Origin of the sequence: Thalassolituus maritimus (genome assembly GCF_900156675.1) — a bacterium.
In the GTDB taxonomy this organism is placed as follows: Bacteria; Pseudomonadota; Gammaproteobacteria; order Pseudomonadales; family Oceanobacteraceae; genus Thalassolituus; species Thalassolituus maritimus.
In genome coordinates, this window is the sequence record NZ_FTOH01000002.1 from 1 (window position 1) to 57,671 (window position 57,671).

At 51.1% G+C, this 57,671-nt stretch carries 51 protein-coding genes, 1 tRNA gene and 1 pseudogene (1 of these 53 running past the window's edge); 18 read left to right on the forward strand and 35 right to left on the reverse strand.

What is annotated here, in order from left to right; translation table 11 throughout:
• Positions 1-63 precede the first annotated feature (63 nt).
• Positions 64-852 carry an SDR family oxidoreductase gene (locus BW941_RS02860; protein WP_084188564.1) on the reverse strand — a complete coding sequence of 263 codons (789 nt, stop codon included), beginning with the start codon at positions 850-852 and terminating at the stop codon, positions 64-66.
• A gap of 136 nt (positions 853-988) precedes the next feature.
• Between BW941_RS02860 and BW941_RS02865 the strand changes: the two genes are divergently transcribed.
• The 3 genes from BW941_RS02865 to BW941_RS02875 all read left to right on the forward strand — a co-directional run bounded on the left by BW941_RS02865 (position 989) and on the right by BW941_RS02875 (position 5,469).
• Complete coding sequence (locus tag BW941_RS02865; RefSeq protein WP_076514193.1) at positions 989-1,888, forward strand: hydrogen peroxide-inducible genes activator; 900 nt, start codon at positions 989-991, stop codon at positions 1,886-1,888.
• Between the two features lie 4 nt (positions 1,889-1,892).
• Positions 1,893-3,971, forward strand: a complete 2,079-nt coding sequence (gene recG / locus BW941_RS02870) for an ATP-dependent DNA helicase RecG (protein WP_076514194.1) — start codon at positions 1,893-1,895, stop codon at positions 3,969-3,971.
• A 97-nt stretch (positions 3,972-4,068) separates the two neighbouring features.
• Positions 4,069-5,469, forward strand: coding sequence for an aminoacyl-tRNA deacylase and HDOD domain-containing protein (locus BW941_RS02875; protein WP_076514195.1), 1,401 nt, complete (start codon positions 4,069-4,071; stop codon positions 5,467-5,469).
• Here the strand turns inward: BW941_RS02875 and BW941_RS02880 are convergent.
• The 7 genes from BW941_RS02880 to BW941_RS02910 form a co-directional block, all read right to left on the reverse strand.
• Positions 5,450-6,241 carry a hypothetical protein gene (locus tag BW941_RS02880; protein ID WP_076514196.1) on the reverse strand — a complete coding sequence of 264 codons (792 nt, stop codon included), beginning with the start codon at positions 6,239-6,241 and terminating at the stop codon, positions 5,450-5,452. The genes BW941_RS02875 and BW941_RS02880 overlap by 20 nt on opposite strands.
• Positions 6,238-7,530 carry a dicarboxylate/amino acid:cation symporter gene (locus BW941_RS02885; RefSeq protein ID WP_076514197.1) on the reverse strand — a complete coding sequence of 431 codons (1,293 nt, stop codon included), beginning with the start codon at positions 7,528-7,530 and terminating at the stop codon, positions 6,238-6,240. Before BW941_RS02885 ends, BW941_RS02880 begins: the two co-directional genes overlap by 4 nt.
• An 81-nt stretch (positions 7,531-7,611) precedes the next feature.
• Positions 7,612-7,974 (reverse strand): SCP2 sterol-binding domain-containing protein, encoded by a 363-nt coding sequence (locus BW941_RS02890; RefSeq protein WP_217693560.1) that lies wholly within the window; start codon positions 7,972-7,974, stop codon positions 7,612-7,614.
• Positions 7,975-8,001: 27 nt separating this feature from the next.
• On the reverse strand, positions 8,002-8,610 hold the full coding sequence (locus BW941_RS02895; protein WP_076514198.1) for a DUF1415 domain-containing protein: 609 nt from the start codon (positions 8,608-8,610) through the stop codon (positions 8,002-8,004).
• Positions 8,598-8,870, reverse strand: a complete 273-nt coding sequence (locus BW941_RS02900; RefSeq protein ID WP_068435111.1) for an HU family DNA-binding protein — start codon at positions 8,868-8,870, stop codon at positions 8,598-8,600. Before BW941_RS02900 ends, BW941_RS02895 begins: the two co-directional genes overlap by 13 nt.
• A gap of 62 nt (positions 8,871-8,932) precedes the next feature.
• Positions 8,933-10,093: an FAD-dependent oxidoreductase gene (locus BW941_RS02905; RefSeq protein WP_076514199.1), complete on the reverse strand. Its 1,161-nt coding sequence runs from the start codon at positions 10,091-10,093 to the stop codon at positions 8,933-8,935.
• 79 nt (positions 10,094-10,172) lie between these two features.
• Complete coding sequence (locus BW941_RS02910; RefSeq protein WP_068441816.1) at positions 10,173-10,337, reverse strand: rubredoxin; 165 nt, start codon at positions 10,335-10,337, stop codon at positions 10,173-10,175.
• Positions 10,338-10,484: 147 nt separating this feature from the next.
• Between BW941_RS02910 and BW941_RS02915 the strand changes: the two genes are divergently transcribed.
• From BW941_RS02915 to phoR (BW941_RS02930), 4 genes are all read left to right on the forward strand, one after another.
• Positions 10,485-11,045 carry a chorismate--pyruvate lyase family protein gene (locus BW941_RS02915; protein WP_084188565.1) on the forward strand — a complete coding sequence of 187 codons (561 nt, stop codon included), beginning with the start codon at positions 10,485-10,487 and terminating at the stop codon, positions 11,043-11,045.
• Between the two features lie 7 nt (positions 11,046-11,052).
• Positions 11,053-11,940 (forward strand): 4-hydroxybenzoate octaprenyltransferase, encoded by an 888-nt coding sequence (gene ubiA / locus BW941_RS02920; protein WP_245820030.1) that lies wholly within the window; start codon positions 11,053-11,055, stop codon positions 11,938-11,940.
• Positions 11,941-12,036: 96 nt separating this feature from the next.
• On the forward strand, positions 12,037-12,735 hold the full coding sequence (gene phoB / locus BW941_RS02925) for a phosphate regulon transcriptional regulator PhoB (protein ID WP_076514201.1): 699 nt from the start codon (positions 12,037-12,039) through the stop codon (positions 12,733-12,735).
• Between the two features lie 2 nt (positions 12,736-12,737).
• A complete protein-coding gene (phoR, locus tag BW941_RS02930) occupies positions 12,738-14,051 on the forward strand; it encodes a phosphate regulon sensor histidine kinase PhoR (protein WP_076514202.1) in 1,314 nt (437 codons plus the stop codon).
• On the opposite strand, the gene BW941_RS02935 is transcribed toward phoR (BW941_RS02930), so the two are convergent.
• Together BW941_RS02935 and cysZ are read right to left on the reverse strand one after the other, a co-directional pair.
• Entirely contained in the window at positions 14,013-14,909 is an 897-nt protein-coding gene (locus BW941_RS02935; RefSeq protein WP_076514203.1) for a response regulator, read from the reverse strand. The two genes, phoR (BW941_RS02930) and BW941_RS02935, sit on opposite strands and share 39 nt — an antisense overlap.
• The gene (cysZ, locus tag BW941_RS02940; RefSeq protein ID WP_175607852.1) at positions 14,884-15,693 is read right to left on the reverse strand and encodes a sulfate transporter CysZ; all 810 of its coding nucleotides are present in this window, start codon (positions 15,691-15,693) and stop codon (positions 14,884-14,886) included. Before cysZ ends, BW941_RS02935 begins: the two co-directional genes overlap by 26 nt.
• 73 nt (positions 15,694-15,766) lie before the next feature.
• Between cysZ and trmH the strand changes: the two genes are divergently transcribed.
• Complete coding sequence (gene trmH, locus BW941_RS02945) at positions 15,767-16,468, forward strand: tRNA (guanosine(18)-2'-O)-methyltransferase TrmH (RefSeq protein WP_076514205.1); 702 nt, start codon at positions 15,767-15,769, stop codon at positions 16,466-16,468.
• A gap of 840 nt (positions 16,469-17,308) precedes the next feature.
• Positions 17,309-17,785: a cyclic di-GMP-binding domain-containing protein, MshE-related gene (locus BW941_RS02950; RefSeq protein ID WP_076514206.1), complete on the forward strand. Its 477-nt coding sequence runs from the start codon at positions 17,309-17,311 to the stop codon at positions 17,783-17,785.
• A gap of 71 nt (positions 17,786-17,856) precedes the next feature.
• On the opposite strand, the gene BW941_RS02955 is transcribed toward BW941_RS02950, so the two are convergent.
• Positions 17,857-17,932: transfer RNA gene (locus BW941_RS02955), tRNA-Thr, on the reverse strand.
• Between the two features lie 185 nt (positions 17,933-18,117).
• On the opposite strand from BW941_RS02955, the gene phoB (BW941_RS02960) reads away from it, so the two are divergent.
• The 3 genes from phoB (BW941_RS02960) to BW941_RS02970 all read left to right on the forward strand — a co-directional run bounded on the left by phoB (BW941_RS02960) (position 18,118) and on the right by BW941_RS02970 (position 21,084).
• Complete coding sequence (gene phoB, locus BW941_RS02960; protein ID WP_076514207.1) at positions 18,118-18,807, forward strand: phosphate regulon transcriptional regulator PhoB; 690 nt, start codon at positions 18,118-18,120, stop codon at positions 18,805-18,807.
• 17 nt (positions 18,808-18,824) lie between these two features.
• Positions 18,825-20,090 (forward strand): phosphate regulon sensor histidine kinase PhoR, encoded by a 1,266-nt coding sequence (gene phoR, locus BW941_RS02965; RefSeq protein WP_084188569.1) that lies wholly within the window; start codon positions 18,825-18,827, stop codon positions 20,088-20,090.
• 178 nt (positions 20,091-20,268) lie between these two features.
• Complete coding sequence (locus BW941_RS02970) at positions 20,269-21,084, forward strand: delta-class carbonic anhydrase (RefSeq protein ID WP_245820031.1); 816 nt, start codon at positions 20,269-20,271, stop codon at positions 21,082-21,084.
• Between the two features lie 54 nt (positions 21,085-21,138).
• On the opposite strand, the gene BW941_RS02975 is transcribed toward BW941_RS02970, so the two are convergent.
• From BW941_RS02975 to BW941_RS03010, 8 genes are all read right to left on the reverse strand, one after another.
• Entirely contained in the window at positions 21,139-21,822 is a 684-nt protein-coding gene (locus BW941_RS02975; RefSeq protein ID WP_076514208.1) for a response regulator transcription factor, read from the reverse strand.
• Positions 21,819-23,405 (reverse strand): sensor histidine kinase, encoded by a 1,587-nt coding sequence (locus tag BW941_RS02980; RefSeq protein WP_076514209.1) that lies wholly within the window; start codon positions 23,403-23,405, stop codon positions 21,819-21,821. Before BW941_RS02980 ends, BW941_RS02975 begins: the two co-directional genes overlap by 4 nt.
• A 202-nt stretch (positions 23,406-23,607) precedes the next feature.
• The gene (locus BW941_RS02985) at positions 23,608-24,570 is read right to left on the reverse strand and encodes a porin (protein ID WP_076514210.1); all 963 of its coding nucleotides are present in this window, start codon (positions 24,568-24,570) and stop codon (positions 23,608-23,610) included.
• A 271-nt stretch (positions 24,571-24,841) separates the two neighbouring features.
• Positions 24,842-25,558: a phosphate signaling complex protein PhoU gene (phoU, locus tag BW941_RS02990; RefSeq protein WP_076514211.1), complete on the reverse strand. Its 717-nt coding sequence runs from the start codon at positions 25,556-25,558 to the stop codon at positions 24,842-24,844.
• Positions 25,559-25,569: 11 nt separating this feature from the next.
• Positions 25,570-26,373 (reverse strand): phosphate ABC transporter ATP-binding protein PstB, encoded by an 804-nt coding sequence (pstB, locus tag BW941_RS02995; protein WP_139325726.1) that lies wholly within the window; start codon positions 26,371-26,373, stop codon positions 25,570-25,572.
• 32 nt (positions 26,374-26,405) lie between these two features.
• Entirely contained in the window at positions 26,406-27,686 is a 1,281-nt protein-coding gene (pstA, locus tag BW941_RS03000; RefSeq protein WP_076514213.1) for a phosphate ABC transporter permease PstA, read from the reverse strand.
• Positions 27,679-29,052: a phosphate ABC transporter permease subunit PstC gene (gene pstC, locus BW941_RS03005; RefSeq protein WP_076514214.1), complete on the reverse strand. Its 1,374-nt coding sequence runs from the start codon at positions 29,050-29,052 to the stop codon at positions 27,679-27,681. Before pstC ends, pstA begins: the two co-directional genes overlap by 8 nt.
• Before the next feature lie 86 nt (positions 29,053-29,138).
• Positions 29,139-30,182, reverse strand: a complete 1,044-nt coding sequence (locus tag BW941_RS03010; RefSeq protein WP_076514215.1) for a PstS family phosphate ABC transporter substrate-binding protein — start codon at positions 30,180-30,182, stop codon at positions 29,139-29,141.
• 303 nt (positions 30,183-30,485) lie between these two features.
• On the opposite strand from BW941_RS03010, the gene BW941_RS03015 reads away from it, so the two are divergent.
• From BW941_RS03015 to BW941_RS03025, 3 genes are all read left to right on the forward strand, one after another.
• Positions 30,486-31,025 carry a TRAP transporter small permease subunit gene (locus tag BW941_RS03015; protein WP_076514216.1) on the forward strand — a complete coding sequence of 180 codons (540 nt, stop codon included), beginning with the start codon at positions 30,486-30,488 and terminating at the stop codon, positions 31,023-31,025.
• Complete coding sequence (locus tag BW941_RS03020) at positions 31,018-32,394, forward strand: TRAP transporter large permease (protein WP_076514217.1); 1,377 nt, start codon at positions 31,018-31,020, stop codon at positions 32,392-32,394. The genes BW941_RS03015 and BW941_RS03020 overlap by 8 nt, the downstream gene beginning before the upstream one ends.
• 83 nt (positions 32,395-32,477) lie before the next feature.
• Entirely contained in the window at positions 32,478-32,873 is a 396-nt protein-coding gene (locus BW941_RS03025) for an acyl-CoA thioesterase (RefSeq protein WP_076514218.1), read from the forward strand.
• Between the two features lie 889 nt (positions 32,874-33,762).
• On the opposite strand, the pseudogene BW941_RS03030 reads toward BW941_RS03025, so the two are convergent.
• The 5 genes and pseudogenes from BW941_RS03030 to uvrD all read right to left on the reverse strand — a co-directional run.
• Positions 33,763-34,566 (reverse strand): annotated as a pseudogene (locus BW941_RS03030) (TRAP transporter substrate-binding protein); the annotation flags it as partial.
• Positions 34,567-34,725: 159 nt separating this feature from the next.
• Positions 34,726-36,465 (reverse strand): tetratricopeptide repeat protein, encoded by a 1,740-nt coding sequence (locus tag BW941_RS03035; RefSeq protein ID WP_076514219.1) that lies wholly within the window; start codon positions 36,463-36,465, stop codon positions 34,726-34,728.
• A 47-nt stretch (positions 36,466-36,512) separates the two neighbouring features.
• A complete protein-coding gene (locus BW941_RS03040) occupies positions 36,513-37,448 on the reverse strand; it encodes a hypothetical protein (RefSeq protein ID WP_076514220.1) in 936 nt (311 codons plus the stop codon).
• A 936-nt stretch (positions 37,449-38,384) separates the two neighbouring features.
• The gene (locus BW941_RS03045) at positions 38,385-39,473 is read right to left on the reverse strand and encodes a TRAP transporter substrate-binding protein (RefSeq protein WP_076514221.1); all 1,089 of its coding nucleotides are present in this window, start codon (positions 39,471-39,473) and stop codon (positions 38,385-38,387) included.
• A 33-nt stretch (positions 39,474-39,506) separates the two neighbouring features.
• Positions 39,507-41,696 carry a DNA helicase II gene (gene uvrD / locus BW941_RS03050; RefSeq protein ID WP_076514222.1) on the reverse strand — a complete coding sequence of 730 codons (2,190 nt, stop codon included), beginning with the start codon at positions 41,694-41,696 and terminating at the stop codon, positions 39,507-39,509.
• Positions 41,697-41,829: 133 nt separating this feature from the next.
• Here uvrD and BW941_RS03055 point away from each other — a divergent pair, with 133 nt between their 5' ends.
• Positions 41,830-42,687, forward strand: a complete 858-nt coding sequence (locus BW941_RS03055; RefSeq protein ID WP_084188573.1) for an SIS domain-containing protein — start codon at positions 41,830-41,832, stop codon at positions 42,685-42,687.
• Positions 42,688-42,883: 196 nt separating this feature from the next.
• On the forward strand, positions 42,884-43,060 hold the full coding sequence (locus tag BW941_RS17800; RefSeq protein WP_175607853.1) for a PA3496 family putative envelope integrity protein: 177 nt from the start codon (positions 42,884-42,886) through the stop codon (positions 43,058-43,060).
• A gap of 392 nt (positions 43,061-43,452) precedes the next feature.
• On the opposite strand, the gene BW941_RS03060 is transcribed toward BW941_RS17800, so the two are convergent.
• The 3 genes from BW941_RS03060 to BW941_RS03070 form a co-directional block, all read right to left on the reverse strand.
• Complete coding sequence (locus BW941_RS03060) at positions 43,453-44,730, reverse strand: ammonium transporter (protein ID WP_076514223.1); 1,278 nt, start codon at positions 44,728-44,730, stop codon at positions 43,453-43,455.
• Positions 44,731-44,775: 45 nt separating this feature from the next.
• Positions 44,776-45,114 (reverse strand): P-II family nitrogen regulator, encoded by a 339-nt coding sequence (glnK, locus tag BW941_RS03065; protein ID WP_068442786.1) that lies wholly within the window; start codon positions 45,112-45,114, stop codon positions 44,776-44,778.
• Positions 45,115-45,185: 71 nt separating this feature from the next.
• Positions 45,186-45,899 (reverse strand): TorF family putative porin, encoded by a 714-nt coding sequence (locus tag BW941_RS03070; RefSeq protein WP_076514224.1) that lies wholly within the window; start codon positions 45,897-45,899, stop codon positions 45,186-45,188.
• A gap of 320 nt (positions 45,900-46,219) precedes the next feature.
• On the opposite strand from BW941_RS03070, the gene BW941_RS03075 reads away from it, so the two are divergent.
• A complete protein-coding gene (locus BW941_RS03075; protein ID WP_068442784.1) occupies positions 46,220-46,450 on the forward strand; it encodes an accessory factor UbiK family protein in 231 nt (76 codons plus the stop codon).
• Positions 46,451-47,258: 808 nt separating this feature from the next.
• Here BW941_RS03075 and urtE read toward each other — a convergent pair.
• From urtE to BW941_RS03120, 8 genes are all read right to left on the reverse strand, one after another.
• Positions 47,259-47,957, reverse strand: coding sequence for an urea ABC transporter ATP-binding subunit UrtE (gene urtE, locus BW941_RS03085; RefSeq protein ID WP_068441783.1), 699 nt, complete (start codon positions 47,955-47,957; stop codon positions 47,259-47,261).
• Position 47,958: 1 nt separating this feature from the next.
• A complete protein-coding gene (urtD, locus tag BW941_RS03090; RefSeq protein ID WP_076514226.1) occupies positions 47,959-48,726 on the reverse strand; it encodes an urea ABC transporter ATP-binding protein UrtD in 768 nt (255 codons plus the stop codon).
• Positions 48,723-49,859 (reverse strand): urea ABC transporter permease subunit UrtC, encoded by a 1,137-nt coding sequence (gene urtC, locus BW941_RS03095; RefSeq protein WP_436286949.1) that lies wholly within the window; start codon positions 49,857-49,859, stop codon positions 48,723-48,725. Before urtC ends, urtD begins: the two co-directional genes overlap by 4 nt.
• Before the next feature lie 82 nt (positions 49,860-49,941).
• On the reverse strand, positions 49,942-51,567 hold the full coding sequence (urtB, locus tag BW941_RS03100; protein ID WP_076514227.1) for an urea ABC transporter permease subunit UrtB: 1,626 nt from the start codon (positions 51,565-51,567) through the stop codon (positions 49,942-49,944).
• A gap of 108 nt (positions 51,568-51,675) precedes the next feature.
• Entirely contained in the window at positions 51,676-52,938 is a 1,263-nt protein-coding gene (gene urtA / locus BW941_RS03105; RefSeq protein WP_076514542.1) for an urea ABC transporter substrate-binding protein, read from the reverse strand.
• A 292-nt stretch (positions 52,939-53,230) separates the two neighbouring features.
• Positions 53,231-53,911, reverse strand: a complete 681-nt coding sequence (locus tag BW941_RS03110; RefSeq protein ID WP_076514228.1) for a GntR family transcriptional regulator — start codon at positions 53,909-53,911, stop codon at positions 53,231-53,233.
• Between the two features lie 9 nt (positions 53,912-53,920).
• Positions 53,921-55,756: an allophanate hydrolase gene (atzF, locus tag BW941_RS03115; protein WP_175607854.1), complete on the reverse strand. Its 1,836-nt coding sequence runs from the start codon at positions 55,754-55,756 to the stop codon at positions 53,921-53,923.
• Positions 55,757-56,078: 322 nt separating this feature from the next.
• Positions 56,079-57,671 carry the 3' portion of a peroxidase family protein gene (locus BW941_RS03120; RefSeq protein ID WP_076514230.1) on the reverse strand. It continues 1,161 nt past the right edge of the window, so 1,593 of the gene's 2,754 nt are visible here — the last part of the coding sequence; its start codon lies off the right edge, out of view; the stop codon is at positions 56,079-56,081.

The window sequence follows — 57,671 nt, forward strand, 5'->3', positions numbered from 1 at the left end:
AGTTTTTGACCATCCTGAATGCGATGATCCGGAATGGTCAGGAGTGGTCTTATGAATAATTATTTAGCTACGGTTGAACCACAGTCGCTTGTTAGAACAACGACGGTTAGCGCGGCGTGATACTTCACCCACGTCGCTATCCGGGTCGACCTCACCGATACGATCCTTCATCCATTCGAGGACATCGAACAGAGTGGCTGGCTCGTTGTCAGTGGCGAGATAGCAGTCATCGAGCGATTCGCCGTTCAGGGCGCGATTAATCAGAAATTTGAGTACTCCGAGACAATCATCACGGTGAATGCGGTTGGTCCATACAGCGGGTTCCGGGTCACAGTAACCGCCCTGACGCGCCTGCTGAATCATGCGTTCACGGCCCGGGCCGTAAATACCAGTAAAGCGTACGACAGTGCCGTGGAATGCCGAATCGAGCAGTACTTTCTCCGCCGCCAGCATTTCTTTGCCGGCAAAGCTGGATGGCGTTGTTTCGGAGTTTTCGTCGACCCACTCACCATCCATCTGGTGATATACCGAAGAGCTGGAAACAAAGAAAACACGCTTAGGCGTCTGCCCTTTCAGCTTCTTAAGAATGTTCTTCAGGCCTTTCACATAGTACGCGTGATAACCTTCTTTCGAAAAAACCGGCGCTGCTACGCTGTATACGACAATATCAATGTTGTCTGGCAGGTCGGTCAGGGTGCTGGCATCTGACACGTCAGCACTGATCACCTGAACCCCTTCCCCAACGGGCTTGTCCGAACGGCGGACGCCTGTCACGTCATGCCCTTCCCGGGCGAGGTCCTGTGCCAGATGGCCGCCGATATCTCCGGTGCCCACAACCAAAATAGAAGCCATGCCTTTCCTCCACTATTTCAGGCATTTTGTACCGCATCTCGGCGGTACCTTACGTTTTATTTTGTTACGGTCTTTCGCTGACGTAATGGATAGGTAGAATAAATCAGATAAGCCACCTTCATTCAAGGTAACAATCATGACCCTGACCGAACTCCGCTATATCGTCACTGTTGCACAGGAACGACATTTTGGCCGAGCCGCTGAAAAATGTTACGTCAGCCAACCGACGCTCAGCGTAGCGATAAAAAAGCTGGAAAGCGAGTTAGAGGTCGCCATTTTTGAGCGCAGTAAGAATTCCGTCACCGTTACTCCGCTGGGTGAGCGCATTGTGGCCCAGGCTCAACGTGTTTTAGAGGAATCCCGGGCCATTAAAGATATCGCCAGCTCGGGCAAGAATCAGCTGTCGACGCCACTCCGCCTCGGCGCCATTTTCACCATTGGGCCTTATCTGTTTCCTCATCTGGTTCCCCAGATACACAGTGCCGCGCCGGGCATGCCGCTCTACCTGGAAGAAAACTACACCGGTGTCTTACGTAAGCAGCTCAGAGAAGGCGAGTTGGATGCCATCGTGATTGCGCTGCCTTTTACTGAACCCGACGTCGTGACCCGACCTCTGTACGAAGAGAAATTCGTCGTCGTCATGCCCAAAGAACATGAGCTGACGAAGCAGAAAGATATCGACCCTGAGCAACTGATCGACCTCGACCTGCTCATGTTGGGCGAAGGTCACTGCTTCCGCGATCAGGTGTTTGAACACTGCCCGGCATTGCATCGTAAACAGCACAGCCGGGTCGGCAGTGTCCTCGAAGGCAGCTCGCTCGAAACACTCAAACATATGGTCGCCACCGGTCTCGGTGTGACCGTGCTCCCTGAGTCCGCTCTCGGGAATATGGACGACAACCTGCTGGCCACGCGTCCGTTCCGTGAGCCGGCGCCGTTTCGGACGGTGGCCCTTGCCTGGCGCGCCAGTTTCCCCCGCGGCAATGCCATCGACCTGTTGATCGAAAACGCCCAGCTGTGCTGGTCTAAGAAGTAACCTGATGGCGAACTCCGGTAAGCTAACGGATCTGAAAGGCGTCGGGCCAAAACTGGCAGAGCAGCTGGGTAAACTGAATATCCACTCTCTCACTGACCTCGCCTTTCACCTGCCTTTCCGCTACGAAGACCGGAGTAAAATCACACCCATCGCTGGCCTGATGCCTATGCGGCCTGCGGTTATTCAGGGAGAGGTGAAGGGCTCGAGCGTGGTGTTTGGCAAGCGCCGCAGCCTGCTGGTTAAGCTTCAGGACCAGAGTGGACTGATCAATCTGCGCTTTTTTCATTTTAATGCGGCGCAGAAAAATCAGATGAGCAAAGGCACCCTGTTGCGCTGCTATGGTGAACCCCGTCGCGGAGCCAGCGGACTCGAGCTTTACCACCCTGAATACCAGCGCATCGAAGACGGTCTGGATACGCCGCTCGAAGCGTCTCTTACTCCTATTTATCCGGCCACCGATGGTATTACTCAGCAGCGCCTGCGCCTGCTCCACGAACAGATGATTGAGCTGTTGAAGCAGGATGAGGTTGCTCTTCCTGATCTGCTCCCCGAACAATGGTGCGCGCAATGGCGACTACCGGGCCTGCGCGAAGCACTCCTGTTTCTCCATAACCCGCCCGCAAACACGGACCTGTTACAACTGGAGGCAGGCAGCCACCCCGCACACAAGCGCTTGATCCTGGAAGAACTGCTGGCGCACCAGTTATCTCTGTTTAAACTGCGTGCTCAGGTACAGGCGGATAAAGCACCTGCCATCCTGAGTGACCATACGTTGCGAAGCGCACTACTGGAGAAACTGCCGTTTACACCAACCGGTGCCCAGCAACGCGTCACCGATGAAATTACTGAAGATCTCAAACAACCCTATCCGATGCTGCGCCTGGTCCAGGGCGATGTTGGTTCTGGTAAAACCTTGGTTGCGGCACTTGCTGCCTGTGATCTGCTTCAACAAGGTTATCAGGTCGCGTTAATGGCACCGACCGAGATCCTAGCCGAGCAACACCTGCGTAATCTGGCGGGCTGGTTTGAGCCGCTTGGCATTCGCATGGGCTGGCTTGCCGGCAAAGTTAAAGGAAAAGCCCGGGAAAAATCCTTATATGAAATCGCCAGTGGCGAAGCGCAACTGGTCGTAGGGACTCATGCGTTATTTCAGGAGGACGTGCATTTCTCGAAGCTCGGTCTGGTCATCATTGATGAGCAACACCGCTTTGGTGTCCATCAACGCCTGTCGCTCAAGGAGAAAGGTGAACGGGCAGGGCTTGCTCCGCATCAGCTGATCATGACAGCAACGCCCATCCCACGAACTCTGGCCATGAGTGCATACGCCGATCTCGATACCTCAGTGATTGACGAACTGCCTCCGGGGCGTAGCCCGATTACCACGGTTGCCATCAGCGATCAGCGACGTCCGGAAATCATTCAGCGCGTGCAGGAAGCCTGCTCTCAGGGCGCGCAGGCCTATTGGGTCTGCACCCTGATCGAAGAAAGCGAAGCTCTGCAATGTCAGGCGGCAGAGAATACCTTTGAAGAGCTTCAGAAAGCGCTTCCGGGGCTGCGCGTCGGTCTGGTTCACGGACGTATGAAGGCCGCTGAAAAAGCAGACATCATGGCTGCTTTTAAAGATCATCAACTGGATCTTCTGGTCGCAACCACCGTCATCGAAGTCGGCGTCGATGTACCAAACTCGAGCCTGATGATCATTGAAAACCCGGAACGCCTCGGTCTTGCCCAGCTGCATCAGCTGCGGGGGCGGGTTGGTCGTGGCAGCGCAAAGAGTCATTGCGTCCTGCTCTACAAATCTCCCCTGTCATTGACCAGCAAACAACGCCTGCAGGTCATGCGCGATAGCCAGGACGGCTTTTATATTGCTGAACAGGATCTCGAGATCCGCGGCCCCGGTGAGTTATTGGGCACGCGCCAGACCGGACTGCAGATGCTCAGGATTGCCGACCTGCAACGCGATGCTGACCTTCTGCCTCAGGTACAGGAGATGGCCAATGACCTCTGGTACCAGCATCCTGCCACTGTTGAACCCCTGATTAAACGCTGGCTGGGCGATGCCGAACGCTTCGCTAACGTCTGACCCCGAACAAAGAAATATCTCCAATTTAGTCCCAATCGACCACATTTTTCAGGATCTCTACTATATTTTCTGAAAGAACGAATTCCGGGGCGAAAACATGTCAGCCATTCCAGCCGTCGTACAGAAAATCCTTGAAGACTGGCGAATCCCCTACTCCGCCGCTGATGACAAGGAGTTGTTTGAAATCATGCAAAGTAATCCGCCCGCATCCTACTCTTCCAAGGTTGCTTACAATGTGTTCCTGAAAGATGAGCTGGGGCAGGTGCAGGTTCTGGTTCCGGGCGACCGGATGCTTGATCTCACCCAATTGTCACACGCCTTTGGCAGACAGTTCACCGCGCTGTCGGTGGACGAGCTTGACCTGCTCAAGGCCCGCTACAAAATCGATCAGTTTCCGGCGATCCCGCAGATCACCGAAATGGAAACCATGATTGACCAGGCACTGCTGCGAGAGCAGGAGCTGTTCGTATACTCTGGCGAAGAAGGCAAAACCTGGCTCAAGATTCCGATGTCAGAATTCCGTGCGCTGACGACCAGTTCGCATGTCGGTAACTACAGTACTCCTTTGCGTCCTGACTGCCCGGGGCAGGGCAGCGATCAGGATCTTGATGATGTCCATTCGGCCATCCGTCAGTTTACGCCGCTCAGAATCAAGCAACGCCTTGAAGAAACCCTGGACCTCCCGCCACTACCCGAAGTTGCGCGCAAAATTATTGAACTTAGGGTCGACCCAGACGCCGACAGCAAGGCACTGGCAACCACCATCGAAGTTGATCCGGGCATGTCGGCTCAGGTACTGAGTTGGGCGCGCTCTCCTTATTACGGCACACGTGGCGAGATCAAAAGTGTTGAAGAAGCGGTGATCCGCGTGCTCGGTTTTGATCTGGTGATCAACCTTGCACTCGGGCTGGCGCTGGGCCGGTCTCTGGCTGTGCCTAAAGAAGGGCCGCACGGTTATACCCCATTCTGGAAGCAGGCAGTGATGACCGCAGCACTGTGCGGCGAACTGGTACGTAAAATAGAGCCAGCAGGTCGCCCATCACAGGGCATGGCCTACCTGAGCGGTCTGCTGCATAACTTCGGATTTCTGATTCTGGCGCAGGTGTTTCCGCCCCAGTTTTCGCTGATCAACCGCCACATTGAGGCAAACCCGCACATTAACCGTTTCTACATTGAAAACTACTTACTCGGCATGAGCCGTGAGCAGTGCGCCGCGGCCTTGATGATGCAGTGGCAGATGCCCGGTGAACTGGTTGCTTCGCTGCGTCAGATGCACAACGCCGATTACGATGACGACTACTCAGGCTATGCAAACCTGCTCTTCGTTGCCGTACGTCTGCTGCGTGAACGTGGTGTCGGTGACGGACCATCGGAAGTTATTCCCGAGCATGTATATACGCGCCTGGGCCTCTCCGCTGAAGACGCGGCTGAGGTAGCGGATGCTCTGGTTGAGAATCAGGACAGCTTCGCTGACCTTATCAGCGTTCTGAATCACTGAGGCTTTGCGAAGACCAGCCCGTTATATGAAAGCCAGGCTCTCGCTGGATGAGATCTGGCTCAGCAGACTCTGGCCGGGCAGGATCTGGTAGCGCAGCAAAGGCTTCGGTCAGCCAACGCTGCATGACCGCGTCGTTCCACAGTCGGGTCAGCGCATCAACTTCTGCATTACTCACCCGGCGATACGCGTACAGCATAAAATCCAAAACCGCGTCTCGTGTCTGGGCTTCGTATCCTTGAGAAAGTTCAAGTTCCAGAGCATCTGACACGGACGCCTGAGCGTGAATCAACCATTCTGCCATCCGTGTTACCGATACGAGACGCTCCACCCTTTGCACCCGGGAAACAGCCGGTGGGTAGGTGGCCAACCTTTGCATGTAACGTTCGTATTCTGGCGTTCCCTGTTCCTGAAGCGCAGTATCTTCCATCAAACGCCCCCGCGCCATCAGAGAATCATCGACGATCTCCAGTAAGCGGGCGACCTCTTCGTCCGTGAATGATTCAAGCAGCTGGGTAAACGATGTCTGTAGAGCAACAGGTGACCAAGGCAGAAGCCGGCGCAAGCGGTCACGCTTCTCGCTGCCACTATGTTCAGTCAATTGATCTTCAGCTAACTGCCGGACCTGTGTCGATATACCGGACACACCGCTCCCCGAAATAATGCGCTCAGATGCACTCGCATCAACAGCATAAGCAAGGCCCGAATATGTCAGCAAGGCAGTAAACGCTACAATGAGCAGCGTCAAACAGCGGTAACGAGAAAGCAGCTTCATTTGTCGTCGTTGTTAGTTGTCGCAGAGATACTCAGGTCGTTATAGCGCTCATGATTCAGAACCCCTTCGGTCTTAGCAATCACAACCGAGACCATGGTGTCGCCAGTCACATTCACTGCGGTACGCAACATATCTAACAGGCGATCGACGCCGATAATTAATGCAATCCCTTCTACCGGCAGCCCGACCTGTTGCAGAACCATCGACAGCGTAATCAACCCAACACCCGGTACACCTGCGGTGCCGATGGAGGCCAGAGTGGCGGTGGCAATCACCAACAGGTAGTCGCCCATGCTCAGATCAAGGCCAAACGCCTGAGCAATAAACACAGTCGCTACGCCCTGCATAATGGCCGTGCCGTCCATATTGATGGTTGCGCCCAGCGGCAGCACAAAAGATGCAGCACGGGTACCGACACCGAGATTCTGCTCAGCGTTCTTGATGGTAACCGGCAAGGTGGCACTGCTTGATGCCGTACTGAAGGCGAAAATCTGCACCGGCCACATTTTCTTGAGGAAGGTTACCGGAGAAACACCGGCAAACATACGGAGCATAGCGGAGTAGACAACAATACCGTGCACCAACAGCACCGCGACCACGGTAAACATATAGGCCAACAACTCCTGCACGGGCCCCAGCCCTTTAGAGGCAAACAGGCTGAACAGCAAAGCAAATACACCGTACGGCGCAAGATTCATCAGCATGGTGACGAGCGTCATCAGAATCTCGTTCCAGTCGCTGAACTGCTTACCAATACGCTCACCCGGCACGCCCGACCGACCAATAGCAAGACCAATCAGAATGGCGAACACGATCACCTGCAGCATATTGCCCTCCGCCATCGCCCGGAACGGATTCGTTGGAAATATATTCGCCAGGACATCGATAAGAGGCACGGCTTCAGGAGCCTTAAACTCCGCCTCTACCGACATATCGATTCCGACACCGGGGTTCACGATATTGGCCAGCGTCATAGCCGCAGAAATCGCAATGGCAGTCGTCACAAGGTACAGAAACACCGTCTTCAGACTCATTCGTCCGAGGCTGCTCTGATCGCTCAGATGACAAACGCCGCAGACCAGAGAAACAAACACAAGCGGTACAACGAGGACTTTCAGGCTGGAGACAAAGATTTTACCGATCAATGCAAACAGACCGGACGCCAGCAGATCATCCAGCACATAACGCACGCTGTCATTAAGGTCTGGCATGGCCAGGAGGTTGAACGTGATGGTGCCGAGCGCGATGGCCAGCGCCATGGCCAGAAGAATTCGGGTTGTCAGCGTCACGGTACAGCCTCCTTATTATTCTGATTATCTCTCACTGATCGATCTGGCCCTGATAACAGGGCCAGATTTTCAAGCCTTAAATCAGGGTTTCAGGTATTTACTGATGCCCTGGAACCACATCACTTTCGACAGGTCGCCACTGATTTTAATGTCTTTTTCCTGAATGCCACGCATAAAGGCATTGCGGTCTTTCGAGGTAAGCACTTTCAGACCGGTATGCGCATCTTTGAAGCTGATCGTGAATGCAGGATTGCTGTGCGCCTTACCTTTACTTGAGATGGTTTCATCTTTAACAACAAACTGACGGACGGCTTTGCCATCGTCGGTCTGTAGCTGAAATGCCATATCCTGACCTGCCAGTTGCTCCCGGAACTTAGGGTTCTTCTTGGCTGCTTTTTTCATCAGTTTGGACAGTACCCAAAGCAACATGCGAAATTTAAACAAGGGAGTCTCCTCAGCTGTCAGCGCCCGTTAATTATCGGGCGTACTTTGATCATCGTTATCAGCAAATACCGCGGTACCTGCCAGCGACGGCATAATATTTAGCAGGCCATTATGCCCCAGACGGCGCATATGGTGTCGGTTTCTTTCAGGAATTCTCTCAGGGAATCTGATCTGTGTTAAGGCGTCTTCAATATCCTGCTCACGGATAATATGCAGCATAGGAAACGGAGAGCGGTTGGTGAAGTGACTCATGTCGTCTGCGTCTTCACCCTCAAACACGTACTGCGGGTGGAAGGTCGCCAGCTGCAACAGCCCTTCATACCCCATCTGCACCAGCAGATCATCGCAGATCAGAGTCCAGTTCCAGTACTCATCAAAATCCTGATACAGGTTCGGTACAACAAACAACGCGGTGGGTAGATCAGAGGGCGATGAATCAGCCACCTCTTGCAACAGAGTCATAAACTCAGCGGTTGCCGTGTAATCATCAAAGGCTGGGGAAACTTCAATCCGGAGAGTGTCCATAACTGGACTGGCGAAGGGGCAAAGCCCTTCACCGACCACCAGCCGGCTGACCCACTCACGGGTCAGTTCAGCGGCGGCAGTAACATCAGGAACGCCGCTTATTGGACGGATTCCTTCAGCGCTTTACCTGGCTTAAATGCAGGAACCTTAGCGGCTGCAATGGTGATTGGCTCACCAGTCTGTGGGTTTTTACCCTGGCGCTCAGCGCGGTCACGTACTTCAAAAGTACCGAAACCGATCAGAGTCACAGATTCGCCTTCGCTCAGAGACTTAGCAATCTGGTCTGTGAAAGCAGTAACAACCTCTGCTGCTTTCTCTTTGCTCAGGTCTGCTTTTTCAGCGATGGCCGCAGCCAGTTCTGGTTTACGCATAGTAATATCCTTGTTTCTGTTGTCAGTATTGATCTGTTAAAGACCAATGATGTTACAGAGAATCAGGGCATGATTGCCGGCAATTCTTTGTTGAGTGCTACTTTATTCGCTACTTTTGCTCCGGTCAAAGCGTATCCGAGCAGATCACCCGCTTCATTGCGGTATTCTGCCTGAACGTCATTGCCTTCCTGTTCAACAATCCAACGACCTGACGCATCACCACCCGGTGGCGGAGAAACAACCACAGGACACGCTGGCGTCTTCACAGTGACAGGCATAACACCGTAGCTGACTTCAGTCGGTGTGCCGGTCAGTGTCTTCGCCAGAGCACGGGCGGAAGCCATCAGCGGCAGTACGTAGAGCAGCACACGGCCTTCAACTTCAGCACAGTCACCCAGAGTGTAAACATCATCAGCACTGGTTTTCAGGTGACGATCTGCAACGATACCGTGGTTCACTTTGATACCCGCATCGCCCGCAAGCTGAGTGCGAGGACGAAGACCAATCGCTGAAACCACCACATCAGCACGAATTTCATCACCGTTGTCCAGAGTTGCGACAACACCGTCGCCATCACGTTCAATACGGCTCACCAGAGGGCCAAGGTGGAATTTAACACCGATGCCTTCCAGACCTGCCTGTACTGCGTTAGCGGCTGATTCAGGCAGCAGAGTCGGGAACACCTGATCACACGGAGCCACGATCTCACACTCATAGCCGCCAGCAGTCATATCATTGGCAAACTCACAACCAATGAGACCTGCGCCCATGATCAGAACTCGCTTTTTGCCTTCAGCGGCGCTACGGAATTTGGCGTAATCTTCGAGGTCATTGATCGAGAAGACGCGATCTTCAGCACCACCTTCGATGCGCGGACCCACCGCTTCAGCCCCCCAGGCCAGAACCAGCTTGCTGTATTCAACCGTTTCATCACCCAGACTGATGGTATGCGCATCGATATCGATCGCTGTCACCACAGTATTGGTACGGATCGTCATGTTCAGCTGTTCGGCCATACCCGCAGCAGTGTTCATCGCCAGTTCATCTGCGGTTTTATTCTTGCCGTAACCTGTCGACAGCATCGGCTTGGAGTAGCTACGGCCGTCGTCTCCGGTGATCATCAGCAAAGGCTGATCAGCTGCAAGTTTGCGAAGTTCTTTTGCCAGGTTATATCCGGCCAGGCCTGAGCCAATAATTACGATAGGAGCAGATGAATTACTCATAGAAGGGTCCGTTCAGTTATCAGGTAAGAGAGGTCTGCAGGGGTGCAGGAGGGCTACCGGGAACCGGTAGCCCGGATAATCAGATTTCTACCATCTCGAAATCTTCTTTACCTACGCCACAGTCCGGGCAGATAAAATCGTCAGGCACATCTTCCCAGCGGGTACCCGGAGCGATGCCTTCTTCTGGCGCGCCTTCCGCTTCATCGTAAATCCAGCCACATACAACACATTGCCACTTCTTCATGCCAATAACCTATGATTCGGTGAGTTTTTAAAGGTCGCTAAAAGTACTTATCAAGCCCGCTAAAATCAACGGTCAATTCCGGGCATTTTTTGAACAGATGTCCGGTCTGACTTGCCTGACCGTACGATTTAGCGCATCCTCCGCGCCATGAAGCACTCTTCTGACCTTGCTGTCATTATCCATCCTGCGCGCCCCGACTGGTCGACCCGTCTGAACGTCGCCCCTCAGGCACTGCCACATTTCTGGCGATCCTGGTTACTGGAGCGTGGCTCCCTTACCGCCCGCCTGAGCAGCCTTAAACCTGACTGCTTCAGCGTCGATTGCCAACGCGAAGGTATTGGCTACCCGACACCAACGGAGCAGAAAGAACTCGGCTTATCCGCCAGTCAGCGTGTCTGGTTCAGGGAGGTGCAACTCAAGCTGAATGGTACCCCGGTTGTGCATGCGCGCACGGTAGTACCGGCGGCCGCTCTGACCGGCCGTTTGGCACGTCTGCGCCAACTGGGCAATCGCTCTCTGGGCTCCTTCCTCTTCAGCCAGCCAGATATGCGTCGGACTTTCGTCCGTGTCTCGCGCTGCAAAGCCAATGCGACCGGGTTAGAATGGGCGCGTCGATCTGTCTTTACCCTCGGAGGCCGGTCACTGATGGTTACTGAGGCGTTCAGCCCTTTATTGACCCGCTTCGATCAAACAAACAGAACAAACTGAGGTGCCTGTGCTGACAGCCCGACTGGATTCTTTGTGGCCGCAATGGCGTGCCTGGATTGCCATTACCCGCCTTGATAAGCCGGTTGGATCTTATCTGCTGCTATGGCCAACCTTCTGGGCCTTATGGACGGCTGCCGAGGGAATACCATCGCTCAGTAACCTGATCATATTCACGGCTGGCGTATTTCTGATGCGCTCCGCCGGCTGTGTCATCAATGATTACGCTGATCGCGAAGTCGACGGCCATGTTCAGCGTACCAATGAACGTCCGTTAGCCACGGGGGCTTTGTCAGCGAAAGCGGCGCTGGCTGGGTTTGCATTACTCTGCGCTATATCGTTCGGCCTTGTACTCCTGACCAACAGCATGACGATATGGCTTTCTTTCGGCGGCGTTGCACTCGCAGCCATCTACCCCTTTATGAAGCGCCATACGCACTTGCCTCAGCTCTTTCTGGGAACCGCATTTTCCTGGGCAATTCCTATGGCGTTTGCCGCCGAGTCTGAGTCCCTGCCCGCCTACCTCTGGTTGTTTTACGCGGCGAACCTCTGCTGGACGGTGGCTTACGATACTTTTTACGCCATGGTCGATCGTGATGACGATCTGAAAATTGGCGTAAAATCGACCGCGATTCTGTTTGGCGAGCTTGATTTACAGATGATAGGGCTTCTGCAGGCCATGAATGTCGCTTTTCTGTTTTTTGCAGGACAGCAGTTTGGCTTTGGCTGGGTCTACTACCTCAGTCTCGCGACCGGCGCCGCCTTTCTGGGGTGGCAGATCTGGAGTGCCCGCAGCCGCAATCGTGAAGACTGTTTCCGGGTATTCCGCCAATCGCATTGGTTCGGAGCCATTGTCTGGTTCGGAATTGTTGGCCACTACCTGCTGAGTGCCTCCTGAGACCAGATCGATCCGATTGAATCAACACTTGTCACATACCTGTAACATCTCACCTGTGTAATACGCCGGTAATGATAACTAATCTGTGACCGGACTATGACTAACGCTGGAAAACGCGTACTCATCGTAGATGATGAAGCACCCATCCGTGAAATGATCGCCGTCGCTCTGGAAATGGCCGGCTATGAATGTCTCGAAGCCGAAAATGTTCAGGACGCTCATTCTCTTGTAGTGGACCAACGCCCCGACATGATTCTGCTCGACTGGATGCTGCCGGGTGTCAGTGGCATTGAATTTGCCCGCCGCCTGAAGCGCGAAGAAGCAACCGCTGAGCTGCCGATCATTATGCTCACGGCGAAGGGCGAAGAAGAAAATAAAGTTCAGGGCCTCGAAAGCGGTGCTGATGACTACATCACCAAGCCATTCTCTCCACGCGAACTGGTTGCCCGCCTGAAGGCCGTACTGCGCCGGGCAACACCTCCGGGTGTCGAAGAAACCATCGAAGTGAATGGTCTGATTCTCGACCCTGTATGCCACCGCGTGATGGCCCACGACAAAGCGGTTGATGTGGGCCCTACCGAGTACCGCCTGCTGCAATTTTTTATGACGCATCAGGAACGTGCATACTCACGCTCACAACTGCTGGATCAGGTCTGGGGTGGCAACGTCTATGTTGAAGAGCGTACGGTGGATGTGCACATCCGTCGTCTTCGCAAGGCGCTTGGCCAGTCACATGAGCAGCTGATTCAGACAGTTCGCGGTACCGGTTACCGCTTTTCAACCAAAGCGTCCTGATCGTGCCGGGCTGGCGTCAGGAGCTTAAACGGCTCCTGCTTCTGCTGGCCATTGGCCTGAGCGGGCTCTGGTGGAGCCCCTGGCCGTTCCTGCCTCTGGCGGTCATCAGTCTGCTGATTCTGTTCTGGCATCTACGTCAGGCCATCCGCATGAAGCACTGGTTGACCAGTTACGAATCTCAGGAAGCTCCGACCACCAGCGGTATCTGGCAGGATCTCATCAAACTCAGCTTGCGCCCAACCAAGCGCAGCCAACGCTACCGCCATAAATTACAGGCGCTGTTTGACCGACTGCAGGATTCAACCTCGGCATTGCAGGAAGGTATCGTGATGGTGGATCGCCACGGCAACCTTGAATGGTGGAACCGCTCCGCCGGTAAAATGCTCGGGCTGCGCGATCCTATCGATATCAACCAACCCATCACTAACCTGATACGCGCCCCGGAATTCACCGCCTACTTTGCCAAAGGCGACTTCGACACACCGCTGGAGCTGAATTCACCCATTGCCAAAGACATGTGCCTGTCGCTCAACATCACGCCGTTCGGACGCAACGAGCGCCTGATCGTGGCCCATGACGTCAGCCGCCTTCGACAACTGGAACAAATGCGCAAAGACTTCGTCGGCAACGTCAGCCACGAACTGAGAACGCCCCTCACTGTGATACAGGGCTATCTGGAGACCTTTGAAGATATTATCCCAGAACGCGCTGGGCGTATGCTGACTCAGATGCAGGAGCAGGCCTCCCGTATGGATTCGTTAGTGCGCGACCTGCTCGCTTTGTCGCGCCTTGAGAACGGCGCTCATGATCCAAGAACCGGTGTTGATGTCATCACACTACTCGAACAGATCACAGAAGAAGCTATCGCGGTGTCCGCAGGGCAACACGACATACGCCTGACACTGGATACCGACGACAGCCTCAGCGGCTATGAGCATGAGTTACGCAGTGCATTCACCAACCTGATCATTAATGCAGTGAAGTACACTCCCGCTGGGGGCAACATCCATATTCGCTGGTATAGAGATGGAGAAACTCTGCGCCTGGACGTGAAAGACTCGGGTATCGGCATTGAAGAACATCATCTCCCCCGCCTGACCGAGCGATTTTATCGCGCCGATCCAAGCCGCAGTAAAAACACCGGCGGCACAGGGTTAGGTCTCGCGATCGTAAAACATGTGCTACTGCGCCACGCTGGCAACCTGCTGGTCACCAGCGACTACGGGAAAGGAAGCTGCTTTACCGCCTGCTTCGAAGCGCCTGTTCACCTTCCGGCATCAGCGGACTTTCGCAATGAAGCGCGACAGCACGGCTAATTTATCTTCGTCGTCATCCACAAACCGGATCAGCATCTGAATCGTCTCGGCTTCTGGATGTGGCTCCTGCGCCTGCATCATACGAACATAGCCATTAATACGCGCCACATCGCCTGAATCCTGATCAACAATATCGGCAACCGCAGGTTCCAACAGCGCAGGCAGGGCGCCATCTCTGCGGAATACGCCGATCATTTCCTGCAGATTAATATCCTTCAGTACCAACTTGGCAGAACTGCCTGAACCGAAGCGAACACTCGCTACGCCCCTTGCCTTGGACTTAGGCTTAGTAGCGGGGGCAGCTTCCGGAGAGGAGGAACCTCCCATCAGCACGCTAGCACCGCCCATGTCCTGAGCTACCGGTTTACCCGCACCTTTACCACCAGAGGCATCGCCCCCAGCAGGTTTACCCATCAGAACATCCGCTGATTGCTGTCCGGGCATTCCCTTGAATGCAGGTCCCTCACCCGGCTTCACGCCAAGATGCTTGGCAACAACTTTAGAAACCTTGGCGACGAAATTTTCCCGTGTGAAAGGCTTGCCGATGTAGTCCGAAACTCCTGACTGCACAGCCTTAACGACATGATCACGATCACCGCGACTGGTGATCATCATAAAGGGGGTCTTCTTGTAACGCTCGTCAGATCTCATCCACTCGAGAACCTCAATGCCCGACATCTCAGGCATCTCCCAGTCACACAGAACAAGATTAATTTCGCGTTGATTCATCACGGTCACGGCCTTACGACCATCGACCGCTTCATTAATCTCACAGCCGGGATAGGTATCCCTGACTGCTTTTTTTACCAGGTCGCGGACGAACGCTGCGTCATCAACGACCAGAACCCTCAGTTTCATCGTGCGTCAGCCTTGGAGTAACGTCTTCTGTTAACTCAGCATAGCTGCTTTTGCCAGAATCGCTGCCAAAGGGCATACGTTCCAGTCGCATCAGAGTCGCTCCAATCACGGCTGCAGGCATAATAAACAGGTTAACCACGGGCACAGTCAGCAGAAGCGCCACCAGCAAGCCAAACCCCATTACCGTCCATAAATCCTCAGCCAATCTCTCACGAACTTCTGCAAACGGCTTAGCATGGTTATCAAACGAAAGATCCATGTACTGAATCGCCATCATCCAGCCGCCAAACCAGAACCACAAGGGAGGAGCGACAAGCTGCCCGATACCGGGAATCCAGCCAAGTAAAAAAATACCGAGATAACGCGGCAGGTAGTACCCCACTTTAGTCAGCTCCCGCCCAAGGGTACGGATCGTCATTGCCGGAATGGATTCATCCGGAATCGAGTGCCCCTGCAAGGTTTCAACACGCTCAGCCAACAGGCCATTCAGCGGCCCCGCAATAATCATCAGGACGGCACTGAAGAAGTACACCAGTGACAACACCAGAAAGATGACAACCAGCGGCATCAGAATCCAGTACAGAAAAGATAACCAGCCGGGCAACATATCAACCAACTGACCGATCCAGGCATCCAGCTGACTGATCCCCCAGACGCTGGCGAAACCCATCACAATGATGTTCAGGAGTAATGGAAAAGCAACATAACGACGCAGCCCGGGGGTTTTTAAGTTCTGAAAACCACGCCAGACATATTGCATACCGGTGAAAGGATTACCGCTCATGATTCCCTCGTGCATCTACGAAAAGCCTTTTATACAATCCTCGCCCTTTGTTGACCACCCAGGAGTGCCGGACATGACCCCGGAACGCTACGACCGCATCCGAAAAACCCTTGAGATGCGCCAGCCGGACCTTACCGTCATTACGGACGAAGTGTATAAACCGCATAATCTGGCAGCCATAGCACGCACCTGCGATGCCGTCGGTATTCCTAAGATTCACTGCGTATGGCCTCGCGACCGCTACCGCCTGAAAACAGCGGCAACCGCCGGCTCATCCGACTGGATTGAGGTTCAGACTCACGCCGATATAGAAACCGGGATTCGTGAGTTACAGGACAAAGGCGTAAAAGTCGTAGCGGCTCACCTCACCGATCGCGCCATTGACTACCGCGATTATGACTTTACTCAGCCAACCGCCTTACTTATGGGCACGGAAAAAGAAGGCGTCAGCGATGTTGCCTCTGATATGGCTGACGAGCATCTGATTATCCCGATGCGCGGCATGGTGCAATCGTTCAACGTATCCGTGGCTGCGGCCATCATTCTCAATGAAGCTCATTACCAACGTCAGGCCGCTGGCATGTATGACGCACAACGCCTGCCAGATGAATGGTTTGATCGCCTCTTGTTCGAATGGTGCCAACCTAAGGTTGCGCGCCTGTGCCGGGAAAATAATCTCAGCTATCCTGAGTTAAGGGCAGACGGAGAGTTAACAGACCCGCAAGGTTTTTCTGATCTGTACAATGCCCACAGGGCGGCCAAAAAGAAGGGGTGAAAGCTCTGGCTGGGACAGATTTTTACAAAACAAAAAGTGCAACAAAGCGTACGGGGCAGTAATATTGAAAATCCGTGTTACACAGCGTTTCCGAGTTGGAGTAACACTGTAAGTCATTCGCCCACCTGCTTGTGCGATATATCTCACAAGCAGGTGGGAAATTTAGGCATAACACTGTCTTAATCCCCGCATATTCCTCGCACGAAAAACCTAACCCTTTGTTTTTAAAAGAATTCCCAACAGACACTGGCATTTGACGACACGACCTGTCGCAATAGTCACGTAACACGAACTCACAGTTTTGCTATCTTTAATTTCGCAGGACGCAAGGCGCTGATGGGATCAGCAAGCAGGACGCAGGATTCGGCAGGATTGCCGGGCAGGATGCACAGGGACGACACAGGAAGCGAAGGAATATTGTGGCCAGGAGGCCAACCAGGACGGTAGAGAGGATCTCGCTCAAGGACGACATACCAGGACGGTATAGGGTGCTGTGGCGGTGAGGACAGGATGTCCTGGCCGCCCATTTAGCTCCCGGTTACTTCACTCTGAATTCCCACCTGCTCAAGAACCTCCAAAGACAAATTGCTTGCCAGCATATTTTTCGTATTTCTGCTTGTGCGCTTGTTAACCAACAAATCAGCTCAGTAACAGCGGTATTTAACCTATTACGCTCTCCTCTGGAACACCGGCCAGATAGTGACACCCTTGTCACTTAAAGCTCGTCAAATTTCCACCAGTGGCATTACAAAAGGCAACCATCAACATACCCACTGTTGTGGAGCTCACCTGTGGCTGTGTCATCCTGTATCTGTACAAAGATCACACCGGAAGAACAGTATGCCATCACCATCACTTAAGCTGCGCCTCGGGCAGCTACTTCTGAACCGACGCGCAATTACCCGTAAGCAGTTGGATGATGCACTTCAATACCAGAAAGAACACGCAGGAGCCAAACTCGGTGAAGCACTGATCGCTCTGGGGGCTATTGATGAAGGGGTTCTCAAACGGGTTCTGCGTCAGCAGCGCTGGTTACGCCCTTGCGCAACTTGTTTTGCTCTTCTGTCGCCGATATCAGTGACTTACGCCTACGACCCGGAGGAGCACATGCTCTCTTCCCAGGATGAGGCCGCGACATACTGGTATCTTCAGGAAGAACAACAACAGAGCTACAGCGACTCAGAACAAGCCATGAGAATGCTTGCTACCGCTTACGACCTTTACAAAGGCGAGCCCCAGGCCGGTGAATGGCGCTACAGTCTGAGTGAGACAGATAACAGCGAGGGCTATCAGGTCGAAGTGAAGGTTTTTTTCTGAGAGCCGAACAATCCGGAAAACAGAATGCTGGAAAAGAAAAAAGCCCGTACATCCGTACGGGCTTTTTTGTATGGTGCCGGCACCAAGAGTCGAACTCGGGACCTACTGATTACAAGTCAGTTGCTCTACCAACTGAGCTATACCGGCTAAGTGGGCGGGAATATTACTGATCAGCCCCCAAGTCGTCAACCATTTTTCGAAAAGAATTTACTATTTTTCAATAAGTTAACACCACCCACCCAAGGACAGGCTAAGCAGCACGAAAAACAGTCCAAAATCGTAATAAAAATGTCACAATACATGCCCCTGAAATGAATACACTAGGTGCCGACATGAACGCCGGATTTATCCTCGTTGCCGATGATGAACCAGCCATCTGCGAAATGATCTGTACCGGCCTCGAGCTTGCGGGCTATAAAACCCGAAAAGCAGCCAACGGCCAGATAGCCCTCCAGATGATCATCAATGAACAACCGGATCTTGTAGTACTGGATTGGATGATGCCGATGATGAGCGGCCCGGAGCTGACAGCCCGGCTGAAACGCGAAGAACGCACAAAGGACATCCCGGTCATTCTTCTCACTGCGCGCGCAGAGGAAGATGACAAAATCAAAGGGTTGGAATGCGGCGCGGACGACTATATTACCAAGCCGTTTTCGCCGAGAGAACTTAATGCCCGCATTAAAGCGGTGCTCCGCCGCAGTCAGACCACCTCCTCTGAAGCCCTGACTGTACTGGATATGACGTGTCATCCGGAAGAACAGCAGTGCCGTATCAAAGGCGAACTGGTATCGCTCGGCCCGAAAGAATACAAGCTACTGGAATTCTTTATGCGACACCCTAACCGGGTTTTCTCCCGTGAACAGCTGCTTGATAAGGTTTGGGGCGGCAACGTCTACATCGATGAGCGCACCGTTGACGTCCACATACGGCGTTTACGCAAAGCCATTTCAATTGATAACCACGAACGTCTGATTCAAACCGTCAGAGGAAGTGGGTATCGTTTTTCTCCCGAACAATAAGGTGAGGTAACGCAGGTTTGTATCAGGATGCACTGCAACGTGAACTGTTTCGGGTGGGCATAATCGTCTTAGCCGGTGTCGCTGCGGGCTGGTCGGTGGGATATTCTCTTTATGGTTTGCTGATTGGCCTGGCAATATCTCAAGTTATCAGCATCCGTCAGGCCAGCAGTATTTTTAAGTGGAGCTATCGGCAAGGCCCGGCACCTCAGGACAGCGGCCTTATCGGTTACTCTGCTGACCGTATCATTCGCCGCGAAAAGACGCTGAAAGACCGTCTGCTGAATCAGGCGAAAATGCTGCAACGCTACAATCAGGGCATCGAAGCATTGAAGGATGGCGTGGTTGTGCTGGACAGTGCAGGCCACATTACTACATTCAACAGCGCTGCTACGCGCATGCTTTATCTGCGCAAAGATGACAGCGGCCAGCACCTTACCCACCTGATCCGTGTACCTCAGTTCGTACGCTATTTTCGCAGTAATGATTTCGGCGAGCCTCTGCAGTTTGACCTGCGCAATGTCAGCCTGCAGGTTCAGATCACTGAGTTTGGTATTGATCAGAAAATCATGCTGGTCAGAGACGTCACTGAGCGCAAACGCGTAGAAACCATGCGTCAGGACTTTATTGCCGACGTTTCTCATGAACTTCGTACGCCATTAACCGTGATCAATGGGTATCTGGAAATGCTGTCAGATATGGATACCCCGGCACCATTAACCAAAGCACTGAACCAGATGGACAGCCAGGCCAATCGTATGACCAACCTGGTCAACGACCTGATTCAGTTGTCTAAACTTGAAAGCGCAAGCAGGGAGCGGGACGGCATGGCCTTTGATCTGACAGCACTATGCCATCAGGTCGCCGGAGAAATGAAAGGCTACTCCGGTGATGCAGTCGTCAGTATCAATACGGATCGCAGCCTGATCATTGATGGCTTCAAGGAAGAGATGCACTCCGCACTGACCAACCTGGTTACCAACGCGATTAAGTATGGCGACGGAAAGCAGGTGGATATCGCCATTGCCTCAAATGATCGGGGCATCGAAGTCGCCGTTACTGACCGGGGCCCGGGTATTCCACCCGAACACCTGTCACGCGTAACAGAGCGTTTCTATCGTGTAGATGAATCCCGGGAGTCGACGGTAGGTGGGTCCGGCCTTGGCCTCTCTATCGTGAAACATGCACTCGAACACCACGACGCTGAGCTCAAAATAGAATCCACTCAAGGTCAGGGCAGTACTTTCTCGTTTGTCGTTCCTGCCTTCCGCCGCAAAACAGCGTGAAGGGGCGTAGCGCCCCTCCTGTCGCTAATGCCTGCAGCTAAGACAAAACCTCGCTGTTAATCTTCTGTTAATGATCAATTCAGGCTCTTTTCAGCCTTCCTCTTTATTCTGACGGCTTCACCGAACAGGAATAAAGATGTCTATGCTCAAGCGATCTTTTTTTATAAGTACTTTAGTTATGCCAACGTTGCTGATGGCCGGACAGTCATCCTCACAGACAGTTTCAGACGGGGTTATTGCTGAACAACGAAAACGCCTGGCTGAAAATACCGATGGTCAGGGCTTCGGCCCTCAATCGCCGCGTGATATTGATGAAGTTGCTGGAAAAAATAGCAATCTGTTTCAGGCGGCCCCGGCCCATACTGAAATGAACCTCTGTAACATACATTTTCATGTTGGCGCAGAGCATAAAGGCGGCGAATTTACGACCTACGCCGGTAACGGCAATGGCCATGGGTCAGGTACGGGCTATCTGTATGATGGGCAGCTTACCAAGAAGCAATTAAAGCCATACAAAGGTGACGTCTGCGCAGCCAAAAGCAGAACGCTGGTGCCCGGAGATACCATTGAAGTGCATTTTGTTCACACCACGGCGAAGATTGAACCAGGCCCGACACTGGGTGCGTGCCTCTCCGACAACATTATGAACCCTCAGTTACGGGTTGAAGCTCAGGTCATTGTTCTGGCAAACGATCGCTCGGCGATCGACTTTGAGGATATGGCCGAGGTCAAAAGACTGAATGGTTACCATCAGGCGCCGAACATCCCGACCAACACTGGCATGCCAGTACAGTACGCAGGGTCAACGACGGGACCTTCATACAATGAGAAAGGCTCTCCACTGCAGGTAAGCTGGAGCGTACGCCCAGAAGTGGCTGTGGTTGATATCGAGTCGGTGGCAAGCTGGTGCGAAGAAAATCAGTTTGCGGAGGACCACGCACATGGGGTTCGCAATCTGGTGCTGAACCCGCAATTACTATCTGAAATTAAGTAGCCTCGCACTCTGCGACTACCAGAATCCTAAGCAGCACCCTAGCAGCGACGGATACTACCGGCTGGCAATCGTCAGCCGGTAGCCATTACCACGCAAGGTTTCGATATTCACAACATCGGTGAAAGAAAGTTTCTGGCGCACACGGCTGATGTACACATCCACTATGTTTGTGAGAGGGTCTTTTTCCGATTGCCAGACACGCTGAAGAATACGTTCGCGGCTTAATACCCTTCCTGCATTTTCAACGAGATATTCCAACAAGTCATACTCCAGACGCGTCAGACTCAGCTCTCCTGAAGCCGACTTCGCCACTCGCTGGTCGCGATACAGTTGTAGCGGACCACACGACATCAGATCATCGGATACCGGCCCGGAAGCTGCCGAGCGGCGACTCAGCGCCTGAACACGGGCAAGTAATTCTTCAAAATCGAAAGGCTTACACAGGTAATCATCCGCCCCTTGTCGCAGCCCATCAACCCGGTCACTGACGTCATCCATTGCAGTTAGCAGCAACACCATAGGCGGTGAAGGTAAGCGTTTAAGGCTCTGTATTAACATCAGACTGTCAGTGTCACCGAACATCCGGTCGAGCACAGCAACGTCCGGGCTTTCCCGGCTGATCGTCGCAATCAGATTATGGACGTCACTTTCGGCAATAACCTCATAGCCCTCAGACTCAAGACCACGCTTAAGAAAGCTGAGCAACGGGATTTCATCATCCGCAATCAGAATTTTCATTCGTCAGCCTGCCTCGGTAAGACGATAGTAAATACAGATCCCTGCCCCTGTTCTGATTCAGCGTAGATCTCACCCTGATGCGCGTCGATCAGAGCGCGTGCGATAGACAGTCCCAGCCCGGCGCCATCGGTACGAGGCTTAAAACGAACGAAGCGCTCGAATATATATTGCAGATCTGTTGGCGATATCCCGGTACCGTAGTCGACGACACGCACAAAAACCTGCTCCGCCGTGGCACTCAATACAATATCAATCGCCGAGTCAGGTTCAGAATAGCGCGTTGCATTATCAATCAGTATCGTCATAACCTGACGCAAACGCTGCTCGTCGGCCCGCACGGTAAGAGGAGCTTCGCTAAGCCCCTCACCAGTGGCCTCAGCTAAGCCGTCGACGTCCAGCCGGAACGCCCTTAAAGGCATTTTGCGTTGCCACTGCTCAACTTGATTCTCAAGCATATCGACAAGATACACATCATCCATCAGTAGCCGTAGCTGGTTGATCTCTGCCCTGGCCAACAAGAGCAGATCATCGACCAACACACTGAGGCTCACCACCTGATCAAGTACCGTCTCCAGTGCAGTGCGATAGTCCTCTACCCCCGGATTATTCTGACGAAGAGTCACCTGGGCTTCGCCCCGGATTACCGTCAGAGGCGTGCGTAATTCGTGAGAAATATCCGCAATAAATTGTTTTCGGCGAGCATCAATCAGTGTCAACTGTCGGTTCGCCTCGGTCAGTTCAGAGGTACGCTGATCAACTTCAATCTGAAGCTGCTGCCTCATCGTCTCCTCCTGCTGTTCGTGCTCGGCCATCTTTCCGGCCAGCTGGTTTAAAGACTGAACCAACGAATGAAATTCCTGATCCAGGTTTTCTGGCAGGCGAAAATTATAATTACCTGAGGCAATGATCTGAGTGCCGCTACCAATTAAGGTCAACGGCTGATAAAGCTGATTGAACAGCCAGAAACAACCAAAAACGATAAATGGTCCGACCAGCACGCAAAGGATGATACTGAACCACACGATCGCAGAATTCAGTGCCTCGATACGCGCATTGGTTGCCGAAACAACTTTGCTCTGACGCGATACCGCTGCATTAATTGCCTCACGGAATTTGTTATCAATGGTGAATTCAAGCAGGCGCTGAACACGCTCCTGCTGCCGTAGCGGCGTCGAGTCGTTCATCGCGATCACCGCATTAAACTCAGTGATAATTTCACTGATTAGCATCTGAAGTTCGTCGGTATCTTCCACACTACCCGGAGTCACGTCCGGGCCAAGCTCGTTCCTTTGCCTTAGCTCCAGCTCCCGGATCACGCGTAGCGATTGCTCAATCAATGCCTGCTTATTGCGAACCAAAGCCTGGTTCGCATTGCGACCAAAGATCAATTCATCCGTCAGCTGTTTAAACAGCCGATACGAAATACTCGACAACATCTGATGCTCGGAGAGGAGAGACTGCGCCGTGGCACTCTGACGTAAATTTTCTTTGGTAATGTAAGCCGAGACGGCAACACCGGTAAGGGCTACGACAAGCACAGCCGCAGAAATAAAACCAAACAGGAAAAGTTTTCTCTTGTACACCTCAGCTCCTTAAACATCATGGATCACCAGGTCAGCGGCCTTTCGCGTAGGTAACAACGAATAACCGGGTTGGCGTCCGATGATAAGAGAAAAGTACGCCTACGGGTATGTTGAAAGTGGCCGCTCACTGAGTAGCCACTACATAGAGGACACAAAAAAGCCCGGCTTAGCCGGGCTCTTTCTGGTGATGTTACTGCACGGATCAGAATTTGTATTCTGCGCCTACCGCAAATACCTGCATGCCAGAGCTGTCAGCATCAGTTTCTGAATCACTGACGTAACCGAATACTTTAGCGTTTTTCGCCAGCTTGTAATCAGCGCCCAGTGAAATCTGAGTAGCACCTTCTTTACGAATATCAGAAGAGGCGTACTGGGCTTTCAGTTTAACTTTTGAAGCGGCTTTCACGGCAGCAGAAACCATCATGCCGTCATTGCTCTCACCGTTATCATCTTCGGTTTCCCACAGAGCGCCAAGCTGGATACCACCGTCCAGGTTGAGTTGACCTACAACGCGGGTAACGTCGATGCCAGCACCTTCAACGCCGATGTCGTGTGCAACCGCAACGTAAACCATGTCTTGAGTAAAGGCTGCAGACATAGACTGGGAGTTAGCAACTGTCTCATCTTCGCTGTTGATGTGGTCGAACGTAAGAACAACGCCAGCCAGACTAGGAGACTGGTAACGAACTACATTTTTAACGCGGTTATCGCTGTTAGTAACGAAGTTCTTGATGTCAGCCTGTAGATCGTTGAACTGATCAACTTTCTTCTGAGATGCTTTCAGTGCCGAGTCGAAGATACCGGCCTGTACTTTACCGAAGCTGCCTTTCGCGCCCAAGAAGGTGTTGCGTTTAGTGAAAGCCGAAGAGTACTTAATCTCTTCACCTTCGATATCAACTTTATCAGTCTGATCGCCATCGACACCAATCTGGAATTCCGCCTGATAGAAAGCAGTAATCGCTTCGTTCAGTTCGAAGTTACCTTTTACCCCCAGACGAGAAGCGTTTGAGTTCAGTTCACTGTAGCTACCTGCATCTTCCTGCTGAATGAACTCTTGAGAGACGTTCATTTTGCCGTAAAAAGTAGGCGCCGGGATTTCAATAGTCTCGGCGTTAACGAATGCGGTTGCTGACGCCATCGCGAGGAAAAGTGCTGTCTTTTTCATGCTTCTCATCCAGAGTTAGTTATATGCAAGATTGTCTTGCTTAATTGTTACTGCAACGCATCGTGTTACAGGATGATGTCTACTCTATGGCACTTTTATTACAGTAATATGACAAAATAGTCATATATGTGAAATCAAAATGTCACATTCGGAGTGGAGCCATGCAGCAGTAAACAAGTCATGTCGGCTGTCAGTATAGGCCAGTTTCAGAAAAGCAAAGGGAAAGTTCGCGCCTCCGGAAAGGTGGAGGCGCAAAAGGCAGGGGATCAGATCAATCTTCTTTCTGAGCGGTTTCTTCCATTTCTGTGAGAGAGCTGTGACGCACGTCAGTACCACTCACAAGATAGATAACCTGTTCAGAGATATTACGTGCATGGTCACCAATACGCTCGATCGCACGCAGAATCCAGAGGATATTGATGGCCTGACCAATAGAGCGAGGGTCTTCCATCATGTAGGTGATCAGCTCACGCAGCGCAGACGCGTACTGCTTATCCACCAGCTTATCGGTGCGTACTACATCGATCGCACCTTCAACGTCGTGGCGGGCAAAAGCATCCAGAGCGCCAGAAATCATTTTCACAACCTCCTCACCCATGTAGCGAATCGCCTGCTGACAAAACTGAGGATTTTTGGAGTCTTTCACTTCCAGCGTGTGAATCGCGATCTTACTCGCCTCATCTCCGATACGCTCAAGATCACGAACAACGCGCGATACCGCCAGAACCATACGCAGATCCGATGCTGCTGGCTGGCGGCGCACCAGGATTTGTGTACATTCGTTATCAATAGCAACTTCTGCCTTATCTACGTCGTCTTCACGACGGATAACATCATCGGCTAACTGAGTATCGCCTGAGCAGATTGCCTGAACCGCGTGGTTTACCTGACGTTCGACCAGTCCACCCATGCTCATCATGTGGTTACGGATCGCTTCAAGATCGGCATTAAACTGACCAGAAATATGCTGGTTAAAATTCATTTCCATCGTACTGCTCCTTAGCCAAAGCGGCCGGTGATGTAGGCTTCAGTCAACTGATGCTCAGGCGTTGTAAATACCTTATCCGTTGCATTCACTTCGATCAACTGGCCCAGGTGGAAGTAGGCAGTGCGCTGTGACACACGAGCAGCCTGCTGCATCGAGTGGGTCACGATTGCGATGGTGTAATTCTCACGCAGCTCGTCGATCAGTTCTTCAATTTTAGCAGTTGCAATCGGGTCCAAAGCAGAACACGGCTCATCCATCAGGATTACTTCAGGATCTACCGCAATGGTACGTGCAATACACAGACGCTGCTGCTGACCACCAGAGAGGCCAGTACCCGGTGCATGCAGACGATCTTTTACTTCGTTCCAGAGACCCGCACGCTGCAGACTCTTTTCAACAATTTCGTCCAGGTCTACGCGCGAAGATGCCAGGCCGTGGATACGAGGACCGTATGCAATATTGTCGTAGATCGACTTAGGAAACGGGTTAGGCTTCTGGAACACCATGCCCACCGTCGCACGCAGTGGTACAACGTCAACGCGAGGGTCGTAGATGTTATCGCCATCAAGCAGAATTTCACCCGTGACATTACAGATATCGATGGTGTCGTTCATGCGGTTCAGGCAGCGCAGGAAAGTCGATTTACCGCAACCGGAAGGGCCGATTAAGGCGATTACTTCATTCTGGCGGATGTCCAGGCTGACGTTATAAATCGCCTGTTTCTCACCATAAAACACACAGACGTCGCGAGCGCGCAGTTTTGCACCTTCACTGAGAGGAGAGCCGACCGTTTTGTGATTTTCAATAATACTCATAACGTTATCCGATAATTTCTGTTTCAGGCCTGTTACCAGCGACGCTCAAGGCGACGACGAAGCATAACGGCGGCAGTGTTCATAATGATCAGGAAGCCCAGCAGAACCATAATGGCGCCAGATGTACGTTCGGTGAAAGCGCGCTCAGGGCTGTCTGACCAAAGGAAAATCTGTACTGGCAGTACCGTGGAAGGATCATTAATAAATCCTGGCACATCCACCACAAACGCGATCATACCGATCATCAGCAGCGGAGCTGTCTCACCCAGCGCCTGTGCCATACCGATAATGGTACCTGTGAGCATGCCCGGCATCGCCAGCGGCAGTACATGATGGAACACGGTCTGCATCTTGGATGCCCCCAGACCAAGCGCCGCTTCACGAATAGAAGGAGGTACCGCTTTAATGGCTGCACGACCAGAAATAATAATCGTCGGCAGTGTCATCAGCGTGAGAACCAGACCACCTACCAACGGCGTTGAACGTGACACACCAAAGATATTAATAAAGATGGCCAGGCCTAGCAGGCCGAAGGTGATCGAAGGTACCGCAGCAAGGTTGTTGATATTAATTTCAACAATCTCAGTCAGGCGATTTTTAGGGGCAAACTCTTCCAGATAAATCGCAGCTGCCACACCGATCGGGAACGACAGCAAAAAGGTCACGAGCAGAGTCAGCAATGTACCGGTAATTGCACCACGAATACCCGCCAGCTCAGGCTCACGGGAATCCCCGTTCACGAAGAACGTGGTATTAAACTGAGTTTTAAGCGCATCACTCTCGATCCAGCCGGTAATCCACTCTAGTTGCTTTTCGCTCAGACGAACGCTGCCGCTGTCATTACCGTACTCGTGCTTAAACCATTGGTCGACATCGTCATCGACCAGCAGGTCCACAGTCACGGTTTTGCCGATAACTGAAGGATCTTCAAGAACCTGACTCTGAATCTGCCAGCCGGCACCAGAAGAAATCAGACTGAACAGGCTGCGTGCTTCTGAACGACCTTTTGGCTGAACGTCATTCTTGAAATGACGCTTAATCAGGCCGTCGTAGTTCGCACTCATGATGTCACTTTCGGATGAATCCGGTGTGATATCCAGATAGTCACCATCAATCTCGATAGTGGTAGTCAGTACTGTCTGCGAGAAGGCCGATGTGCCTTTTGAAAAAATATCGCCAAACAGAACCACCAGACACAGCAGACCAAATAATACAGAGGCCATGCCGTAAAGGCGGAAGCGAGTCTCAGCCGCACGGCGACGACGCATACTGGCTTCGACTTTCTGACGCGTTGTCATGGTTGAATCAGTCATATTGTTCCCGGTACTTCTGTACGATCTTGATAGCTACAAAGTTCAGAGCCAATGTCACGATAAAGAGGACAAGGCCCAGCGCGAAGGCGGCAAGTGTTTTCGGCGAATCAAACTCCTGGTCACCGACCAGCAGAGTCACGATCTGCACCGTTACGGTAGTCACACTGTCGAGCGGGTTCGCGGTCAGGTTTGCCGCAAGGCCCGCAGCCATAGCAACAATCATGGTCTCACCAATAGCACGCGACACGGCAAGCATCACAGCACCGACAATCCCTGGCAGAGCAGCCGGTATAACGACCTGACGTACTGTTTCGCTGCGGGTCGCACCGAGACCATAGCTACCGTCACGCAGTGACTGAGGTACGGCGTTGATCACGTCATCTGACAGCGATGACACGAAAGGAATGATCATAATGCCCATGACCAGACCAGCCGCCAGAGCACTCTCGGACGAGACATCCAGACCTACTGACTCACCGATACCACGAATAAACGGCGCGACGGTCAGGGCGGCAAAGAAGCCATAGACAACGGTCGGGATACCCGCCAGAACTTCGAGCGCCGGCTTGGCTAGCTGACGTACGCGTGAAGTTGCGTATTCAGAAAGGTAAATGGCCGCCATCAGGCCCACCGGAACCGCAATAAACATAGCGATGGCGGAGATCAGCAGAGTACCGGCAAACAGAGGCACTGCACCGAAGCTACCCGATGAACCAGACTGGTCTGCACGCAGAGCCACCTGAGGTGACCAGGTCGTTCCGAACAGGAACTCAATCGGCGACACCTTCTGGAAGAAAAGAACGGCTTCAAACAGAACACTGACCAGAATACCCAGCGTGGTCAGTACCGCGATCGCCGAGCTGGCGAACAGCATTATGCGAACGATACGTTCAACTTCACCACGGGCGCGAAGATCTGGCTGGATACGGCGCCAGGTCACAGCCACACCCAGAAGAATTACTGACAGAATGACGCCACCCTTAAGAATCGCGGCACGCTGTTCGAGGTCGACCAGATGCGCAGCAACAGAGCCTAAATCACTCTGGCCCATCATCGTAGGGTCGCTGGCGATATTATGAACCTTGGAAAGCGCCAGACGTACTTCTGCTTCACTGGCCGTACGGATGGCTTCAGGAAGTTGCATCGTCAGCAGCGCATCAACGATGCGAGGTTCCAGCATTACCCACATGATCAGAATGAGCAGAGGCGGCAGAGTAGTCCAGAGCGCAGTCAGAGCGCCGTAGTGGGTTGGAAGTGAGTGCATACTCTCTCCCTGGCCAGCAAGAGACCGGGCGCGGTTGCGTCCGAGAAAATATGCTGCCCCCAGCGCGATCAACAACGCGATTAGCAAGGTACTGTAGTTCATGGGTTACTTCTGTCAGTAAGTGTTTTGAATGCACAAAAACCGGGAGTGCCTCCGCACGCCCGGCTTTCAACAGACAGCTGTCTGTATTATTTAGCGGAGATTGTCTTCAGATTCTCGACAGTATCAACCACTTTTTCATATTCCTCTTCAGTCATTGGGATCATGCCCTTGTCTGCGAGGTAGCCATATTCGCCCATTGCTTTGTCGGATACGAATTCAGCCAGGTACTCTTCGATGCCAGGAATCACACCAACGTGTGCTTTCTTAACATAGAAGTACAGTGAACGGCTGACTGGGTAAGAACCGTCAGAGATTGCGTCAAACTCTGGCGCCTGACCTTCAACGATAGAACCGTGAACTTTGTCAGCGTTCTGCTCAAGGAAGCTGTAACCGAAGATGCCAAGTGCGTCTGGGTTAGCAACCAGCTTCTGAACGATCAGGTTATCGTTCTCGCCTGCTTCTACGTAAGCACCGTCTTCACGGATACCGTGGCACAGAGCTTTGTACTTGTTCTTGTCTGTTTTCTTCATCTCTTTGATGAATGGGAACTTCTTACAGCCACCTTCCATTGCCAGCTCGACGAATGCGTCACGGGTACCTGACGTTGGTGGTGGACCGAGAACCTCAATTTTCTTCGCTGGCAGCGCTGGGTTAACGTCTTTCCAGGTCTTGTATGGGTTGTCGATCAAAGTTTCAGAACCGTCCTGCGCTGGAACCACTTTCGCCAGAGCAAGGAAGATGTCTTTACGAGTCAGTTCGTACTGTGGTGCTTCGTTGCTACCCGCCAGAACGATACCGTCGTAACCCACCATCACTTCAACGATGTCTTTTACGCCGTTTTCAGCACACAGATTGATTTCGGACTGCTTGATTGCACGTGAAGCGTTAGTGATGTCAGGCGTGTTTGCACCAACGCCCTGACAGAACAGCTTCATACCACCGCCTGAACCGGTAGACTCAACTTTAGGCGTAGGGAAGCTTGAAGACTTACCGAAGCGCTCAGCAACAACAGTAGAGAACGGGTAAACAGTAGAAGAGCCTACGATGCTGATGTAATCACGCTCAGCGTAAGCGTTTGAGCCAGTCATGGTCGCCAGCAGAGCGGCACCAGTCAGAAGTACTTTTTTCATTAGAGTGTCCTTCATGTTGTATGGCACTAGATATGCCTGAGTCACTTGATTTCGGATGCTGGCCATTATCGGGATGGTATATTACAGAAATGTGACAAAGCGGCAATTTGTTACACCAATATGACAGCTATGTTACACCTAGCCCCGTCATTGCTGGGCTCACAGCCTGCGGAGTTGACGCTACAGAGGGGCCGCCGACCCTGATATACTCCCGCCTCGTTTACTGTCCGGGTTCTGTTCTCCCGGTACTTTTTCTGGCGCGTTTCACCACTTATTTCAACACAATTAGGGATGCCATAAGGGATGTCACAGTTGATAAGCCTGATTGATCGCTTTACATCAGCCACCGGCCGCATCACCCGCTGGTTATCTCTGTTCATGGTGCTGGCCACCTGCTCGGTCGTCGTGCTGCGCTACCTGTTTGATATGCCATCAATAGCACTGCAGGAGAGCGTCATGTACTTGCATGCCTCCCTGTTCATGCTGGGCGCCGCCTACACCTGGCAACAGGGAGGCCACGTCAGGGTTGATGTTTTCTACCGGGGCTGGACGGCCGAACGCCGCCACTGGGTAGAACGACTTGGGATTATTCTTCTGGTTCTGCCAACCAGCCTGTTTCTGCTCTGGGCGAGCTGGGAATACGTAGGCAATGCCTGGGCAATCCGCGAACGCTCACAGGAGGCCGCTGGCCTGCCTTTTATTTATCTTCTGAAAACCCTGATTGTAGTCTTACCAGTGACTCTGATTCTGCAAGCCATCGCTGAGCTACTGCGCACTTTTACAGGGCTGAAGGCTGATACCGACATCACCAACGACAGCAGCGAGGCAAATCACCATGGCTGAGTTTATGCCTCTTGTACTGTTTGCCGTCGTCTGCCTGGTCCTTATGTGTGGTTTCCCAGTGGCCTTCACCCTGGCAGGGACATCACTGCTATTCGCCGGCATTGGTTTACTGACCGGCACCTTCGACCCGGCCTTTCTTAATGCCATGCCTAACCGCATGTTCGGAATTCTGTCTAATCAGATTCTGGTGGCCGTGCCCTTATTCGTTTTCATGGGGGTAATGCTGGAGAAGTCGAAAATCGCAGAGCAGTTGCTGCGCAACCTGGGGCTGCTCTTCGGCCCGGTACGGGGTGGTCTGGGTTTCTCTGTGATCATTGTCGGTATGCTGCTTGCGGCCAGCACAGGTATTGTTGGCGCAACCGTAGTCACCATGGGGCTAATTTCATTACCCGCGATGCTGCGCAATGGTTATAGCCCATCACTCGCGAGCGGAACTATCTGCGCCACTGGGACACTCGGCCAGATTATTCCACCATCGACTGCGCTGATTATTCTCGGTGATGTGCTTTCCAGTGCCTATCAACAGGCGCAGCTTAAGATGGGCATATTTTCGCCAGAAACCGTCTCCGTTGCCGACCTGTTTGTGGGTGCTCTTATCCCCGGATTAATACTGGTACTCGGCTATTTTATATACACCAGCATCGTGGCCATATTTAAGCCCGAAGCCGCCCCGGCAGTTCAGGATCGCGTGCCTCTGTCACCAGGCTTTATATTCGAGTTACTCAAAGGCCTCCTTCCTCCGCTGCTACTGATAGTCGCCGTTCTCGGCTCGATTCTTACCGGTAAAGCCACGCCTACCGAAGCTGCAGGTATTGGTGCGTTCGGCTCATTAGTACTCGCCATTGCGTACGGCCAGTTCAGTCTACAACGTCTGCGCGAAGTGATGGACGCGACGCTTCAGGTCACCAGCATGATCTTCCTGATCTTTATTGGCGCTGCTCTATTCTCGCTAGTGTTCCGAGGCTTTGGCGGCGAAGAGCTGGTTCATGAAGTATTCAATGACCTGCCCGGCGGTGTTTTCTCTGCCATGTTGCTGGTAATGCTGGTGATCTTCCTGCTGGGCTTTATTCTCGACTTCATCGAGATCACCTTTGTGGTCGTGCCGATTGTGGCACCCGTGCTGCTGGCGATGGGCGTCGACCCGGTATGGCTTGGCATCATGATCGCCATCAACCTGCAGACGTCGTTCCTCACACCACCGTTTGGTTTTGCACTCTTCTATTTACGTGGTGTCGCGCCACCCGAGTTACCGACCCGAACACTCTACAAAGGCGTTATTCCGTTTATTGTTATTCAGGTGGCGGTTCTGGGATTGCTGGCCGTGTTCCCTGAACTGGCAACATGGTTACCCGATCAGATATACGGCTAGACTGAAGAAGCCCCGCACCCTATACATTGGCACGGCATGCGGTACAATTTGCGACCAACACAATAATAAAAGCCGGTGTCCTCATGGAAAAGACCGAAGACAACCAACCGTCACCCGAAGGCAGCCTGACCTTAAAACTGCTGCCAACCCGTGCCGACTGCAATATCCACGGTGATATCAGCGGTGGCTGGGTTGTTGCTCAGATGGACCATGCTGCAGAGTCAGACGCCAGCCGAATCGCCCAGGGGCGCATCGCCAACGTCGCGATGGAATCCGTTGTGTTTATGTCGCCGATCCGCCTTGGCGCTGAGGTATGCATCTACACCCGCCTGTTAGAGATAGGCACCTCATCCATCCGTATCGCCGTTGAAGCCTGGACCCGCAACCCGACAGAATCCGCCGAGCGCAAGGTTGTGGATGCAGTGTTTGTGTATGTGGCAATTGATGGGACAGGGCGAATCAGAGAAGTACCGCGGTAAGAGTGCTCCTGTTGGAGCGAATCAGCCGAAGGCTATTCGCGATCATCCCGTATCAGTAACGGTCTCTGTAGGAGGGAATCTTATTCCCGACAAACTTTCAGGGAGAAGCTCCCCCATAGTTCCTCAAAACTGCTCGTCGGGCGATTACGATGACTGTCCATATAGTCCTTTAGTCGGCGTTGAAAAATCAATAAATAAATTGGTCAACGATTCTCCGGATATAGAAGACCCGAGATAGGTAGCGAAATGGCATTCCAACACCAGAACCACTCATGCTCTACAACTACTTCCCGAAAGCTTTGAGAAGAGGATAAAAAAGAGAGCAAACAAAGGGTTGCCAATGAGATGGAAATTGAATAGAGAAAAAATTGATAAAGAATCGCCCTTTGTGCATTTAGATGCCAGACATGCGCTATCATCAATATAAATCCTAGAATACTGTATATTATCCCAACAACACTAGAAACGTTCGCCAATATATATATACCGGCCACCCAAAAGCCAGTGACTACTAGTAAATATCCGGGCCGATACTTCATCTCTCGTTTCTCATCCTTACGGGCCAGAACCACGTACAATAATCAGTTATATTCATTTAGCCTGCACTTAGCAGCATAACCGTCTTTGGCAGCTGCCATACCATTCTAAATTTCTCGAGCGCCCCCTCTTCACGAGAAACATATTGAATAATAGCCTCCTACATAAAACCTCAAACCTACTCACAGGACGTTTAAGATAGAAAGAGCGGAACTAAAGACACCATCCCTACATTATCACGCAAGCTTCGCGTTGCGCTCCAACGATGGCTAGAGATACACACAAACTCTGTGAACCACTCGAAACAGAATGTCCCGAGTAATTCACAGGTATTGTCTTACAAGAAAGAGCCTTAATCCCTAGCGTTAATATACGCCTGCTCGCTCACTGCATGGTAAGCCTTCACCTGATCACGGTAGGCTTTGTAGGAGTCGTATACTTTCTGAGAAAGTGGGTCAGCGCCTGCAACCTCAGCAACGACTTCATCAGATAATGTCTGAAGTTTGTCGAGCACATCCGCCGGGAATTCACGCACATCTACGCCGTGCTTTTCTTTCAGTTCGATCAATGCCGCCTGATTTCGCGTCGTATATTCCGCGAGCATGTCTTCGTTAATCGCTTTGGCGGTGATACGGACGATAGCCTGAAGGTCAGCTGGCAGTTCAGCAAAAGCATCTTTATTGATGGTGAATTCCATCATGGAACCCGGCTCGTGCCAGCCCGGGTGGTAGTAATGCTCAGCCACCTTATAAAGCCCAAAGGCCAGGTCATTGTATGGGCCAACCCACTCGGTTGCGTCGATGGTGCCCGTCTGAAGTGAGGTAAAGATTTCACCGCCCGGAAGAGTCACTGGCGTACCGCCAGCTCGTGCCAGCACTTCACCGCCGAGACCCGGAATTCGCATTTTCAGACCTTTCAGATCGTCAACGCTGTTAATTTCTTTATTAAACCAGCCGCCCATCTGCACACCGGTATTACCGCCCGGTAATGGCAGCAGGTTAAATGGCGCATAAACTTCTTCCCACAGAGCCTGACCGCCACCGTATTGAATCCAGCCGTTCATTTCCTGTGCAGTTAAACCAAACGGAACAGAGGTGAAGAATTGCGCGGCAGAGGCTTTGCCCTTCTAGTAGTAGGCACCACTGTGACCTAATTTTAGATTCCATACGAGGTTTTAGTATCTTCAAGACATTGCCCACCTTCAAGCAAGGCATACCGCTCGGGACTTTCACTGCACACGCCCGGGATAAAAGTAAAATAAACACGCTAAATTCTTTAATCACATATATTTTCACATCAAGCAGCTTCATACCTTTCAGATATTAAAGTATTCGATCATGTTTGCTTCCAGCCTTTTGATCTTTGGGTCGCTACACTTGAAATCATCCATAATATTATCGATACCCTGAATAACACCGGAAAGATTGCTCATTGAAGATGAATTCGGGTTAAAAATAGTTTCAATAAAACGAGCATTACCACTCTCTGCTTCGGCCAGACCTACTTTTTTAAATATATCCATAAATTCTTTATTAACCGTAAAGTAAGAAATCTGATCAGGATTCTTATATCCCCCCACCCGATTTCCAAAACCGTTTCTATAGACTGTTTCACTAGTTACTGTCTTTTTAAACTTAACCGCATCTGGTCGAAGGCACGTACTATATTTCGCGTCATAATTGACGAGATAAGACGATAGAACTGGGGTTATCAGGCTACTATTGCGAAAGCTCCGGAACATGTCTCTGCCAGCTGTGCTTTTTTGACCTCCCATCGCAGACAAGCTATCTACAACCTTCCCAAGCGCCTTAATACTCTGGCCTATATACCCCGTCGTATAAGGCTCCATGTATTCTCTGTCGTACCTTTTAAGACTAGTCCAATCGCCCCCATACAAAGCATTAAGATAGTCCCCGCCAGGATAGCCTATAAATGGGGTATAGACTCGGCGAGCGATACTGTATTTCTTCTCCAGTTCAGTGGGGCCATCTCCTGAGTACATATATTCAGATACTACTTTGTCAAATTCAGTCACATACTTGGTATTCGACGCCATAGCGAGCAACTCAGAAGAGAATGCTGAGTAAAGCGTTTTGCGGTGAGCTTTGCGCTCCCGCTTTACTTCATCAAACTGAGCAAGTGTGTACGAACTTTCTAGCTCTTCTTTCTGATTTCGCTCGAATGCAACACTTGCTTTTAATGCTTCGATAGAACGTCCCAAAGACTTTACTTCCTGGTTGTACTCTCGTCGCTGGTCAGAGATCATTACCGATGTCACACGCTCGATATTACGAACTGCCAGAGCATCTAACTCTGAGATTTTATTGTCGCCCAGAAAACCGATAATAAAACCATATGAGTATTTCCATTTCACGAGGTAAAACAAGCCCTGTCTGCCCTCAGCTGCTGCAAACTCTTTCTTTAACTTAGGAGGGGCTTTGTGAGACACGAGGCGGGAAATTTCTTTTCTGGCCAGGGCTTTATCCGAGTCGCTCAATCCCCTGAAGCTAGAAAAGGAATTAAACCGAGACAAAAGGTAATTCACATCCGATGCTTCACAGGGTTCTTTGAGCTCTTTGTGTAATCGAGAGAAAAACCTTTGTTTGTTTACATACTCTAGTGCTGGCTTATATCCGGATGCGGCAGATTTCTCATACCATACAGCCGCGTTTGTCGCATCAACAGGAAGCCCAGAGCCGGAAGCCAAACAACGAGCATATATATACTGAGCCTCTGGCAGCCCCTTGTCTGCAGCCGACTTAAAGTGCATGACAGCACGCCGCTCATCTCTCTCACCATTCAACCCTTCAAGCAAGATCTCACCCGCCATTAATGCTGCTTCAGGTTCGCCTGCCACCGCTGCTTTTTCATACCAGTGCAATGCTTGAGTATAGTTCTGATCAAGGCCATCGCCTTTATAATATGCTTCAGCCAATAATAACTGAGCCACAGAATCTCCACTTTTCGCGGCTTTAATGATGTAATTTGGTGACAAACCAGCATGGGATATACTTGCACCCACAACAACAGCAACCAGAAAAAAAAACCTTAACATAATAGCTTCCCGTCAGGCATGAAACCATCTATAGCATAAATGGCTCGTCAAAAACTTGTATAAATCAAACCTTCTTCAGAAAAATCTGATTCAGAACCGCTATAAACACTGTATTCATAAGCTTCAAGAACCAAAGTTAAGTATTCATAATTGCCGGCCCAGCCATCTCTCCATTTTCTGACTTCACAACCAACCGGCTTCATTTTTAACAGATATTTTGGCTTACTTTTTGTCTCCGCTTCCACCAGCCTCAAGGTATAAACAGCACTTTTACCCATGCGCAAAGCAGCATCTCCTGACTCAGACCTGGTGCTTCTTCGAGCACGATAATTGGAGGGTTTTAGTTCGGAGCTGAAGCTGAAGACATATGGAAGAACCCTTTTCCTGTTCTTATTTAATCCTATAGACCTGTGGATTGATCTATTCTCTTTGTTAATAGACCGGAATATACCTCCCTTCCGATCGAATTCCATATCGTTTTTTCTAAAATCATTGACTGTTACATATCTGGATCTATATTTACTATAGTGGCCATCATATTCTTTAAAGAACTTTATTTCTGCCACACCCTTTTGGTTATCATAGTTTTCAATAGCTCCGTAGTACCACAGAGTAAGTATTGAATGCTCACCGACTCCATGTTCTCTAATATTTTGATCCAACACACTGGCCGCCCTATCTCTACTTTTAGAATTCATTACCGATGGATCGGCCAACTTTGCTGCCTTAAAAATATTTCTTTCTTCCCCGCTGGCGCTCGCATAGTAGATATTATCAACCCATTCCTGATTATCAAGAATCTCATCACGGCACGCTGCAAGAAAGGTAGCAAAATACTTGTCCGTCACGCCCTGTGAGAGATCTATGTTATTGGACTTTTCCGAATCCTCAGATGAGATACTGCCCGTTGCACACCCAGCAATTACAAAACAAGAAAGAATAAGACTTAGACCAGTCAGGCGATTTGATTTTTTCTTGAACACTTAAAAACCTCCCTATCGCACTGGATACACTCATATTCAGCACACCCAATAGTTCAAACATATATCAATGTCTCATAGTAAACCAGAACTTACATAAAAGCTCCCAAAAACCTCCCAAAGACAACTTTCCATAAAACTTGTATCAATTGTCACGGAATTTTTATTATTCGGCACTATTTCTATCAAGGTTAATAGGATTGCAACTAACACAGCTCAAATCTGAATCAGACTATTCAAGATTAATATTAAAATAATACTTTTTATTACTCAAAGGCATATCCAAGATATACATTCAAAGTTATTATCTAACAGAAAGTTATTAGCCAATCTTGTACTGGATCTTAATTTTCTCACCATTATTCAGGAGATTGATAATGGATGATGCATACATTTTTAAATTCGGGAACGTAGAGTTTGACGAAAACCGATTTTAGCTATGGGGCGCCGGCGTTAACCTCCTAATGTAACCCTCTCGTTACGCGTTCACGTACTAATATTCGCAAGGTTTCCTTTAAAAAAAACAGGGCCTTAATCCAGCGCGTTGATGTACGCTTGCTTGAAATAGGCACCGCATCGCCGTTGAAGCCTGAACCGTAATCCGACAGAATCCGCCGAGCCTAAAGTTGTGGATGCCGTGTTTGTGTATGTGGCGATTGATGGGGCAGGAAGAATCAGAGAAGTGCCGCGGTAAGAGTGCCCTTCGGAAGAGAGTCAGCTAATGAGTCTCCGTGGGAGCGAATCAGCCGGAGGCTATTCGCGACTAAACGGTATCAGTGACGATCTTTTGTAGAAGGGAATCTTATTCCCGACAAGCTTTCGGGGAGAAGCTCCCCTCCTACATGGCTCCTCAAGTGCTTACTATGACTGATCGCCACAGACAAGAAAGCCCGGACTATTCCGGGCTTATTTGATATGGGATGCCAAAGTTACAAGCAATTAATCCCTGGCGTTAATATACGCCTGCTCACTCACTGCATGATAAGCCTTCACCTGATCACGGTAGGCTTTATAAGAGTCGTATACTTTCTGAGAAAGTGGGTCAGCGCCTGCAACTTCAGCAACGACTTCATCAGATAATGTCTGAAGTTTGTTGAGTACATCGGCCGGGAATTCACGAACGTCGACGCCGTGCTTTTCTTTCAGTTCGATCAATGCCGCCTGATTACGGGTAGTGTATTCCGCGAGCATGTCTTCGTTAATCGCTTTGGCGGTGATTCGGACGATGGCCTGAAGGTCAGCTGGCAATTCAGCAAAAGCATCTTTATTGATGGTGAATTCCATCATTGAACCCGGCTCGTGCCAGCCCGGGTAGTAGTAGTGTTCAGCCACCTTATAAAGCCCAAAGGCCAGGTCATTGTAAGGGCCAACCCACTCGGTTGCGTCGATGGTGCCCGTCTGCAGGGAGGTGAAGATTTCACCGCCCGGAAGAGTCACTGGCGTACCACCAGCACGTGCCAGTACTTCTCCGCCTAAGCCCGGAATCCGCATTTTCAGGCCTTTCAGATCATCCACGCTGTTGATTTCTTTGTTAAACCAGCCGCCCATCTGCACACCGGTATTACCGCCCGGTAATGGCAGCAGGTTAAACGGCGCATAGACTTCTTCCCACAGGGCCTGACCGCCACCGTATTGAATCCAGCCGTTCATTTCCTGTGCAGTTAAACCAAACGGAACAGAGGTGAAAAATTGCGCAGCAGACGCTTTGCCCTTCCAGTAGTAAGCGCCACTATGACCCATTTCCGCAGTGCCCTGCGATACAGCATCAAACACCTGCAACGCAGGCACGAGTTCACCAGCGCCATACACTTTAATGGTTAAACGGCCACCCGACAGTTGCTCGACCTGCTCGGCAAAACGTTCTGGTGCTGTACCCAGACCCGGAAAGTTCTTAGGCCAGGAGGTCACCAGTTTCCATTTAAACGTTTTTGCTGGCTCGGCGCCCGTGGCTCCTGCCTGAGGTTCACAGTCCTTATTACATGCGCTCAGCACGAGTGCTGCCGCCACCATCACTAACAGTCGTTTCATTGGGATCTCCTGCCTTTGTTATTTTGTGCGCGTTTAACACGCTTCTAGTTTTGCAAAACTGGCTACTAACCACTTGCTGCCAGCATCATCAAAATTCACCTGAACCCGTAAGCCCGCGCCCTGCCCTTCAAACTGCATCACCGTGCCTTCACCAAACATTTCATGAAAAACTCGCTGCCCGAGGCTATAAGGGTATTGTTCCTGAACAAAGTCGGGCTGTCCGAACGAAGACGGCTTAGAGGTTCGTGCCGACAACGGGCGACTGACACTATTTTTCAAGCGCACTTCAGACACCAGCTCAGAAGGTATCTCGCGAATAAAACGTGACGGTGTGCTGAAGTTTTCCTGGCCATGCAGGCGGCGACTTTCGGCGTAGGTAATAATGAGCTTTTCCATCGCGCGGGTAATGCCGACATAAGCAAGGCGACGTTCTTCTTCGAGGCCTTCCGCTTCGTCCATGGACATTTTGTGAGGGAAGAGACCTTCTTCGACGCCAGCCAGAACGACCTGTGGAAACTCAAGACCCTTGGCCGAGTGAAGGGTCATCAGTTGCACTGCGTCATCGTATTCATCCGCCTGACCTTCGCCAGCTTCGAGTGCAGCACTGTCGAGGAAGCGCGCCAACGCAGATTCTTCTTCCTCTTCATCGTCAATAAAATCGGGTTCAAACTGACGCGCAGCGGTCACCAGCTCTTCGAGGTTGTCGATCCTGGCCTGCCCCTTCTCACCCTTTTCTTTTCTGTGATGTTCAATCAAGCCAGACTGCTGGATAACATTATCGACCAGCTCGTGGAGGGGCAGATCTTCTGCACCGACCGCGAGTTCTTCAATCAGATCAACAAACCCCTGAACGGCCCCAGAGGCACGTTTAGGAAGACTGTTATGCTCCAGAGCTTTATGCAGCGCCTGCCAGAGCGAGCAGCCTTCATCACGAGCAATGGCGCGCAATGATTCAACGGTTTTTTCGCCAATAGAACGTGCAGGAACATTAATCACACGTTCCACAGCGCCGTCATCATCACGGGTTAACAGTAGGCGCAGATAAGCGAGGGCATTTTTAATTTCCAGACGTTCATAGAAGCGCTGGCCGCCATAAATACGGTAAGGAATACCTGAACGCAGAAATGCTTCTTCCAGCGTGCGCGACTGTGCATTCGAGCGATACAGTACGGCCATATCCGTACGGGCCCGACCTGCTCGTGCCCATTCATCGACCAGATCAGCAATGTAACGTGCTTCATCCTGTTCATTGAATGCGGCATAGAGCGAGATCTGCTCGCCGTCTTCATCATCCGTACGCAGCTCTTTACCGAGGCGTCCGCTGTTGTTCGAGATCACCGCATTCGCCGCGGCCAGAATGTTTGCCGTCGAACGGTAGTTCTGCTCGAGCTTGATCATTTCAGCGCCGGGAAAGTCTTCCTGAAATGCGCGGATATTACCGACATTGGCACCGCGCCAGCCGTAAATCGACTGGTCATCATCGCCGACGACCATGACAGAGACGGTATTGCCCGCAAGCAAGCGAATCCATGCGTACTGGATGTTGTTGGTATCCTGGAATTCGTCGACCAGAATATTACGGAAGCGGCTTTGGTAATGCGCCAGCAGCTCCGGGTTTTCTAACCAGAGTTCGTGGGCTCGCAGAAGGATTTCACCAAAGTCGACCAGCCCGTTGCGCTGACAGTGTTCTTCGTAGATGTAGTAGAACTCATGCAACTGACGCGTAAACGGGTCGGCAGAAGGAATCACATGCGCAGCACGACGACCTTCGTCTTTCTGGCCATTGATGTACCACTGTATCTGCTTCGGGGGGTATCGGCTGTCGTCGATATTGTGTTCTTTCATCAGACGCTTGATCAGACGCACCTGATCATCGCTGTCGAGTATCTGAAAATACTGAGGCAGTTTCGCTTCACGCCAGTGCTGTTTCAGCAGACGGTGCGCCAGACCATGAAAGGTCCCTACCCACAAGCCATTCGATGGCTCATTGAGTACCTGCTCGATGCGGGTACGCATCTCACGAGCGGCTTTATTGGTGAAGGTGACCGCCATGACAGAGAAAGGCGAGACGTTCTCTACCTTCAATAACCAGGCGATACGGTGCACCAGTACACGGGTCTTACCCGAACCGGCACCTGCGAGTACAAGCTGATGTGGAGAGTTAGCGCATACGGCGTTGCGCTGACCATCATTCAGCTGATCAATAAGAAGCGATATATCCATGGGCACCAAGTCTACCAGAATGTTTCACGCGCCCTGAACACTTACTGTGGGCTTATACGTCGTCATAAGTCCCATGGCCAAGCAGAGTGAATTTCGTATAATCAGACTCTGACACCTGAGCTCTGGAACGCACGTGAAAAATCAGCCCATTCTGAAAGAAATCGCCAGCGCCCGGTCGTCTCTGCGCAAGTCAGAAATCAAAGTCGCAGATTTTGTTCTCGCCGAACCTGAACAGGTAATGCATATGCGCATCGTTGACCTGGCTCAGGAAGCACAGGTCAGCGAACCTACCATTGTGCGCTTCTGTCGCGCAATTGGTTGTAACGGTTTCCAGGAGTTCAAAGTACGTATCGCACAGGAAACCGCGGTGGCCAACAACCTTGGGCAGTTCGCGATTGCCGAAGACGACAGCATTGACGATATCTGCACCAAGATTGCCGACACAACCATCCAAAGGCTGTATCAGGTTAAATCTCAGCTGCTGCCCGCTCAGGTTGCAGACGCAGCCCAGGCCATGAGCAGCGCGATGCGTGTGGAGTTTTACGGTTTTGGCGCATCAGGAGCCGTTGCTACCGACGCCCAGCATAAATTTTTCCGTTTGCAGGTCGCCACCGCGGCATACAGTGACCCTCATATGCAGTCGATGTCCGCCGTCACATTGGGAGATAAAGACGTTGTCGTCGCTATTTCTCAAAGCGGCCGCACTCTGGATCTTATGCACTCGATTAAACTGGCACAGAAGCATGGTGCTGTTGTCGTTAGTCTGGCCCCTCAGAATACTCCGGTCAGTAACGCCGCAGACCTGCCGATTCATATTAATATCGAGGAAGACACCGACCAATTTACGCCGATGACTTCCCGTATTGCTCATCTCATGGTCATTGATATGTTGGCGGTTGCCGTCACGCAACGTCGTGGCCCCGACTTTGCCAACCATCTTAATGCGATCAAACAAAGCATCCGGTCTTTGCGATCTGAAGGGGATCATTAAGGTCCGCCTGAAACAGAACTATTCAAACCGACACTTAGTAATAAACTACTCAACAATGGAATTAGGACAATCACGCCCAATTAGTGAGTTTGGCTGAATAAACCGGTTGGCTTATCAGTCAGTTCCTGTAATCTGTCTGTAAACAAAAATAAGCAGAATCGCAACCGGACTTGTGAATCCCAGAGGGAAAAACACTATGGAAACCGCTAAAGATTATACTTCTGAAGAAACCGTATCGTTCGACGAAAACGGTAATGTTGTTGTTAACAAAGAGGCGCACGCTTCTAAGAAATTAATCTCCCGCCGGGCCATTGAGGCACACTTAGAGCGGAAGCGTCTGGAAAAAGATCTCGAAGCTTATTACTTCGACTGATCAGTCCGCAATAGAAAAAGCAGCCAACCGGCTGCTTTTTTTTGCCTGAATTTTTTCATCAGCAGAACTCGGCATTTTTACTAGCCAGAGAGCGAACTCAGATTGATTCGCTCCCTGAGATCCAGGGTTCGTTTGTGGGAGCTATTCAGCCAGCTTGCCTGGCTAATGGCGATGGTTTTTGCGGCTACGGTATTCGCGAATAGCCTTCGGCTGATTCACTCCCACAGTGATTTACAGGTTGATTCCAACCGCTCCGTTTAAGCACTCTTCTGTCGTTAATTGATCGCTTTTAAATACTCGCTGATCAATCCTGTGCTAAAAATAACAGACATAAAAAAACCGGCCAGTTGGCCGGTTCTTCGTTTTGGCATCCTTGCCAGCTGAGGTTCAACTTACTTAGAAGTGAACTCTGGGTACGCTTCCATACCACACTCAGCAATATCAACACCTTCGTATTCCTGCTCTTCGCTGACACGCAGACCCATGATGGCCTTGAGCACGCCCCAAACGATCAGAGAAGTTACGAATACCCAGATGAAGATAGTCAGAGTACCAACCAGCTGCCCCATGAAGGTAGCCTCAGGATCAGAGATCAGAACTGCGAAGATACCCCAGATACCAACTACACCGTGTACAGAGATCGCACCTACTGGATCGTCGATCTTCAGCTTGTCGAGGGTCAGGATAGACAGAACTACCAGAACACCACCGGCCGCACCGATCAGAGTCGCCACGAATGGTGATGGATCAGCAGGCTCAGCAGTGATCGCAACCAGACCAGCCAGTGCACCGTTCAGAGCCATAGTCAGGTCAGCCTTACGGAACAGGATGTAACCAGTAATCAGAGCAGCAATCAGACCACCAGAAGCCGCAGCGTTGGTGTTCAGGAATACGTTAGCTACTTCGTTAGCAACCGCGATACCACCCAGTTTCAGAGTAGAACCACCGTTGAAGCCGAACCAACCCATCCACAGGATGAACATACCCAGGGTAGCCAGTGGCAGGTTAGCACCAGGAATAGCGCGTACTTCACCGTTAGGGCCATACTTGCCTTTACGAGCGCCCAGCAGCAGAACACCAGCCAGAGCAGCAGCAGCACCCGCCATGTGAACGATACCTGAACCTGCATAGTCAGAGTAGCTCAGTTCGTACAGACCGAATACAGAGTCACCGTTCCAGGTCCATGAGCCTTCCATAGGATAGATGAAACCAGTCATTACAACAGCGAATGCCAGGAACGCCCACAGCTTCATACGTTCAGCAACCGCACCAGAAACGATAGACATTGCAGTCGCTACGAAGACAACCTGGAAGAAGAAGTCAGATGCACCGGCGTATACTGAGTCGCCATCAAAACCATTCTCAGCTGAGTCAGCCAGAACGCCAGCAATAGCAGCGTCGTCCATGCCAGCAACAGTAGTCACACCAGACAGGAAGTAACCGCCGCCGTACATCAGTTCGTAACCACAGATCAGGTACATGGTGCACGAGATCGCGAACAGGGCAACGTTTTTGGTCAGAATTTCAGTGGTATTTTTAGAGCGGACCAGACCCGCTTCCAGCATGGCGAAACCTGCCGCCATCCACATTACCAGCGCGCCACACACCAGGAAATAAAAGGTGTCCATGGCGAACTGAAGTTCAAAAATATGATTAAGATTCGATTCCATTATAAGCCCCCCGCATCAGGCTCTGTTATGTAGTGGTCGGACGTCTTACAGCGCGTCTGCGCCAGTTTCGCCAGTACGGATACGAATAACCTGCTCAAGGCTGGTGACAAAGATTTTGCCGTCGCCGATCTTGCCGGTGTTCGCTGCTTTAGTGATTGCTTCGATGACTTTCTCAGTCAGGTCTTCAGCAACCGCCACTTCAATTTTTACTTTAGGCAGAAAATCCACCACGTATTCAGCGCCACGGTACAGTTCAGTGTGGCCTTTCTGACGACCAAAGCCTTTCACTTCAGTCACTGTGATGCCCTGAACACCGATCTCAGACAGTGATTCACGAACATCGTCAAGCTTGAACGGCTTAACAACAGCAGTAATGAGTTTCATAGAAAACCCCTTTCGTAATTTAGATAAGGTTACAGATAGCCCGTGCGGGGGCACGGGCTATTGTATGCTTTTTACAGGTCGATAGGCAGGCTGTATGAAACAACTACCAATAGATCGTCATCGATCTCTTCTGAATCAGCACTGTCGAAGTCTTCAGCATCGGTTTTATCAATAACCTTGCTAAGCGTGAAAGAAATGTTGTCGTTGTATGCGTAGCTCAGATCAAGGTGAACGTAATCTGCGTCTTCACCTTCATCATCAGAAATACCGATGGTCGCGCTGTATGCGTCTATACCATAACCAAGGGTCATGTAGCTGTAGTCATCATTACCATCACCAGCCAGCGGGTAGTAATAAGAGAAAGACGCTCCTGCATAACCAAGAGACAAGATCAGCTCTGACAACTCACCCAAGTTACTCTCTGACTCATCAGCAAGGGTGTCTTCATCATCTGGGCTACCTGGGTAAACATAGGTCCAAGCAGAGATGTCATAAGAGAAATCTTCTACTTCACCACCGTAACCAACATACAGGTCAAACTCTGTTCCTGCTGAAGTATCGCCACTTGACGCCCAAACACCACCATAAGCACCACCAGAGCTTACAGATAAATCACCAGATACAGCAGGAACACCAGGAGAGCCCAGGTTAGTACCACGCCACAAGTACATGTTTGCTACCGCTGCAGATGCAGATACATCTACTTCAGCCTGAGCCAATTGAGCACCAGTCAGACCTGTAGTCATTACACCAGCGAGAGCGATTGCTTTAGTCAGTTTTTTCATCGTTCTTTTTCCTATTACGGTTTTTTTAGCTGTTGATCTTTCAATTTGGTCGATATGGGCAATTCGCACCGATATCTTTCTGTCACTCGGTTATAGCAGGGTGTGTGCCAACTTTTGATATACCCTTTTAAATCAATGACTTAGTAAAAATATGCGGACTTTTACAGTCATTGACGCAACCAAAAGAGGGCACGCAGCCAAAACCAGCACCCATTTATTGCACACCTTTCCGACGGTTTGCACTATTTAAGTGCAGTAATTGAAATTATCCCCTTTGCCCTTTCTGGTACACTGCGCCAAAACCCTTCCGGAGGTAAATTATGAAACCCGATGCGATTAAGAGCCGACTCGAAGAAATGCTGGAAAAGAGCCCGTTTGCCAGCCTGTCATCTGACCTGAAGCTGGCCCTGCAGTCTCAGTTACAGAGCCTGATTACTAATGCCAACCTGGTGACACGTGAAGAGTTCGATGTGCAGGCAGAAGTGCTGCGTCGTACCAGTGCACGACTGGCGGAGCTGGAAGAGCGAGTGGCTAAGTTAGAAGCAGAGTGATCTGCTAGTGCTCTGAAGAAGCGGCCTGATGGCCGCTTTTTTGTTTTTGGCCGCTGATTCTGCGGCCGCTGTAGTTGCAGCCGCTTGCGCGGGGTACTTCTTTAGCTGACGCTAAGGCCTTAATGCCCTGTTCATAGCCGCTCGCACGGGCGGGCTTTTTTGGCTGCCGCTAGGGTTCTATTGCCCTGTTTGGGGACCTTGTCCCCGGGCGGGCAGCCCCTCCCCTGCTTCGCGCTTTCTGGGCCGTATTCCTGATATTTACTGGCTTCTCCGGCAAACAGCTCCGGCGGGCATCCATGCCCGTATGGAGCCTCGCTCGGCATCCTGCCTCACGTTGCCTTCAAAGCTGGCGTAAATCCCAGCGGCCCCAGAGGCGCATGGTGATTCCGCACAAATAACTTTAAATACGTCCGTTAATTAATCCGCAAAACTGTTGGTGGGCAGTGCCCCCCTGCAATGCCAGATTAACCTGTAAGGTGCGCACTGCGCATCACAGACGTTAACGGCTTTACCAATACACGTTTAAAAATTCGATATAGCCGACTCAATATCTGCGCCTCTGGGGCCGCCGAGCAGAACGAGGAGAACGAGGAGAAGCCCGCATGGCTCCGGCATGGATGCCGGGCAAGGGCCTGGCAGCAGGGATGCTGCATTGGCCCGTTGCGAGGGTTCTCAAGTTCTGTGAAGGAAATACGGCCCAGAAAGCGCGAAGCAGGGGAGGGGCCGCCCGCCCGGGGACAAGGTCCCCAAACAGGGCAATAAAACCCTAGCGGCAGCTAAAGAAGCGCCCCCACGCCAGTGGCTACCATTAAATAGCCAGAAGCTCCTTCGCTTCCTCGGAGTGCTCCAACTCTTCACCCGTCCCCTGACTCACTACTCTCCCCCGCTCAAGAATAATAAATTCATCAGCGAGTTCTTTGGCAAAATCGAGGTACTGTTCAACAAGAACAATCGCCATATCACCGCGATCGCGTAATAGTTTAATGACGCGACCAATGTCTTTAATGATGGAAGGCTGAATACCTTCGGTCGGTTCATCAAGAATCAGCATTTTAGGTCGCAGCAGTAATGCGCGTGCAATCGCTAGCTGCTGTTGCTGGCCACCAGAGAGGTCACCCCCCCGGCGCTTGAGCATCTGCTGCAAAACGGGGAACAGTGAGAAGACTTCAGGGTCGATAAAGCGCTGTGAGCGCGGCACCGCTGAGAACGCGGTCTGCAAGTTCTCTTCTACCGTCAATTGCGGAAAAATATCGCGCCCCTGTGGCACAAACGCGATACCTTGTTTAGCCCGGTCGTAGGGTGCAAGTTTCATGATACTTTTACCGTCCCAGGAGATGTCACCGGAACCCGGTGCAAGGTGCCCGGCCAGTGATTTCATCAGGGTGGTTTTACCAACACCATTACGTCCCAGAACACAGGTCACTTTGCCCACGTCTGCGTTAAGGCTGACGTTGTAAAGCGCCTGACTAGCACCGTAAGAAACATTTAAATCCGTTACATTCAACATATCAGCGCCCCAGATACACTTCGATAACCTGCTGGTTATTCTTCACATTCGCCAGACTGCCTTCGGCGAGTACCGAGCCCTCGTGCAGTACCGTCACACGACAATCCAGGGCTTCAATAAAGTCCATGTCGTGCTCGACCACCATTAAAGAGTGTTTCTTTGAAAGCTCTTTAAACAGCTCAGCCGTTTTCATGGTTTCTTCATCCGTCATGCCCGCGGCTGGCTCGTCGATTAGTAGCAGCTCAGGCTCCTGACCTAATAGCATGCCAATCTCAAGCCACTGCTTCTGGCCATGTGACAGACTACCGGCGTCTTCGTAAAGGCGATCTTTCAGGTCAATCATGGATAGAATTTCGTCGATTTTATCCTGCTTTGCGCCTGTCAGTTTATGGGTCAGCGCCTGCCAGACTGAGCGACCACCTTTTAACGACATTTCGAGGTTTTCGAAGACTGTCAGACTCTCAATCACGCTTGGTTTCTGAAACTTACGACCAACGCCCATATTCGCTACCTGCGCTTCGTCGTAACGCGTCAGGTCGAGTTCATCGTTAAACAGAATCCTCCCTTCGTCGGGGCGGGTCTTGCCTGTGATGACATCCATCATGGTGGTTTTACCGGCACCGTTCGGGCCGATAATTGCGCGCATTTCTCCTGGCTCGATAAAGAGTGACAGGGAATTCAAAGCCTTAAAGCCATCAAAACTGACGCTCACACCATCCATATACAGAACGGTCGGCTGCTCGATATGTTTCGTTTTTGCGAGGCTCATGCATTACCCTCCGCTTCTTTGCTGGTCTTCTGATCGCTACTTTTTCCAGAGCTCGAACCTGTAGTGATTCCACTGTTACCACCACCGCCAGAAGACATAAATTTGTCTTTCATTTGTGCCCACAAACCAACGACACCTTTTGGCAGATACAGAGTCGTCAATACAAACAAACCACCCAGCATAAACAGCCACAGTTCGGCAAAAGCACCGGTAAAATAGGTCTTGGCGTAGTTCACCAGTACGGCCCCGATGACGGCGCCAAACAAGGTTCCACGACCACCGACGGCTACCCAGATAATCATCTCGATTGAATTAATCGGAGCAAACTCACCCGGATTGATAATGCCAACCTGAGGAACATATAAGGCACCCGCTACGCCTGCCAGCATCGCTGAGACGACAAACACAAACAGCTTGTACCATTCAACGCGATAACCTAAGAATCGCGCCCGTGACTCACTGTCTCTGATTGCGACCAGAACTCGTCCGAGCTTAGAGGTCACGATAAAGCGGCTGATTAAATAACCGAGAATCAAAGCAATCCCGGACGCAAAGAAGAGCGCGGCACGCGTCGAATCAGCCTGTAGATCAAAGCCTAAAATATCCTTAAAGTCAGTCAGGCCGTTATTACCACCGAAGCCCATATCGTTACGGAAGAACGCCAACATCAGGGCATACGTCAGCGCCTGGGTAATAATGGAAAGGTAGACCCCGGTAACCCGCGAACGGAATGCCAATGCACCAAAGACGAACGCCAGAATACCCGGTACGGCGAGAACCATCACCATAGCAAACCAGAACTGATCAAAACCGAACCAGTACCATGGCACCTCGGTCCAGTTCAGGAACACCATAAAATCTGGCAGATCAGGATTAGCATAGACACCACGGTCACCGATCTGACGCATCAGATACATGCCCATCGCATAACCGCCAAGCGCAAAAAATGCCCCGTGACCCAGACTTAAAATACCGCAATATCCCCAGATTAAATCAACGGATACCGCGAGCAGTGCGTAGCAAAGATATTTACCTAACAAAGTCATTGTGTAGGTAGATACATGCAGGGCCGATCCTTCCGGGAAGACCAGGTTGCAGAAAGGTACGATGATGGCAATCGCAAGAATGATCATCATCATGCGACGGCCAGCGACATCGTTCATAATCAACCGGGTAAGTGGACCGCCTTTAATTTCCTGTTTCATCATGCGCTCCTTAACCCATATCCGCAGCGCGACCCTTGAGGGCAAACAACCCACGAGGACGCTTCTGGATAAACAGAATAATAAATATCAGTACGAGAATTTTTGCGACGACGGCACCGGCCCACGGCTCCAGTAGCTTATTAACAACACCCAGAGACATAGCACCGACCAAAGTGCCCCAGAGGTTACCCACACCGCCGAATACGACGACCATAAAGGAGTCGATAATGTACGCCTGCCCCATGTTCGGCCCCACGTTAGTCAACTGTGACAGGGCAACGCCTGCAATACCGGCGATACCTGAGCCCAAGCCAAATGTCAGTGCATCAACCCAGCCCGTGCGAATCCCCATAGAGCTCGCCATCGGGCGGTTCATGGTGACTGCACGCATCTGCAATCCAAACAGAGTGCGCTTCAGAATGAGTGCCAGCAAAGCCAGAACCATCAGGCTGAAAATGATGATGTATAAACGGTTAAAGGTCAGCTCAAGCGCTGGATTGATCATGAAAGTACCCGCCATCCAGTCAGGCGTAGCTACTTCACGATTCAGAGGGCTGAAGATTGAGCGTACCGCCTGTTGCAGCACCAGGCTGATACCGAAGGTCGCAAGCAGAGTTTCCAATGGACGCCCATAGAGATGGCGGATAACACCACGCTCGATAGCGACGCCCACCAGACCGCTCACCAGAAATGCTGCAGGTACAGCAACGGCCAGTGACATGCCAATATGGTCCGGCATCAACTGTTGAACAACGTAGGTAGTGTAGGCACCCAGCATGATCATTTCGCCGTGAGCCATATTGATCACACCCATCACACCAAATGTAATCGCAAGACCAATGGCCGCGAGTAGCAGGACAGCACCGAGTGCCAGGCCAAAATAGAGATTTTCTGCAACGCTGTTCAGTGACAGCAGACTTTCGATCTTCTTGAGTGCTTCGTCTGCGGCCTGAATTTCTTCGGTCCGGGAATCTGCTTCAGCAGCACGGCGATAGTTAGCCAGCGCTCCGCGGACATCCGGATATAACGACCCAGACAGATAACTCACTCCTTGCAGACGCTCTTTTTCAGTATCTGCTTCCAGCATTCGTATGCCCTTCACGAGAAGAAGAACGTCCCGAACGTCTGAGTTTTCTTCTTTATCCAGCGCTTCTTCAAGCGTCGTCTGATCAAGGTCTTCTGCCGACTTCAACAAATTAACCGCGGCCTGCATTCGCATTTCAGGGTCATCTGAAAAGATCTGGAGGCGAGCGATACCACTTCTGAGTAATACACGAAGCTTATTATTTACACTGATTTTTTTTATATCACGCTTACTTTCCAGAGTGACTTCCTCACCACTGAAAAATGTCGTTACCGCATCATCGCCCTTAATTACGACGACACGATCGTCTTTGCGGTAATACAGGTCACCTTCGACCATGATCTGCATAAAGAGAAGCGTTTTAGGGTCATCGATGGTTGTCAGGCGTTCAGTCACTGCCTGCTTTTCTCGATACCCTGCATCAATTAATTCTTGAGCAACGGCGTGTAACGCTGTGTTGGGCTTCATAGGTGATGCTTCAGCCCCTGCCACCACCACAGTATACAAAACAAATGCGAACAGCACGGCCGTCCGTATCAATACAGAAAACATAATTATCACCGGGAATTTTGAGAGAAGCAGGAAAGAATTTCCCTGCCTGTCCTTGTTACGAACTGCGATAGAGCGCGTTTTACCGCACTCTATTCCGCTGCCAGCGAATTACTCGCCTGCAACCGCCGAACCACCACAGGTTTTCGTTGAGGTGTTGTAGTTTCCGCAGTTAATAGGTGCAGTCCAGTCTGAGATCAGGTTTGCACTTTCTGGCAGGTAATCCGTCCATGCGTCACCTTCCACTTCTTCGTCCGTAGCCCATACGATTTCGAACTGACCATCTTCCTGAATTTCACCGATCAGTACCGGCTTAGACAAGTGGTGGTTTTCGTTCATTACCGCAGTACCACCTGTCAGGTTAGGTACTTCGATGCCATACATTGCAGAGCGTACTTTATCGACATCAGCAGAGCCTGCTTTTTCAACCGCTTCGGCCCACATACTGAAACCGATGTAAGTCGCTTCCATTGGGTCGTTAGTTACACGGTCTTCATCGCCGATGTAGTTGTGCCATGCAGCAATAAACTCATCGTTGGCTTCACTTTCCGCACTCTGGAAGTAGTTCCATGCAGCCAGGTGACCAACCAGTGGCTCAGTATCAAAACCTGACAGTTCTTCTTCACCTACAGAAAAAGCAACAACTGGAATTTCTTCAGAGGCTACGCCCTGGTTTGCCAGTTCTTTGTAGAAAGGAACGTTTGCATCACCGTTAATGGTAGAAACAACCGCTGTTTTCTTACCTGCGGCGCCAAACTTTTTGATATCAGAAACAATAGTCTGCCAGTCGCTGTGACCAAATGGCGTGTAGTTCACCATAATGTCTTTTTCAGAAACGCCTTTTGACTTCAGGTAAGACTCAAGAATTTTGTTGGTCGTACGTGGGTAAACATAGTCAGTACCCGCAAGTACAAAGCGCTCAACACCGAGATCGTTTATCAGATAATCAACCGCAGGAATTGCCTGCTGGTTTGGTGCAGCACCGGTATAGAATACGTTGTAAGAAGATTCTTCACCTTCATACTGAACCGGGTAGAACATCAGACCATTCAGCTCTTCCACAACTGGCAGAACCGATTTACGGGATACTGAAGTCCAGCAACCGAAGATCACATCAACGTCTTCTTTTTCCAGAAGTTCACGGGTTTTTTCCGCAAACAGAGGCCAGTTAGAGGCTGGGTCGACAACCACTGGCTCAAGCTTTTTACCCAGCAGACCGCCTTTCTTATTCTGTTCTTCAATCATCATAAGAACAGTGTCTTTCAGAGTAGTTTCTGAAATTGCCATAGTACCCGACAGAGAGTGCAGAACTCCGACTTTAATGGTGTCATCTGCTGCATTCGCAATGCTTACGCCTGCAGCCATCGCTGTCATACCAATAATCTGTGATGCTTTAATCAGAGTTTTGAGACTTACTTTTTTCATAATTATTTCCTTTTTATGGTCAGGATTATGTCCGGCCTCGACTCTTCTCTTGAGGGTGTGTAAGAGCGGGCAACTATAAAACCGATCTAACTAGAGCAATCGCCGTACCAGTTTTTATGCCTTATTTTTCGGCAATTTCTGGCAAAGGGTGCCCCCCAGAGGGGCATTTCCGGTCTTCAGAAAATAAGTCGCACCAATAGTGCTCAGTGAGTTGGTTTTTTTGCCTTGAAAGCGTGCATATCTATTTCCTTGATAAGTCGGTGGAGTATCTTTGTCGCGCTTCCTGAATTCTGTGCACAGTAATATCACGGACCGTATTACGGCTGAGCTCGATATGTCTCGTAAGCTCTCGCGTTGCACGAGAGCTATCCGCAGAAAGTATCGCGTCTAAAATACTGCTGTGCTCTTCGTAGGTTGCCTGTATACGTCCAGGCTCGTAAAAATCTAACCGTCGTACAATTCTCAGACGCTCACATACGTCTTTATGTATGGCTTCCATTTGCTTGTTCTGGCCACACTCCAATAGTCCAAAGTGAAATTCCTCATCCAGGAACGCCACATCAACAGGATCAACCTGCCTTTGTGAGGGCTTACAGCACCAGATGGTCACCAGCCCCGCTAAGCGTTCCGCCCGGTCTGATTCCATACACAGGCGGCGAACCACTTCACACTCCAGCACAATGCGGACATCGTAAAGCTCTTCGAAATACCGGAAATCAAAAGGTCTGACCTGCCAACCATTACGGAAGTACACCTGCACATACCCATCGCGCTCCAGGCGATACAAGGCTTCCCTGACGGGTGTTCGGGACGCCTGCATACGCTCGGCGACTTCACTTTCACTGAAGCGATCTCCGGGTAGCATTCTGAAGTCGAAAATATCTTCTTTCAGCTGTCGATATACTTTCTCGGCAAGGTTCACAGCATGACCTTATGCGTTCAGTGATGAGATATAGGCCCGCCAGCCGCCGAGGTGACTGATATTCGTTGCGCTCGCCACCGCCTCTGGTTCGCAGATAAAGCCTTTCACCAGACGGCCGTCTTCCAGCTCAAGAGTTCCAATGCCAAGCGGCTGCGGGATTTCTTCAACGAAAGAACCAAAGGCCGCCTGATCTAAACGCCACAGCTCGACGATTAATTGATTCCCTGCAACCTTGCCGCATTTCAGATCTTCTTCGTTCAGGCGCACCAGACCTGGCTTCGGAGGTACTGTATTTGCGAGGGCATAGAGCTGATACTTGTTGGCGGTGAGTGTCTGTTCCAACAAGGTCGCGTGACGACTGGTCAGCTGATGATTCAGAGGCATCCCGGTCAGATGGGCACCCACCACGGCAACGACTACAGAGGCATCGTCTTTCTTACCCAGCATCACAGGTGCTTCCGCTAAACCAAGGTGTGACTGCCACTGACCAGCAAAGTTGGTCAGAGCCAGCTCGTGCCATCCAGGTGCAATAACAGTAATCCCAAACGGTAAACCATCAGTACGCATATGCGCAGGCAACGACAAGGCACAGAGGTCGGCCAGATTGACGAAGTTTGTGTAAGTGCCTAACTGACTATTGACCTCGACCGGCGCGGCATCAACGTCAGCCATCGTCGGAAATCGAGGAGCAGTGGGAACGAATAACGCATCCACGGTTTTAAAAATACTCTGTATCTGGCGCACCAGATCTTTGCGACGATACTCTGCTTTAAATGCATCGACGGCCGTACCGTCAACGCCACCAGCAATGATGTTTTTTACGACCGGATTAATACCCGGTAAATCCTGTTTCAGAAACTCGCCGACAGCCGCATAGCGTTCGGCCACCCATGGGCCCTGATATAAAAGGCTGGCCAGCTCAAACAAGGGCGTGAAGTCGATTGTTTTTAACTCGAAGCCTGCATCAACAGCCTGCTCACAGGCTTTTTCATACGCCGCTTTTTGTACGTCGTCTCCAAACCATGGAGCATCGGCGGGAACACCCAATGTCTGGATACGCTCATTACGCACCATAGTACGTGAGCGGGCATAACCATCTGCCGGATCAAATTGCGCAGCAATTTCGTAAATGCGCTCGGCATCGCGGCTGTTGAGTGCAAAGACCGAAACGCAATCAAGGCTTCGGCATGCTGGTACAACGCCCGAAGCACTGATAGCGCCCACGGTCGCTTTTAAACCAACGATATGATTGAAGCCCGCAGGCACCCGTCCAGAACCGGCGGTATCGGTACCCAGTGCAAACGCCACCTGGCCCTTTGCAACCGCAGTCGCTGAACCAGAACTTGAGCCGCCAGAAATATATTCAGGATTAAATGCGTTATTCACAGCACCGTAGGGCGAGCGAGTACCAACCAGTCCGGTTGCGAACTGATCGAGGTTGGTTTTCCCCATAACGATGGCGCCTGCTTTGCGCAGAAGCTGAACAACAAACGCATCGTCATCCGGCTCGTAGGCATATTCAGGGCACGCCGCTGTGGTGTGAAAGTCCGCAGCATCAATATTGTCTTTCACCGCAAACGGAACACCATAAAGAGGAAGGACTGTTCCCTCCTCCTCGGCGGACGCTTTCAGACTTTCGAGATAACTGATCTGCTTAGTAAGCTGCTCCTCGCTGGCGAGTGCAATCCAAGCACTACCACGCCGGGGTAATCCATTCGCATCCAGCTCATCTGCTGCAATGGCGTTCCGGGTAGACAGAAGAAGTCCGCGCGCATCAGCGCCATTCCGGTACGCCCGGCCCCAGTCATTCAGATTCCAGCCAATTCCTGTCGTTACTTCTGTCATGCCAACCGCCATTGAATTCATACTTGTATACAAGATACATAGCGACTCTTATGCCAGATTCGTCAGCTCAGGCAGGAAAATTCATAACGTTATGATTTTTATAGAATTTATTAAGAGAAGGTTACTTCGTTCGCATACAGAAAGTACGGCTGAACCCGGACGACGCTTTAGAAGAAAGCGCGAAATACCTGACTTGCACCAAAGAGCAACACGGACTCCAGAAAAGATTTTTCAAGCAGGACTGAATCGTCTGGCCGATTCATCAGAATAAAACCCATAAAAAAGGCCGGGAGAATACCCGGCCCTTTTATAGTTCAACGTATTAACGATCTTCGTAACGCTGGTGCTTGAAGAACACGCCAGAGTCACCGAATACTGAAGTAGTGAACTCGGATGTCAGAACCATTTCACCGATCTTAACTGCATCGTCACGGCGTTCATCCTGCAGGCGTTGCTGACGGGAAGGCCAGATAGAAGATTTAATCTCCATATCGGTCGCATAAACATCGTACAACTTAGTGCCTTCTGGCAGGCTCAGCAGGTCATCACGGAAGTCATGTTCGCCCTCAGCAAAAAGACCACGTACTTCGGCAGTTGGTACGAAGTACACCTGAGTCGGCGACACAGGGCTGGCTTCTGCCGAACCGTCAGATTGTGTTTCTGCCATGGCGTTTGCCACAACCAGGGTTGGTTTGCTGGTCACGAATGAGAACAGCAGGCTTGAACCCAGTGTGTCATTCGCTTCAAGGCTCACGTAATTCGACAGCTCGTTAGCGAAGAAATCGTGATTGTCGGCCTGACCTGACAGGGTATACAGCGCTGAAATATTCTCAGACGGCTGACCGTCAATCAGAGTCTTCCAGGCAAAACCAGGAGCAAACCCGCGATCCGCCGGATCACCCGTTACAGACAGACGCAGCAGGCCACATTCGTTGCCCTCGAATACGCCAGTGTATGGGTGGTTACCCGTTGAATTAAACGCCACTTTTGCCATCGCACCGTGTGGGTGAATTGGCTTAGCGTGCCCCACAGGAGCAACATCACCTACGTACTTCACTTTGTCAGAAATAACACTGCTGATCAGACCACCAATATCAACCGGTGGAATTTCAGGACGTTCATCCGCAGCATATTCAGTACGCTTCACACCGTTGGTCCACAACAGTGACTGCTTATCGCACGCCGCCCAGTTGTCGTAATCCGCAGGAATGTTCAGACCCCAAGGCTTGAACGCGTTATCAACACCCACCAGAGACAGATCCAGTGCTGGATAATGACGCTTAAGCACATCAACCATGGTGGTGTTTTCTACCCAGTCATAACCTTCCTGAGTGTACGTTTCAGGGTTGTAGTCAGCGGTATAAAAACGGTCAGCGATAATACGACGCGACGCATTCATGATGAAAATCTGGAACGCCGTTTCACCGAAGCCAAAGCCTTCAGGGCGAACGGTTTCAGCCAGCTGACCTACGAGCGCATCAATCTTCTCAACATCGTTGTCGTACAGACGACGTAGTTCAGAAACGATTTCAGCATCATCGGTCAGATCAGTGAAGTCATTGATTGGGGTCAGGCCAATCTGGCGACGGAACTCGTTGTAGCGAGGTACACCGCGCTCACGATCACGAATGATATCGATGGTTGCAAGGTCAATCACACCACGCCCCGGTACATACAGGTCACGCAGGAATTCCGGATAGTTACGCAGAGTCAGGGCACCCGGCAGAGTAACACCAAAGGAGTACCACAGACGGTCGCCGCCCTGGTCATCAAGAATATCTTCTGCATCGCCATCGCGGGTTTCAGTCAGTGGGATGCTCTCAGATACCACGTTTGAACCGATGTCATAGACATCAACGGTGTCACGCAGCAGTGGGTGCATACGGTAAACCGCGACGAACTCTTCGGTCAGTGT

Excerpts from the sequence above, each read along its gene's own strand:
- BW941_RS02860 (WP_084188564.1), bottom strand. The coding sequence starts at position 852 with ATGGCTTCTATTTTGGTTGTGGGCACCGGAGATATCGGCGGCCATCTG.
- BW941_RS02865 (WP_076514193.1), top strand. The coding sequence starts at position 989 with ATGACCCTGACCGAACTCCGCTATATCGTCACTGTTGCACAGGAACGA.
- recG (WP_076514194.1), top strand. The coding sequence starts at position 1,893 with ATGGCGAACTCCGGTAAGCTAACGGATCTGAAAGGCGTCGGGCCAAAA.
- BW941_RS02875 (WP_076514195.1), top strand. The coding sequence starts at position 4,069 with ATGTCAGCCATTCCAGCCGTCGTACAGAAAATCCTTGAAGACTGGCGA.
- BW941_RS02880 (WP_076514196.1), bottom strand. The coding sequence starts at position 6,241 with ATGAAGCTGCTTTCTCGTTACCGCTGTTTGACGCTGCTCATTGTAGCG.
- BW941_RS02900 (WP_068435111.1), bottom strand. The coding sequence starts at position 8,870 with ATGCGTAAACCAGAACTGGCTGCGGCCATCGCTGAAAAAGCAGACCTG.
- BW941_RS02905 (WP_076514199.1), bottom strand. The coding sequence starts at position 10,093 with ATGAGTAATTCATCTGCTCCTATCGTAATTATTGGCTCAGGCCTGGCC.
- BW941_RS02910 (WP_068441816.1), bottom strand. The coding sequence starts at position 10,337 with ATGAAGAAGTGGCAATGTGTTGTATGTGGCTGGATTTACGATGAAGCG.
- BW941_RS02915 (WP_084188565.1), top strand. The coding sequence starts at position 10,485 with ATGAAGCACTCTTCTGACCTTGCTGTCATTATCCATCCTGCGCGCCCC.
- phoB (WP_076514201.1), top strand. The coding sequence starts at position 12,037 with ATGACTAACGCTGGAAAACGCGTACTCATCGTAGATGATGAAGCACCC.
- BW941_RS02935 (WP_076514203.1), bottom strand. The coding sequence starts at position 14,909 with ATGAAACTGAGGGTTCTGGTCGTTGATGACGCAGCGTTCGTCCGCGAC.
- cysZ (WP_175607852.1), bottom strand. The coding sequence starts at position 15,693 with ATGAGCGGTAATCCTTTCACCGGTATGCAATATGTCTGGCGTGGTTTT.
- trmH (WP_076514205.1), top strand. The coding sequence starts at position 15,767 with ATGACCCCGGAACGCTACGACCGCATCCGAAAAACCCTTGAGATGCGC.
- BW941_RS02950 (WP_076514206.1), top strand. The coding sequence starts at position 17,309 with ATGCCATCACCATCACTTAAGCTGCGCCTCGGGCAGCTACTTCTGAAC.
- phoB (WP_076514207.1), top strand. The coding sequence starts at position 18,118 with ATGAACGCCGGATTTATCCTCGTTGCCGATGATGAACCAGCCATCTGC.
- BW941_RS02970 (WP_245820031.1), top strand. The coding sequence starts at position 20,269 with ATGCCAACGTTGCTGATGGCCGGACAGTCATCCTCACAGACAGTTTCA.
- BW941_RS02975 (WP_076514208.1), bottom strand. The coding sequence starts at position 21,822 with ATGAAAATTCTGATTGCGGATGATGAAATCCCGTTGCTCAGCTTTCTT.
- BW941_RS02985 (WP_076514210.1), bottom strand. The coding sequence starts at position 24,570 with ATGAAAAAGACAGCACTTTTCCTCGCGATGGCGTCAGCAACCGCATTC.
- phoU (WP_076514211.1), bottom strand. The coding sequence starts at position 25,558 with ATGGAAATGAATTTTAACCAGCATATTTCTGGTCAGTTTAATGCCGAT.
- pstB (WP_139325726.1), bottom strand. The coding sequence starts at position 26,373 with ATGAGTATTATTGAAAATCACAAAACGGTCGGCTCTCCTCTCAGTGAA.
- pstA (WP_076514213.1), bottom strand. The coding sequence starts at position 27,686 with ATGACTGATTCAACCATGACAACGCGTCAGAAAGTCGAAGCCAGTATG.
- pstC (WP_076514214.1), bottom strand. The coding sequence starts at position 29,052 with ATGAACTACAGTACCTTGCTAATCGCGTTGTTGATCGCGCTGGGGGCA.
- BW941_RS03010 (WP_076514215.1), bottom strand. The coding sequence starts at position 30,182 with ATGAAAAAAGTACTTCTGACTGGTGCCGCTCTGCTGGCGACCATGACT.
- BW941_RS03015 (WP_076514216.1), top strand. The coding sequence starts at position 30,486 with ATGTCACAGTTGATAAGCCTGATTGATCGCTTTACATCAGCCACCGGC.
- BW941_RS03020 (WP_076514217.1), top strand. The coding sequence starts at position 31,018 with ATGGCTGAGTTTATGCCTCTTGTACTGTTTGCCGTCGTCTGCCTGGTC.
- BW941_RS03025 (WP_076514218.1), top strand. The coding sequence starts at position 32,478 with ATGGAAAAGACCGAAGACAACCAACCGTCACCCGAAGGCAGCCTGACC.
- BW941_RS03035 (WP_076514219.1), bottom strand. The coding sequence starts at position 36,465 with ATGTTAAGGTTTTTTTTTCTGGTTGCTGTTGTTGTGGGTGCAAGTATA.
- BW941_RS03045 (WP_076514221.1), bottom strand. The coding sequence starts at position 39,473 with ATGAAACGACTGTTAGTGATGGTGGCGGCAGCACTCGTGCTGAGCGCA.
- uvrD (WP_076514222.1), bottom strand. The coding sequence starts at position 41,696 with ATGGATATATCGCTTCTTATTGATCAGCTGAATGATGGTCAGCGCAAC.
- BW941_RS17800 (WP_175607853.1), top strand. The coding sequence starts at position 42,884 with ATGGAAACCGCTAAAGATTATACTTCTGAAGAAACCGTATCGTTCGAC.
- BW941_RS03060 (WP_076514223.1), bottom strand. The coding sequence starts at position 44,730 with ATGGAATCGAATCTTAATCATATTTTTGAACTTCAGTTCGCCATGGAC.
- glnK (WP_068442786.1), bottom strand. The coding sequence starts at position 45,114 with ATGAAACTCATTACTGCTGTTGTTAAGCCGTTCAAGCTTGACGATGTT.
- BW941_RS03070 (WP_076514224.1), bottom strand. The coding sequence starts at position 45,899 with ATGAAAAAACTGACTAAAGCAATCGCTCTCGCTGGTGTAATGACTACA.
- BW941_RS03075 (WP_068442784.1), top strand. The coding sequence starts at position 46,220 with ATGAAACCCGATGCGATTAAGAGCCGACTCGAAGAAATGCTGGAAAAG.
- urtE (WP_068441783.1), bottom strand. The coding sequence starts at position 47,957 with ATGTTGAATGTAACGGATTTAAATGTTTCTTACGGTGCTAGTCAGGCG.
- urtD (WP_076514226.1), bottom strand. The coding sequence starts at position 48,726 with ATGAGCCTCGCAAAAACGAAACATATCGAGCAGCCGACCGTTCTGTAT.
- urtC (WP_436286949.1), bottom strand. The coding sequence starts at position 49,859 with ATGATCATTCTTGCGATTGCCATCATCGTACCTTTCTGCAACCTGGTC.
- urtB (WP_076514227.1), bottom strand. The coding sequence starts at position 51,567 with ATGTTTTCTGTATTGATACGGACGGCCGTGCTGTTCGCATTTGTTTTG.
- urtA (WP_076514542.1), bottom strand. The coding sequence starts at position 52,938 with ATGACAGCGATGGCTGCAGGCGTAAGCATTGCGAATGCAGCAGATGAC.
- atzF (WP_175607854.1), bottom strand. The coding sequence starts at position 55,756 with ATGACAGAAGTAACGACAGGAATTGGCTGGAATCTGAATGACTGGGGC.